We start from the raw sequence: 52,115 nt of genomic DNA, 5'->3' as shown, positions 1-52,115 counted from the left end.
GCTGGGCTCTTTCCTGCTCTATTGCGGACGCACCACCGACGCGATGCAATATATCGAGGCGGCGATCGATCAGGATCCGGTCGATGGCCGTAAATTCAACCTGCGATCGGTCGGCCGGTTCAACCTGGGCGATATCGATGGCGCGATCGAGGCGGGTCTACGCATGGTCGACCTCGGTTTTCCTTCGATGTGGCTCGCGGTGGCCACCGCCGCGTCCGGCCAACACGAACTTGCCATCGAGCAATATCAGCAAACCCGCATGCTGCTGAACAAGGTCATCTTCCCGCCGGCAGGAACCGAACCGATGCCCCCCGCGATGATGGATGCCTATTGGCACGTCGCGGCGCACGGCGTGTGCAGCGGCCGCGACGAAGACCGCGCGACCTATTGTGCGATGCTCGACATGATGCAGACGCAATTGCACGACCCCGCCGACGCCTCGATCGTCTTGCCCGCGATCTTCATGGGTTACCCCGAACGGCTGTTCGAGGCTGTCAGCCATGCAATCTCGCCCGCGAACACCCTCTGCCTGCTGTCGATCTGGGCCGATATCGATCCGATTCGGCGGATATGGCAGCATCCCGAATTCATTCCCTTTGCCCAGCGCATCGGCCTGGCGGCCGCTTGGGACAAATATGGCTGGCCCGACCTGCTCCCTGCGCCCAGCAATCGTCTGGAGACGCCACCCCTCCTGCCGAATTGACGCCCGATTGACGCTTTATTGACGATCGCATGATTGACGACTGACGCTACGGAAACGCAAGGTCCGCAACGGGTATCGCAGACATTTTGAGGCGCATGGCGCGGACCGGGAACCCCCGGCTCCGGCGACGGAAAGCCTGTGTCTGCGCCGGGGAGCATGTCATGGCGGCGAACCACAGGCACGTATCGGCAATCGGACGATCCGCAATGGACAAGGCGTTCTGGCGCATCCTGCCGCTGATCCTGGTCGCCTATCTCTTCGCCTATATGGACCGCGTGAACGTCAGCTTCGCGGCGACGCAGATGAACGAGGACCTGCGTTTCAGCGCCACGATCTACGGCCTTGGCGGCGGCCTCTTCTTCCTGGGCTATGCGCTGTTCGAAATCCCGTCGAACCTGATGCTCGTGCGCTTTGGCGCGCGCAAATGGATCGCGCGGATCATGATTACCTGGGGGTTGCTGTCCGCCGCGATGATGTTCGTCGCAACGCCGATGCAATTTTATGCGCTCCGCTTTCTGCTCGGCGTGGCGGAGGCCGGATTCTACCCCGGCGTCATCTTCTATTTCTCCAGCTGGTTTCCGCCCTGCCACCGCAGCCGCGCGGTCAGCCGCTTCTTCATCGCTTCGCCGCTGGCGTCGGTCGCCATGGGCGGCATGTCGGGATGGTTGCTCGCGCTCGACGGAACCGGCGGGTTGCACGGCTGGCAATGGCTGTTCCTGGTGCAGGGCCTGCCGACCGTATTGTTCGGGCTGGTGGTGCTGCGCTATCTGCCCGACGCCCCGGCGACGTCCGTCTGGCTGACACCGGACGAAAAGGCGTGGATCGAGACCGAACTGGCGCGCGAACAGGCGCGGATCGGCGCTCCAGCCCGCCACGATGTGCTGGGGGCCTTCCGCAATCCGCGCGTGCTGCTGCTCGGCGCGATCGGCTTTCTGTTGATCGCCGTCATCACCACGGTCATCCTCAATGCGCCGCTGATTCTGCAAGAGGCGACGACGCTCGACACCAGGTCGATCGGCTATCTGGTCGCGCTCGGCGGCCTTTTGGGGGCCGCGGCGATCCTTGTCCTTGGCAACCATGCCGACCGGAACGGTGACCGCTGGGGCGCGGCCTTTCGGTGCGGGATCGTCCTCGCCGGCGCAGTGCTGGTCATGGGGTTGTCGCCGTCACCCTTGCTGGTTTGCATCGCCTATCTCGCCTTCGCGACCGTGTGTTTCGCGATCCCGATGCTGACGTCGTCGGGCTGGGCCGAGGCGCTGCACGTGCGCGAACTCGCGGTCGGGGCGGCGGCGATCAACACGCTTTCCCAGATCGGCGCCTTCGTCGCCCCCTATGGCTGGGGCGCGGCGAAGGATGCGACGGGCAGCTTCCAGCTCGCGCTCATCGCCTTTTCGATCGTCGCATTGCTGATGTCGGCGCTGATCCTGCTGCTGCGCCACCAGCTTCACGGGCGAGCGGTGCCCGTCGACACCGTGCCGGCTTAGCCTTTTTTGCAGACCCCGCCCGATCTCCGGGCGGGACGATTGGAGGGAAGAGACGATGACGAAGATAAGGACACTCGTTGCCGGGGCTGCGATACTGATCGCCACCGCGCAGATCACGCCTGCCATGGCGCAGGAATCGAGCTACAAACCTGGAACGGTTTGGAATGCAGGTCGTATCGACGTGCTGCCCGGCCAGTTCGAAAACTATATGGACTGGCTCGCCACCAGCTGGAAGAAGATTCAGGAACTGGGCAAGGCCGAAGGCATCGTGGTGGACTATCACGTGCTTGCGACCAACAATGCCCGGGCCGGTGAACCCGACCTGATCCTGATCGTCGAATATAAAGACTATCTGACGACCGCGCAGCAGGAAGCCTTCAACAAGAAGGTCAATGCCATGCTGTCGCAAACCGACCGCACGGCCGGCACCGCCAGCGCCGAACGCGGCAAGATGCGCGAACAGCTTGGCAGCATCGAATATCAGGAACTGGTCCTGAAATAGGCATGCCGGTGCGGGGGCACGGCGGGCGGCGCACCAGTATCGCGCCGTCCGACGGGCTCCGCTCCATGGGCATCCGAAAGGGGTGGTGATGGCATCCATCGAAGACATCGCCCGCGATTTCACGGCGCTGCTGCGCGCCGGCGAGTTCGAAACCGCCGGCGATCGCTATTGGGCCCCGGACGTGACCAGCATCGAGCCCCCGCTCCTGCCCGGAGGTCCTTGCGTGGCGGTGTCGGGTATCCAAGCCACCCGGATCAAGCGTCGAGCCCGCTTCGGCGACGCGCGGATCGATGAGATCGGCATCGATGGCCCCTTCGTAACCGGCGACCAGTTCGCGCTGTTCCTCGACATGGTGCTGATCGACGCCGCGAGTGGCGCGCGCCAGCCCTTCACCGAAATCGCACTTTACACGGTGCGCGTCGGCCAGATCGCCGAAGAGCGATATTTTTATCGCTGACACCCACTCTTCGCACCATGCCGTCCATATCCAGACGTCGCCCGCCGATTGCTGACGGTCGGGAATGCTTCATCACCGGCGCCGACTGCGCCAGGGTCGGCATCGTGATGGCGAAGGTCGCGGTATCCGAGGCACTGATGCGCATCGCCGATCGCTGCGTCCAGGTGATGGGCGGCACCGGCGTCACCGACAAGACGATCGTCGAACAGGTGTTCCGCGAAATCCGCGCCTTCCGCATCTACGACGGCCCGACCGAGGTTAATAAATGGAGCCTCGCCAAGAAGATCAAGCGCGACTGGAAGGGCGCGGAGGAATAGCGCGGTACCGATGCCACAGTCATCCGCGAAGTTCGCCAGCAGGCGAGGAAAACCCTCGGCGGCTTGGATTCGAATGCCGCGAGTGGCCGGATTGCGGTCATAATGATTATCAGGGAAACTGCCGCTTTCGACCTATTGTGATCCCGCGTCGGATGTCTGATTTCCGGCGCGAAGCCGACATTGTGCTGGACTAGTGCGTTGGGCTGAGCATTGGTGCTCGCGCGGCGGCGAAGAGCATCGCGGTCCGCAGGCTCCGCGTACACGACAGCGGGGCTTTGGGTGGTGGGCCCGGCGTGGCGCCGGGTCTGATCAGGAGACCACCCATGACCAAGACCCACGCGAACACTCACGCCGCCAACGCCGCAGGTTCCCCCGCAGAGCCCTGCACGACGACCAAGACCGCGCGCCTGCTCGCCATGCTGCGCGCTCCCGCGGGCGCCAGCACCGAGGAGATCGGCGAAGCCCTCGGCTGGCAGCAGCACACGGTGCGCGCCGCGCTCACCGGCCTGCGCAAGAAGGGCCATGCGATCATGCGCGGCAAGCAAGTCAGCGTCACCACCTACCGGATCGACGCATGACCGGCGCCGTCCTCGACGTCGCCGCGATCGAAGGGTTATCGAGCGCCGCGCTAAAGGCCGAGTGGGAGCGGGTGCATGGCATGCCCGCTCCCGCCGTCGTCCCGAGCCTGCTCGCCCGCGACCTCGCGCACCGGGCACAGCTTGCGGCATCGGGCGGAATGGATCGCAGGCTCGATCGACGCCTCCGCGATCTCGTGGCGAGGGATGCTGATGCAGCGGCATCGTCAACTTCGGGTGCGCGCCTAGCCTTGGGCAGCCAACTGCTGCGCGAATGGGGCGGGGTTACCCACCGGGTGATCGTCGAGCCGGACGGGCGCTTCCTGTATGACGGTCGGCACTGGCGCTCGCTCTCGGCGATCGCCCGCGCGATCACCGGGGTGCGCTGGTCGGGCCCGCGCTTCTTCGGGACCGGATCATGAAGAAGCTGCGCTGCGCCATCTATACGAGGAAGTCCACCGAGGAAGGCCTCGACATGGACTTCAACAGCCTCGACGCCCAGCGCGAGGCCTGCGAGGCCTATGTGACCAGCCAGCGCTCCGAAGGCTGGACGCTGATCCCCACCGCCTATGATGATGGCGGGGTATCGGGGGGGACCATGGAGCGCCCGGCCCTCCAGCGCCTGCTCGCCGATGTGCGTTCGGGGAAGATCGACGTGATCGTCGTCTACAAGGTCGACCGACTGACGCGGGCGCTCGCCGACTTTGCGAAGATCGTCGACATCCTCGATGCCGCCGGCGCCTCGTTCGTCAGCGTCACGCAGGCGTTCAACACCACGACCAGCATGGGACGGCTCACCCTCAATGTCCTCCTGTCGTTCGCCCAGTTCGAGCGCGAGGTCATCGCCGAGCGCGTCCGCGACAAGATCGCGCAGTCGAAGGCGCGCGGGATCTGGATGGGCGGGCCGGTGCCGCTCGGCTATGATGTGCAGGACCGCAAGCTCATCCCCAACGCTGCCGAGGCAGCGAGTGTCGTTCACATCTTCCGGAGCTATCTCGAGCAGCCATCGGTGCGCGCACTCAAGATGCTGCTCGACGAGCAGGGGGTTCGCACCAAGGTCCAGCAAACAAGGTCGGGGCCGCGCGGCGGATGCGCCTTCTCGCGCGGGGCGCTCTATTGGCTCCTCTCCAACCCCATCACCATCGGCAAGCTTCGCCACAAGGACAAGGTCTACGAGGGCCAGCATGAGGCGATCGTGCCCGCCGACCTGTGGGACGCGGTGCAGGCCAAGCTGGCCACCTCAGCCGCCGAGCGCGGCAACGCCGTGACCGGCGTCGGCACCGCGCTGTTGGTGGGCATGATCCGCGATGCTGAGGGGCGGCCGATGTCGCCCTCATTCACGGTCAAGGCGGGGCGACGCTATCCTTACTATGTGTCGAGCATCAGCAGGGACATCAACCGCGAGACGGCAGCACATAAGCCCGCCCCGGTCACGCGCATCGCCGCGCGCGCAATCGAGAGCGCCGCTCGCGAGGCCCTGCGCACCTTGCTGCTCGATGAGGCCAGCATCGCCGAGCTCGATCCGGAGGCCAGTGCAGCGGACACCCGCAATCGGATCACGACCGCCGCCGAGCTTGCCCGGCAGCTCGGACCAAACGCATCGCTCGGCGCGCGCAACCTGTTCGAGCGGCTGACGCTCAGCTTCGTCATTCATGCCGATCGGGTCACCGCCGATCTGTCGCGCGGCGCCCTGCTCGCCGCGCTCGATCATCGGGCTGGCGAGGATGTCAACGACGACGCACGCATCGCGCTCGCCATCAGCGCCGACGTGCATCGCGGCAAGCGCGGAACGAAGCTTGTCATCGCCGCCACGAAGTCAGCCGCCCCAACGCCCGATCCCCGGCTCGTCGCGCTCATCGCCAAGGCGCATCGCTCGCGCGAGCTTCTGTTCGCAAACGCCGCCGCACGCAGCAATCGCCATGCCGAGCGCCTTGCCCGGCTCGCCTACCTCGCCCCCGATATCACCAGCGCCATCCTCAATGGCAGCCAGCCACGCGCGCTGACCAGCCGCCGCCTGCTCAAGCTGCCCGCGCTCCCGCTCGGCTGGGCCGATCAGCGCAAGCTCCTCGGATTTAGCTGACCGATCCGTCGAATCGGTGGCCACGAAAATCGCCCGCAGAGACGCGCGCGAAGGATCCGCACAATCGCCGCTCCACATCCCGCGTCTCCGGCCACGACATCAAAGCCGCGCGCAAAAGACCCGCAGAACTGCGCCAATCTGTGGACATCAACAGATATTTACTGAATTATATCAATAGTTTGTATGTGCCTGGTGCGCCCGGCAGGATTCGAACCTGCGACCACCCGCTTAGAAGGCGGGTGCTCTATCCAGCTGAGCTACGGGCGCGTGGCACGGTTTGTGCGGGAGCGGCGAATAGCGTGGTTTGCGCGGGCTGCAAAGCGCGTTAAGCAGCGAAGGCGATGACCGATACCCCCACTCCGTCCGCAAAGCCCGCGCACGTCACGGCGTCGGCTGTCCGGCACTTTCGCTATTATGACCTGATGATGGCGGCGTTCGTCGCGATCCTGCTGCTCAGCAACATCATCGGCGCATCGAAGCCGAGCTACGTCATCTTGCCGAATGGCGAGCAATGGGCGTTCGGCGCCGGGGTGCTCTTCTTCCCGATCAGCTACATCATCGGCGACGTGCTGACCGAGGTCTATGGCTACGCCCGCGCGCGGCGCGTGATCTGGACCGGCTTCGCGGCGCTCGCCTTCATGGCGTTCATGGCGTGGGTCGTCGTGTCGCTGCCACCTGCCGAAGGGTGGCCGGGGCAGGAAGCCTATGAATTCGTCTTCGGCAACAGCTGGCGCATCGTCATCGCGTCGATGACCGCCTTCTGGGCCGGCGAGTTCGCCAACAGCTACGTCCTCGCACGGATGAAGATATGGACGGGCGGGCGCCACCTCTGGATGCGCACGATCGGCTCGACGGTCGTCGGGCAGGGGCTTGACAGCCTGATTTTCTACCCGCTCGCCTTTTACGGGCTTGCCGGCTGGCCGCCCGAGCAGCTCTATGAGGTCGTGCTGTCGCAGTGGTTCATCAAAACGGCGTGGGAAGCCGCTCTGACCCCCGCAACCTATCTCGTGGTCGGCGCGTTGAAACGGCGCGAAGGTGTCGACGTGTTCGATGAAGGCACCGATTTCAATCCGTTCGGCGCCAAGGTTTGATATTGCATGACTTTGATCGAGATCGCCTCCCTGTTCGAGGCGCGGAAGCTGTCGGTGATCGAGGCAACGGGCCTCGACAAGGATGCGCTCCATATCTATTTCGGCATGACCCTGTTCCTCGCCGTGCGCCTGGCCTGGCGCGGGCGCGGCGGATGGATCGCGGCGTGGCTGGCCGTCTTTGCGATGGCCTGTGGCGGGGAGTTGCTCGACCTGACCGCCGAATATAGCAACGCGACGATTCAGCCCGATGCGGAACATTGGCACGACATCTGGAATACGATCTTCTGGCCGACGGTGCTTCTGTTCGCCGGACGCTGGCTGCAACCGCCGGAGCCAGCCGCCCCGTCGGACGGCCTAGCTTATTCAGGCGAGTACGCCGAGCGCCGCCTCGAACAGGCGTAGTCCGTCGGTGCCGCCGTGCGCGCGGTCGATCGCGCGCTCGGGATGCGGCATCATGCCGAGCACATTGCCCGCATCGTTCAGCACGCCCGCAATGTCGCGCGCCGATCCGTTGACGCCATCGGCATAGCGGAAGGCGACGCGCCCCTCGCCCTCGATCCGGTCGAGCGTTGCGGCATCGGCAAAATAATTGCCGTCATGGTGCGCGACAGGGATATCGATCACCTCGCCCGCCCGATAGCCCGCGGTGAACAGCGACTGGCTGTTCTCGACCGTCAGCCGCACGCGGCGGCAGACGAAGTTCAGCCCCGCATTGCGCATCAGCGCACCGGGGAGCAGCTGCGCCTCGGTCAGCACCTGAAAGCCGTTGCAGACGCCAAGTACCGGCACCCCGCGGCCCGCGGCGTCGGACACCGCGCGCAGGATCGGCGACCGCGCCGCCATCGCGCCCGAGCGGAGGTAATCGCCATAAGAGAAACCGCCGGGCAGCGCGATGAAATCGGTGCCGGCGGGCAAGTCGGTCTCGCGGTGCCACACCATCGCGGGCGCCTTGCCCGTGACGGACTCGAGCGCGACGGCCATGTCGCGGTCGCAGTTGGAGCCGGGAAAGACGATGACGGCGGTCTTCATGGGCGTGGCTCCCTTGTCCGGTTCAGGCGCGTTCGATGCGGTAGTTTTCGATCACCGTATTGGCGAGCAGCTTCGCGCACATCGCGTCGAGATCGGCATCGCTGGTGCCGTCGGCGACGTCGAGTTCGATGAAGCGGCCGGCGCGGACGTCGGCGACGCCGCCGAAGCCCAATCCTTCGAGCGCATGATGGATCGCCTTGCCCTGCGGGTCGAGGACGCCCGGCTTGAGCGTCACATAGACATTCACTTTCATGGGGCGGACCTTTGCGTTTCGAAGGCTTGGGAAGATGGGCGCGCCTATGCCCGCGAATCACTTTTCGGGCAAGGGGCGCGGACAGGAAAAATCCCGCTTTCTCGACTGCGAGTCAGTCGCATCTTTCCTATTGCGAATCCCTCGCACTATCCCTAAATCAGCCTTGTTGAGAAGGATTCGCACATGGTTGTCTGTGTCTGCAACGCAATAAGGGAACGGGATCTTCGCGACGTCGCGAAGGACGGCCAATTGCGGTGCGCCAAGGCCGCCTATGCGCAACTGGGTCGCAAACCCAAGTGCGGCCAGTGCCTGTCATTCGCTCGCAATATCATCAGCGACGTCGCCGCGACCGCCTGATTTTTCTCGGATTTCCGCCATTTTTGGCCTTGGCCTGATCGGGTCGGGGGCGGTATAATGCCACCCGTCATTCCACCCGATAACATAAGCAGGACAAGAGCCATGAAGGGCGACGAAAAAGTCATCGATTATCTCAACGAGGCGCTCAAGAACGAGCTGACCGCGATCAACCAGTATTGGCTGCATTATCGCATGCTCGACAATTGGGGCGTCGCACGCCTTGCGCATTTCGAGCGCGAAGAATCGATCGACGAGATGAAGCACGCCGACAAGCTGGCCGACCGCATCCTCTTCCTCGGCGGCCTCCCCAACTTCCAATTGCTCGGGCGCCTCCGCGTCGGCGAAACGGTCGAGGAAATATTGAAGGCCGATCTCGCGATCGAGGAAGAAGCGATCCCGTTGCTCAAGGATGCGATCGCCCATGCCGAGAGCGTGCGCGACTATGTCAGCCGCGACCTCTTCTCCGACATTCTCGAAAGCGAGGAGCATCATGTCGACGAGCTCGAAAAGCAGTTCGAGATGATCGAACGGATGGGAATCGAGAATTATATCCAGCTGCAGTCGAAGCCGGTCAGCGAAGACTGAGCCCCCCCCCATCGTCGTCCCTATCTTTGCGGGGACAACGAAAACGACGGAAAACAGGGAATATTCAGAGGCGCTTTCGGGCGCCTCTTTTTTTGCTTGTATTTGAGAATAATTCTCAATAGCAAGGTTGAGCAGTCCCCTCCTGCCGGCCGCTGCACCTTTCAGGCGCACTCAAGCGGCCGGCATCTTTTTCGCCAGGGAAGCGGGACGCCCCAAGCGGGCACCAAGGGAGATTCCATGCAGAGCAGCAGCGACCTGGTCCGGAAATTCACCGAGCAACCGCTAATCCGCGACCTGCCGGTCGATGCCGCACAGGCGGTGCTCGCGCTGCGTTACTGCATCCTCTGCCGCAAGAGCGAACGCGACCCGATGCCCGAACTCGAACGCCGCTGGGGCAATATCCTTGCGGCGCGGCGCTACCGGCTGGTGGTCGAGGCGATCGGCCATGTCTGGCCCGACCCGTTCGCCGTCGCACCGCCCTGCTGCCCACGCCTCAGCTTCGACGAGGGCCTGCTCGCCGACATCGTGACCGCCGCCGGTCGCGGCGACCGGGTGCGGTTCGATTGCCTCACCGGCGAAATGCTGGGCAACGATGCGCGCGCGATGCTGTTCGCCGCACTCGAGAATTTTGTGCGGGCAAGAGCGCCAGGGCGGGTTTAGGTCGCGGCCCAGCCGACATTTTCGAAAGCGTCCGCTCTTGGGGTGATGAGCGGCCGTTCTTTCCCCCCTCCCGCAAGCGGAAGGCGAAATCAGGTCAGCTTTCGGTCGAAACCCGCCGCCCCATAGCGAAAAACCGGCGCGGATCGCTCCGCGCCGGCTCTCGGGTATAACTCTCGGGAGCTATATTTTCAGTGCGTCAGGCGACCCGGCGCACTTCATTTCCTTCGTCGTCGATATCGCGCAGCACATAGCCGCGGCCCCAGACCGTCTCGATGTAATTTTCGCCGCCACAGGCCAGCGCCAGCTTCTTGCGCAGCTTGCAGATGAAGACGTCGATGATCTTCAGTTCGGGCTCGTCCATCCCGCCATAAAGATGGTTCAGGAACATTTCCTTGGTCAGCGTCGTCCCCTTGCGGAGGCTCAACAGCTCAAGCATCTGATATTCCTTGCCGGTCAGATGAACGCGGACGCTGTCGACCTCGACCGTCTTGGTGTCGAGGTTGACCGCGAGCTTGCCCGTCTTGATGACGCTCTGGCTGTGGCCCTTCGAGCGGCGGACGACCGCATGGATGCGGGCAACCAGTTCGTCACGGTGGAACGGCTTGGTGACATAGTCGTCGGCGCCAAAGCCGAACGAACGGACTTTCGAGTCCATCTCCGAAATGCCCGACAGGATCAGCACCGGCGTCTGCACCTTCGCGGTGCGGAGCTTCTTCAGCACGTCATAGCCATGCATGTCGGGAAGGTTCAGGTCGAGCAGGATGATGTCGTAATCATAGAGCTTGCCCAGATCGAGGCCTTCCTCGCCCAGATCGGTCGTATAGACATTGAAGCCCTCGGTGGTGAGCATCGTGTCGATCGCTTTCGCGGTCGTCGGCTCGTCCTCGATCAGCAGTACGCGCATTGGGCACCCCTTAACTCTATCCCCGCAGGGACATGTTCCCACGACGATCCCGCGACCCGTCCGCACGATCCCCGATGGATGTCGCCGACGCGCCCCTGTTGCAGGACAGCCGGAACATTAACCATGAAACTAATGAAGGGAAAAGGTTAATTTTGATTTAACCCGCAGAAATCCACGAGTCGCGGCGAATCTGCAACAGCTTTGCCCCGCATTTTCACCCCTTGCGCGCCGCCAGGAAACGCTCGTGTGCGCCCGTGCACGATGGCTTCAGCGTCTCGACGAGATAGTCCGAAAGCGCCCGGACGCGTGCGGGGCGCAAGCGCGAAGGTGGCGACAGCAGGTGCAGCCAAGCCTGCGGCGGCGACCAGTCGGCAAGGATCGGCACCACCGCCCCCGACACGAGTTCGGCGGCGGCGATAAAGTCCGGCAACATCGCGATCCCGACCCCCGCAACCACCAGCGGCACTGCGATGTCGCCATTGTTTGCAAACAATGGCCCGGTCGGCAGGATGGTGACCTCCTCACCCTTGCGATGGAAATGCAGCGGCGTCGCGCGCTGGCGATGGCCATATCCGATCAGCCTGTGCCCCGCGAGTTCAAGCGGATGTTTGGGCGTGCCGTGTTTCTCAAGATAGGCGGGGCTGGCGATCACCGATGCCGAGACCGGCGCGATCGTCCGCGCAAGCAGGCTGGAGTCCGCCAGCGGCGAAATGCGCAGCGTCAGGTCGATCCCCTCGGCGACGGGATCATGCCGCGCGTCGCTCAAGAGTACCTCGATCTCGACCGCAGGATTCCGGTCGAGGAAAGCGGCGAGCGTGGGGCCGAGCGCCTTGATCCCGAAGCTCATCGGCGCGGCCAGGCGGATCGGCCCGGCAAGGTCCACCCGGTCGCCGCGCGCCGCTTCGGTCGCCGCGGTCGCCGCCGCGACCATCGCGCGCGCTTCGTCGAGCAACCCCGCGCCCGCGGTCGACACCGCAACGACGCGCGAGCTGCGGTGGAGCAGGGTGATACCGAGCGACGCCTCGAGCCGCGTCACCGCTTTCGATACGCTCGCCTTCGACAGGCCGAGCGCGGCGGCCGCCGCCGTGAAGCTGCCGCCCTCGGCAACGGCGACGAAACAGGCCCAGCCTTCATAATCGGGAAGCGCCAAATTCATCCTCCAAATGGAAACAATGGTTTTCCATCTACGCTATTTTAGAAACGACCCCAATCGCTATTTTGCTCTCAACAGATCAGCCGCCCGGAACCGAAGGGCGGCTTCGAGAGAAAGGATTGCCCGATGATCGACATTCGCAAATTCGACACGCTGGGCCACGCCAACCACGGCTGGCTCGACGCCCGTCATCATTTTTCGTTCGCCAACTATTATGACGAGAGCCGCATGGGTTGGGGGAGCCTGCGCGTCTGGAACGACGATGCCATCGCGGCGCAGGCCGGCTTCCCGCCGCATCCGCACCGCGACATGGAAATCATCACCTATGTCCGCACCGGCGCGATCACCCACCGCGACTCCATGGGCAACACCGGCCGCACCGCGGCGGGCGACGTCCAGGTGATGAGCGCGGGCACCGGCGTGACGCACAGCGAGTTCAACCTCGAGGATGAGGAAACCACGCTGTTCCAGATCTGGATCATGCCCGACCGGAACGGCGGCAATCCCGGCTGGGGCGCGCGCCAGTTTCCCAAGGCCGACCGTTCGGGTCAGTTCGTGACGCTGGCGAGCGGGATCGAGGGCGATGACGCTTTGCCGATCCGCGCCAACGCCCGTGTCGCAGCAGCGACGGTCCATGCCGGCGAGCGTGTCTCCTACGACCTCGAAGGCGGGCGCCACGCCTACCTCGTCGCCGCCAAGGGCCGCATCCGCGTCAACGGCGAGGACGCCGGCCCCCGCGACGGCGTCGCGCTCCGCGACGTCGGCACGATCACCGTCGAGGCGCTCGACGACGCCGAACTGGTGCTGGTCGACAGCCTGTAATCGCCTCCCCCGGGCCGCCGCTCGTCCCCCTCCCTGTTGGCGGCGGCCCACCCACTTCGCAGGAGCAAGATCATGAGCCATATTCTCCGCATCGACGCCAGCGCCCGCAATACGGGCTCGACCACCCGCACGCTCGCCGACCAGCTCGAACGCCGCTTGGTCGAGCAAAGCTATGGCGCGACCGTCACCCGCCGCGACCTCAACGTCACCCCACCCGCCTTCCTCACCGAAAACTGGGTCGGCGCCAGCTTCACCGATGAAGCCGACCGCAGCGACGAACAGAAGGCGCTGCTCGCCAGTTCGGAAGAGTTGATCACCGAGCTCGAGGCGGCCGATACGATCGTCATCACCGCCCCCATCTATAATTTCGCCATCCCGGCGACGCTGAAGGCCTGGATCGATCAGGTGGCGCGCGCGCGCCGTACCTTCCGCTATACCGAAAGCGGCCCCGAAGGACTGCTCAAGGGCAAGCGCGCCTATATCGTCTTCGCCTCGGGCGGCGTGCCGCTGGGCAGCGCGGTCGATTTCGCGAGCGGCTATCTGAGGCACGTCCTCGGCTTCATCGGCATCACCGACGTGACCATCGTCGCCGCCGACGGGCATCAGCGCGACAGCGAGGCGATCGGCCGCGCCACCACCGCGATCGACGGGCTGAAACAGGCCGCCTGATCCCCTCGGGCCGCCGCTTCCCTCCCCCTCCCCGGCGGCGGCACACTCACTTCAAAGTTCCCATCAATGAAAGGATGACATGATGACCAAGGTGCTGGTTCTCTATTATTCAAGCTACGGTCATATCGAGCAGATGGCCGATGCGGTCGCAGAAGGCGCGCGCGCCGCGGGCGCCGAGGTGGATATCCGCCGCGTCGCCGAAACGGCGCCCGAGGCGGTCGTGCAGGCGGCGGGCTTCAAGACCGACACCGCGCACCCGCTGCTGAGCGATCCCAATGAACTCGCCAATTATGACGCGATCGTCGTCGGCTCCCCGACGCGCTTTGGCCGCATGGCGAGCCAGATGGCGAGCTTCTGGGACACCGCGGGCGGCGTCTGGGCGCAGGGCAAGCTCAATGGCAAGGTCGGCGCCGCCTTCACCTCGACCGGGTCGCAGCACGGCGGGCAGGAAACGACGCTCTTCTCGATCCTCACCAATCTGATCCACTTCGGCATGACGATCGTCGGGCTCGACTATGGTTTTGCCGGCCAGATGGGCGTCGAAGAGGTCAAGGGCGGCGCGCCCTATGGCGCGACGACAATCGCGGGCGGCGACGGCTCGCGCCGGCCGGGTGAAGCCGATCTCGGCGGCGCCCGCTATCTCGGCGAGCGCGTCGCGCGGACCGCGGCGAAGCTGATCGCCTGATGCCGATGCGCCGTCTCCCGAGCCTTTTCGTTTCGCACGGCTCGCCGATGATGGCGCTCGAGCCCAGCCCGGCGCGGACCTTCCTCGCCGGGCTGGGAGCCCGCCTGCCGCGCCCGCGCGCGATCTTGGTCGTGTCGGCGCACCATGACGCGGCGCACGAAGGCGGCCGCGCCACGGTAACCGTCTCTCCCGCGCCGCCGACCATCCACGATTTCGGCGGCTTTCCTGACGAGCTGTTCGCGATGCGCTATCCCGCGCCGGGCGACCCGGCACTGGCGAAGCGTATCGTCGAGTTACTCGCAGATCACAGCCTGACTGTTTCGGCCGACCCCGAGCGCGGCCTCGACCATGGCGCATGGGTGCCGCTGTCGCTGATCTATCCGCAAGCCGATATCCCCGTCGTCCAGCTCTCGATCGCCTCGAACGCTTCGCCCGAATGGCATTATGCGCTCGGACAAGCGCTCGCTCCCTTGCGCGATGAGGGCGTGCTGATCGTCGGATCGGGCAGCATCACCCACAATCTGCGCGCCTTCTTTCAGTCGCGCCCGCCGATTGGTGCCCCTGCGCCCGCATGGGTCCGCACCTTCACCGACTGGGTCGCGGATCGCTTCGCGGCAGGCGCGATCGACGATGTGCTCCACGCCGTCGAGCGCGCGCCGCACGGCCGCGACAATCACCCGACCCCCGATCATATATTGCCGCTGTTCGTTGCAATGGGGGCCGGAACGGAGGCGAAGGGCCTGCGCGCGCGCCGCCTGCACGACAGCGTCACCTATGCCGTGCTCGCGATGGACGTTTACGCTTTCGGCGAGGAGGCCGCCGCCGTATAGCGCGGCCATGCTTCTTTCCGACCGCGTTCTCTTCCTCGACGGCGAGGCCCTCGTCATCGACAAGCCCGAGGGCCTGCCCGTCGACGCGCCGCGCGACGGCAGCTTCAGCCTCGAAAATCATCTCGACAGCCTGCGCTTCGGCTTCAAGCGCTGGCCGCTGCCGGTCCACCGCCTCGACCGCGACACCTCGGGCTGTCTGCTGCTCGCGCGCAACCCCAAGGCGCACGGCCGCTTCACCCGCGCCTTCGAAGGACGCGAGGTCGAGAAGCAATATCTCGCGATCATCGACGGCGTGCCCGCGGACAACGGCGGCACGATCGACTTGCCGCTCGGCAAGACCTCGACCGCCGAGAAGGGGTGGCGCATGGTCGTCGATCCGAAAGGCAAGCCCTCGGTCTCGCATTGGGAAAAGCTCGCCGAAGTCGATGGCCGCACGCTGCTGCGCTTCCGCCCCGAGACCGGCCGCACGCACCAGCTGCGCGTCCACGCGCTCGAAGGGCTCGGCTTTCCGATCGTCGGCGATCCCGTTTACGGCAGCGGCGGCGCGAAGGATCGCACGATGCTCCACGCCGAACGGCTGGTCGTCAAACGTGACGTCAAGCCGTCGATCATCGCCGAAGCCCCCTTCCCCGGCCGCTTCGCCGCGCTCGGCTTTTCGGCGCCCGAAGGGGCGTCGCCGACCCGTGGCTGACATCCCCGAAAGCGCGATCACGGAAAAGTTCCTCGCAGGCACCGGCCCCGGCGGACAGAATGTCAACAAGGTCGCGACCGCGTGCCAGCTCCGCGTCGATGTCTTCGCACTCGGCCTCGCGCCCGATGCCTACCGCCGCCTCAAGACGCTCGCGGGCAGCAGGATGACAAGCGCGGGTGAACTGGTGATCCTCGCGCGCAGCTTTCGCACCCAGGAAGCGAACCGCGCCGATGCCCGCGCACGACTGAACGAACTGGTCGATGCCGCGCTCGTCCGTCCCGAAAGGCGCATCAAGACCAAGCCGAGCAAGGCCGCCAAGGCCAAGCGCGTCGATAGCAAGAAGGCGCGCAGCTCGGTCAAGGCGGGACGCGGGCGCGTCCGCCTCGACTAGGCCCCGACTTTGCCATGCAGCTTTACCGGCTCGACGCCACGGCAGCGCAGATTTCCGACAGTTTCGGCGTCGAAGCCGGCGAAGACCCGTGGGCGGGCGGCTATGTAACGCCCGGCCGCCCCGCGCCGGTCATCGTACCCGACAGCCGCGGCGGCCCGCGCCGCTTTCTGCGACCCAAGCTTTGGGGCGTCCCGCCGCCGCCGCGTGGGACCGAGCCGGTGACGAGCGTCCGCAACCTGTCGAGCCCCTTCTGGATCGGGACCTTGCGCCACCCCGAACTGCGCTGCCTGATCCCGGCGACCAGCTTCGCCCTATGGTCGGGGCCGGCGGGCGCCCGGCGCCAGCATTGGGCCTCGCTTCCCGGCCGGCCGATCTTCGCTTTCGCCGGAATCCAGCGCCAGAACGAGGATTGGCCGGGCTTCGCGATCCTGACGACCGATCCCAACGGGCTGCTCGATCGCTATAATCCGGGCGCGATGCCGCTGATCCTGCATCCGGAGGATCAGGAGCGTTGGCTCACCGCCGAATGGCGCGACGCCGCGTCGCTCGTCAGCCCCTACCCCGGCCATCTGATGGCAGTCGGCGAGACTCCATCAACGCTCTGAAATTCACCATATCCCTTCACTTTGCGATAACCAGTACCGCGCTAGATTTTCGCGAATCAATGGACCGGGTGGGATTTGCAGGACGTGCAGACAAGGACTAAAATCGCATCGCAGGCGCGCCGCGCCGAACGCGCCCCCGTGTGCGGCCGCGCCCGCTTCCGTGAGCCCGGCTTCAATCCCTTCGATGTCGAATTGTTCGACCTGTCCTCGACGGGCTTTCGCATGGTCACTTTCGCGCGGCCGCAGATCGGCAAGACAATCTGGGTGAGCCTGCCGGGCCTCCAGCCGCTCGAAGCCGTCGTGCGCCGCGGCGACGGCAATAATTACGGCTGCGAGTTCGTCCATCCGCTCTATCCGTCGGTGGCGAAGCATCTGCAGGTGAAGCTGCGCTGATGTGTTGCGGGGCGGTCAGCCTCCCGCCTTCTCCGACTTCTTCAATATATGCTTCCATTCGGCGGGCGTGACGCGCCCGACCGACAGGCGCGACTGGCGGATCAGGTCCATGTCGGCGAGCGCCGGATCGGCCTTGATCGCCGCGAGTGTCACCGGATGCTTCAGCGCGCGCACCGGCGCGACGCGGACGATGACCCAGGGCGAACCCTTTTCGGCGGTCGGATCGGGCGAGGCGGTTTCGGTGATCGTCATGATCCCGACGCATTCCTTGCCGATGTTGCTGTGATAGAAGAGGGCCTCGTCGCCGACCTTCATCGCCATCATGTTGAGTTTGGCGGTGTGGTTGCGCACCCCGTCCCACATCCCCGTCCCGTCGTGCACGAGCTGCTCCCACGCATAGGCGTCGGGTTCGGATTTCATCAGCCAATATTGCTTTGCCATGGCGGCGGGTCTAGCCGAGCCGCGCGCAGGGTGGAACCGCCTTTTTCCCTTTAACCCGCAAGCCGCAGCGCCTAAATCGCGAGTCATCCAGCGCCTGCAGGCGCCGCCCTATCATATGGACCCTATATACATGACTGCTGCCGTTCCCGTCATCTCCATGTCGCTTCCCGCCGACCAGTTCGCGCACGACTTCGGCGCCTCGTTCGAGCGCTTCGGCTTCGCGATGATCACCGATCACGGCATCGACTCCGCGCTGATCGACGACGCCTGGGCGAAGGCGAAGGCCTTCTTCGCGCTGCCCGAGGAAACCAAGCGGGCCTATCATATCCCCGGCGGCGGCGGCGCGCGCGGCTACACACCCTTCGGCACCGAGATCGCGAAGGGCGCGAAAGAGGTCGACCTCAAGGAATTCTGGCACGTCGGCCGCGACCTTCCCGCAGGGCACCGGCTCGCCGCGCAGCAGCCGAACAATGTCTGGCCGAAGGAAATCGACGGCTTCCGCGCCGTCTATGACAGGCTGTTCGCCGAGTTCGACCGCGTCGGCGGCCGGCTGCTGTCGGGCATCGCGCGCTACCTCGGCCTCGCGCCGGATTTCTTCGACGACACGGTTGCCGACGGCAACAGCGTGATGCGCCTGCTCCACTATCCGCCGGTCGCGGGTCCCGCAAAAGGCATCCGCGCCGAAGCGCATGAGGACATCAACACGATCACGCTCCTTCTGGGTGCCGAGGAAGCCGGCCTCGAAATCCTCGACAAGGACGGATCGTGGCTGCCCGTTTCGCCGCCGCCAGGCGCCATGGCGGTCAATGTCGGCGACATGCTGCAGCGGCTGACCAACAACCGCCTTCCCTCGACGACGCACCGCGTCCGCAACCCCGATGCCGGCCGCGCCAGCGTCGCGCGTTACTCGATGCCCTTCTTCCTCCACTTCCGTTCGGACTATCCGATCGAGACGCTGGAAAATTGCATCGATGCGTCGCATCCTAACCTCTATCCGACGCCGATCACCGCCGACGACTATCTGCAGGAGCGGCTGCGCGAGATCGGACTGAAGAAATAGGGGCGGCTCACCCGGCCACGCGGTGGAGAGTAATGCGCACCACCGCCATTATCCCCTTTCCCTATCCGCCGCCGCTGGCTAAGGGGGCGCGCAATCTCCCACGCGCGAAAGGGCCTTGCACCCCATGAAACTCATCTCCGGCAACAGCAACCTGCCGCTGGCCCGCGCGATTGCCGATTATCTCGAGCTGCCGCTGACCGACACCAGCGTCCGCCGCTTCGCCGACGAGGAAGTCTTCGTCGAAATCCACGAAAATGTTCGCGGCCAGGACGTCTTCGTCGTCCAGCCGACCAATTTCCCCGCGAACGATAATCTGATGGAGCTGCTCATCCTCACCGACGCGCTCCGCCGCGCCTCGGCGAAGCGCATCACCGCGGTGATCCCCTATTTCGGCTATGCCCGGCAGGACCGCAAACCCGGCCCGCGCACCCCGATTTCGGCCAAGCTCGTCGCCAACCTGATCACCACCTCGGGCGCCGACCGCGTCCTCGCGATCGACCTCCACGCCGGGCAGATCCAGGGCTTTTTCGACATTCCGACCGACAATCTCTATGCCGCACCGGTGATGAGCGCCGACATCCAGGCGCGTTTCGGCGGCAAGAATCTGATGGTCGTCTCGCCCGACGTCGGCGGTGTGGTCCGCGCGCGCGCGCTGGCCAAGCGCCTCGACAACGCTCCGCTCGCGATCGTCGACAAGCGCCGCGAGCGCGCCGGCGAATCGGAAGTGATGAACATCATCGGCGACGTCGCGGGCCGCTTCTGCATCCTGATCGACGATATCGTCGATTCGGCGGGCACCCTCTGCAACGCCGCCGCCGCATTGAAGGCCGCGGGCGCCGAGGGCGTCGTCGCCTATTGCACGCACGGGGTGCTGTCGGGCGGCGCGGTCGCGCGCGTCGATGCGAGCGAGCTCACCGAACTCGTCATCACCGATTCGATCATGCCGACCGACGCGGTGAACGACAGCGCCAAGGTCCGCGCGCTCACCGTCGCGCCGCTGCTCGGCGAGGCGATCAAGCGCATCGCCGACGAATCGAGCGTGTCGAGCCTGTTCGACTAGGCTCACATCGAAGAAAAGCGCTGCCTCCCCCCGCAAAGGAGCATCGGGTCAGATCGCCCCCATCCTTGACCATGCGGGGCATGGTCAACCCGATACTGGTCCATCTCAGGTCGATTCCATCTTGCACCGATAGGAGATGGGTCCCCGCCTTCGCGGGGACACACAATATTTATTAGTATAGGCTCCTCGCATGACCCTCGAATCCGACATCGCCCTCGCCCATCGTCTCGCCGACGCCGCAGGCGCCGCCATCCGGCCCTTCTTCCGCGCCGGCTTCGCGCATGAGGCCAAGGCCGACGCCTCGCCGGTGACCGAGGCCGACCGCGCCGCGGAAGCCGCGATGCGCCGCCTGCTCGATGCCGAGGCGCCGCGCGACGGGATCATCGGCGAGGAATATGGCGCCGATCGGCCCGAGGCATCGCGCCAATGGGTGCTCGACCCGATCGACGGCACGGTCAGCTTCATGGCGGGCCGCCCGATCTTCGGGACGCTGATCGCGCTGTTGCAGGACGGCTGGCCGCTCATCGGCATCATCGACCAGCCGATTTCGGGCGAGCGCTGGGTCGGCGCGATGGGGCAGCCGACCCTATTCAACGGCAAGCCGGCAACGACGCGTACCTGCCGCAGCCTGTCCGACGCGGTGCTCGCGACGACCGGCCCGCAATATTTCAGCGACCATGACGGCGAGCATTTCATGGCGCTCGCGGCGAAGACCTCGCACAAGCGCATGGTCTTCGGCGGCGACTGCTATAATTACGGCCTGCTGGCGAGCGGGCATATCGATCTGGTCGTCGAGGCCGGGCTCAAGCTCCACGATTTCGCCGCGCTGGTGCCGATCGTCGAGCGTGCGGGCGGGACGATGTGCGACTGGAACGGTGAACCACTGAACGCCGACAGCGACGGCCATGTCATCGCATTGGGCGATCCCGCGCGGCTCGAGGATGTTATCGAAGGGCTCGCCTGCCACCATTGACGAGGGAGACGATCATGGCGTTCGAGGGAAGCTGCCATTGCGGCGCGGTGACCTACACGGTCGAAGGCGATATTCCGACGACGGCGATGAGCTGCAATTGCTCGCATTGCCGGCGCAAGGGCTTCCTGCTTTCCTTCGTGCCGATCGACCAGTTCCGGCTGACGGGCGGCAGCGACAAGCTCGCCTCCTACAAGTTCAACAAGCATAATATCGACCATCAATTCTGCACCGACTGCGGCTGCCAGGGCTTTTCGGTCGGCACCGGCCCCGACGGCGCGAAGATGGCGGCGGTGAACCTGCGCTGCGTCCCCGACGCCGACCTCGATTCGCTGACGATCCAGAAGGTCGATGGCGCGAGTTTTTAGCTTCGTCATTGCGAGCGGAGCGAAGCAATCCAGAGCGGTTTACGCGGGCTCTGGATTGCCGCGTCGCCTTCGGCTCCTCGCAATGACGATTCCATGCGCAGCACTTGCAATTCCGCGCGAATCCGTCTAGGCGCGCGCCTTCGCACGATAGAGTTGCTGACCTGCCTGGCGACAAGGGCTGCCAGGGCCGGTCGATATCGTCGCAGTATAAGGAGACGAAAATGCCCAAGATGAAGACCAAGAGCGGTGTGAAGAAGCGCTTCAAATTCACCGCCTCGGGCAAGGTGAAGCACGGCGTCGCCGGCAAGCGTCACCGCCTGATTTCGCACAATAGCAAGTACATCCGTACCAATCGCGGCACCAGCGTGCTGAGCGAAGCCGATGCGGCCCATGTGCGCCTCTGGGCGCCCTACGGCCTGAAGTAAGGAGCGCTAGACCATGTCACGCATCAAACGCGGCACGACCACGCGCGCCAAGCACAACCGGATTCTGGATCAGGCGAAGGGCTATTATGGCCGCCGCAAGAACACGATCCGCATCGCGCGCCAGGCCGTCGAAAAGGCCGGCCAGTACGCCTATCGCGACCGCAAGGTCAAAAAGCGGAACTTCCGCGCCCTGTGGATCCAGCGCATCAACGCCGCGGTCCGCGCCGAAGGCCTGACCTATTCGCAGTTCATGCACGGCGTGAAGCTCGCCGGGATCGAACTCGACCGGAAGGTCATGGCCGACCTCGCGATGAACGAAGGCGGCGTCTTCGCCGCGATCATCGCACAGGCGAAAGCGGCGCTGCCCAAGGCCGCCTGAGCCTGAAGCGACATCGCTGAAACGAAAAGGGCGGTCCTGCGGGGCCGCCCTTTTCGTTTGGGCGATGCGGCACAGATGCTCCGCTCTTGGGTAGGCATTCATAGCCACTGTCAGTCATACCCTTGAGCGGCGTGTAACATCGATGGCCTCTCTCGCTTCCTTCCGGAAGCCTATTCACGCGCAACTCTCTTGGCTTTAATGGCGTCGATAGCATTCCGCCATGTGGGCTTTGCAGGCTTGTGGTTGGCGCCGGGCGGTGCCAGCGCATAGGCACCCACGAAATCCACCTTCAGCTTGCGAAGATAGCGCTTCGCCTTACCGCCAAACGCTACAACAGTTGCATGAGACAGTAACGCAAGTTGTGTCCCAAGGTAATTTTGCGCGCAGGTATGATCCACGAGATTGCCGATCTCGTTTTCGATTGAACACAGCCGCCCTTCAGTCATCCAGACGTAGCGCAGTTGCTCGTCGAAAGTCATGCCGGGATAAAGTTCATCAAGGAACCAACGCATATTTCTGTGAAACTGACCGGAGGCAGCTTGGCGAATCCTGTACGTATCCAGGCAAGCCGCCTCCAGCATTGTGCCCGGAGAGGCATCCGGCACGAACGATTGGCCCGAATAGGGATGTCCTGGCTCGGCCATCACCATAACTACTTCAACATCGATCATCCGCGCCGTTGCGCCTAAGAATCCCCTGGGAACATGCCCGTCCAGCGGACTCCATTTTGCCTCGCGACAAGATGCATCGCATACGTCGATGTACTGGCAGGGATTGAATGCAGGCAGCAGCACATCGCGCAGTTTTTTATTCGGCTTCATGCAAGTTCCTACCGCTCCGCCCAGAAATCGAACACCGCCTGCTGCTGCTCGCGGATGAAACGCGCCGCCGCCGCGCCTTCCCACGGGCCGTCATAGCCGAGCAGCAGCGCCGTTCCGCCGACCCACCAGCCCTGTCCCGGCAAGCGGTCGCTCTCGCGCACGACGAGCACCGCGAGGTCGGGCTCGCCATCGAGCGCGGCAAGCCGGTCGACTTCCTCGAGCGTCCGGCACACGGCACGCATCTTGGGCCGCGTGAAGCGGAAGCCGAGATCGCCGAGCAATTCGGAATAGCTGACGCTGCGCCCTTCGCGCGCCGCCGCGGTCAGGATCGCGCGGATGCGCGGCGCATCGCCGAGCGCGCCGACGTCGGCCGCAATGGCCTCGTCGCCTAAGCCCTGGTCTTTGGCGGCCATGGTATGAAGCCCGACGTGCGCTGGACGTAATCGGCGTAGCCGGGTCGCGTCTTGTGAAGCCCCTTTTCGAGCAGCGCCTTGCCCGACCATCGCGTCAGCGTGAAGGTGAGGAAAACCGGCCCGATGGCGCTTGCCAACGCGACCCAGGGCGCGATGTCGGCGGCGACCAGCCAGATGCCCCACCAGCTCAGCGTGTCGCCGAAATAATTGGGGTGCCGCGTGTAACGCCAGAGGCCGGTGTCGAGGATCTTGCCCTTGTTCGCGGGGTTCGCGCGGAAGCGGACGAGCTGCGCGTCGCCGACACTCTCGAAGGCGATGCCGATCAGCGCCACCACAACCCCGGTCCAGCCGACGACGCCCAGCGCCGATGCCGGCTCCGCCGCGCTCGCCCAGATGCCGATCTGCGCGGGCAGGCAGGTGAGAAAGAGCAACGGCGCCTGCATCAGGAAAACCATCACCAGCGCCGACAGCCCCCAGCTCCAGCCGCGCTGCTTCATCACCCCGCCGAGAATCTTCTGATAACGCGGGTCTTCACCCTCGGCGCGCCAGCGCAGGAACAAATGGATTGCAAGCCGCAGGCCCCACAGCGCCGTGAGACCAAGCAGCCATCGGCCGTGCGGCGTTTCTGTCCCGGCCTGCCCTGCGCTCGCCCAGGCGAGCAGCACCATGCCGAAGGCCCAGAAAGCGTCGATGAACGACACGTCGCGGATGCGAACGGCGACAGCCCACAGGATCAGCACCGCCGCGATCAGCGCAGCAAAGTTCATCCCCAGCATCGCCGGCAAGCCGCTCATCGCTGTCCTTCCTGCTCCTCCGTCCCCAAAATATCGTCGATCGAGCGTACCGCGCGCTGGGGAAATTTCGGAATACAGCTTTTATAGACGTCGAACACCTTGATCATGTCGGCGCGGAAATCGCCCGTCGGCCAGATCAAGGGCCCGAGCCCGCCGGTCTTGGTGCCATAATCCATCAGCCCGACGACCATCGGCACCTTCGCGGCGAGCGCGATCTGGTAGAAGCCGGTGCGCCATTTCCTCGCCTTGCCGCGCGTCCCCTCGGGCGCGACGGTCAGCATGAATTCGGCGCGGCGCGCGAATTCATCCACCATCTGCTGCACCGCATTGCTGGCATTGCTGCGATCGACGGGGACGCCGCCCATCTGGCGCATGAAGCCGCCGAGCGGCCATTTGAACAGCGACAGCTTGCCCATGAAATGCGGGCGCACGCCGAGGTCGGCGGTGAGGCCGAGATAGTTGACGAAATCCCAGTTGCTCGTGTGCGGCGCCGCGATGATGATGAAGCGCCGGGGCTCGGGCACCTCGCCCACCGCTTTCCACCCGCGCAGCCGGTAGAGCAGCAGCAAGAGCCGGCGCACGGCGCGCGCCACCAGTCCCGGCGGGTCGTCTTCGATAACGGTCAAAATTCTCTCCCCGGCCCGCACTTGCGCGAAAGCGGACGGGGGCGCAAGCGGCTTGCAGCTGGCTGCGCTTTCTGCTCCTTGGCTTCCTCAGCATTCCGGGAGGGAGAGACGATGAGGACGATAACCGCGCTGCTGACGTCGGCCTTGCTGGTGGCGACGCCGGGCGTCGCGCAAGAGGCACCGCGCCCCGATCAACTCGCCTTCCGCGATCTTTACAAGGAACTCGTCGAAACCAACACGACGCTGTCGTCGGGCAGCTGCACATTGGCGGCCGAGCGCATGGCGACGCGGCTGAAGGCGGCGGGCTTCGCCGACGAGCAGCTCACGCTGTTCGCGGCGCCCGATCATCCGAAGGAAGGCGGCCTCGTCGCCGTCTATCCCGGCACGTCGAAGACCGCGAAACCGATCCTCCTCATCGCGCATATCGATGTCGTCGAGGCAAAGCGCGAGGATTGGGAGCGCGATCCGTTCGTCATGGTCGAGGAGAACGGCTATTTCTATGGCCGCGGCACCGCCGACGACAAGGCGCAGGCGGCGGTCTGGATCGACACGCTCATCCGCTTCAAGCAGCAGGGCTACAAGCCGAAACGCACGGTCAAGGTCGCGCTGACCTGCGGCGAGGAGAGCAACGGCGCGTTCAACGGCGCCGAATGGCTCGCCGCGAACAAGCGCGACCTGATCGACGCCGAATTCGCCCTCAACGAAGGCGGCGGCGGCGACAGCGACGGAAAGGGCAAGGTGCTCGGCCAGTCGGTGCAGGTCGGCGAAAAGACCTTCGCCAACTTCCGCCTCGAAACGCGCAATCCCGGCGGGCACAGCTCGGCGCCGGTCCCCGCGAACGCAATCTATCAGCTCGCAGCAGCGCTGGGGAAGATCGGCGCCCATGACTTCCCGGTCGAAATGACCGACACGACACGGCGCTTCTTCGCCGAAGCCGGCGCCGCCCGCGGCGACGAGACCGGCAAGGCGATGGTCGCGCTCGCGAAAGACCCCGCCGACAAGGCAGCCGAGGCGATCGTCAACAAGGACCCGTTCCTGCACAGCAATCTGCGCACGACCTGCGTCGCGACGATGCTCGATGGCGGGCATGCGCCGAACGCGTTGCCGCAGCGCGCGGGGGCGAACATCAACTGCCGCATCTTTCCGGGGCACAGCATCGAATCGATCCGCGACGAGCTTGCCAAGGTGATCGGCGACCCCGGCGTCACCGTCACCCAGCTACCGCCCAAGCGCCCCGCGCCGCCCGCGCCGCCGCTCGATCCGAAGGTGATCGGCCCGATGCAGAAGCTGGTCGACAAATATTGGCCCGGCCTGAAGGTCGTCCCCGCGATGGCGAACGGCTATACCGACGCGACCTTCCTCGGCGCGGTCGGCATTCCGACCTATGGCATACCCGGCATGTGGGGCGACCCCGACGGCAATGGCGCGCACGGCCTGAACGAACGTATGGAAGTACGTTCGGTCTATGTCGGACGCGATTATATGTTCGATCTGGTGAAGGCTTACGCGGGGAAGCCCTAACCGACGAACGCGCGCTCGATCACGAAATCGCCGGGCGCGGCGTTCGATCCTTCCTCGAAGCCCAGCGCCTCGAAGCGCGCCTGCAGATCGCGGATCATCGCCATGCTGCCGCACATCATGATGCGGTCGGTCGCGGGATCGAACTGATCGGCGCCGGTCAGCGGATGGCCGAACAGGCGGCCATTCTCGATCAGCGCGTCGATGCGGCCTTCGGTGCGGAAGGATTCGCGCGTGACCGTCGGCAGATAGTGGAACTGTAGCAGCGCCTGGTCCTGCACCAGCGGATCGCCGGCGAGCTGACTTTCCAGTTCTTCGCGGAACGCAAGGTCACTCACCTGACGCACACAATGGACGATCACGATCTGGTTGAAGCGATCGTAGATGTCGGGATCGCGTGCGAGGCTGAGGAACGGCGCAAGGCCGGTGCCGGTCGAGAGCATGAACAGCCGCTTGCCCGGCGTCAGCGCGTCGGCGACGAGCGTCCCGGTCGGTTTGCGGCCAAGATAGATCGGGTCGCCGGGCTTGATGAGCTGCAACCGCGAGGTCAGCGGCCCATCGGGCACCTTGATAGACAGAAACTCGAGCTCGTCCGAATAGGCCGGGCTCGCGATCGAATAGGCGCGCAGCAGCGGCCGCCCCTCGCCGCCCGGCAGGCCGATCATCACGAACTCGCCCGACCGGAAGCGAAAGCTCGGCGGGCGGGTGATCGAGAAGCTGAACAGATGCTCGTTCCAGTGACGCACCCGCAGCACCTCCTCGACGGTCAGCGAGGCGGACGGGGCGAGTTTGGCGGCTGCGGCAATACGGTCACTCATCACTTTGAACTTTCCTGATGCTTCATGGCGCCGGCCGCGAGGACCGACAGGTGGAATCCCGCGAAGGCCAGTCTTTCGATCGCTGCGCGCATCGCATGGGCGACCGGTCCGACGCTGGAATTGCCGACGAGCAGGGCAAGGGTGGCACGGGCGGCTCCCCCGTCTCCCAGCGAAAAATCGCGCCAGAGTCCAAGCAGAATTGCTTCATGCTCTGAAATCTGGACACAGGGCATCGGCGCCAGCTCGATCGGCGCGGCCGCGCCGGTGGCGATGAGCGCCATCGCGACATGGAAATCGGGAAGCGCCGCGAGCGCGCCCGTCTCGGCAAAGCCGCGGCGCAGCGCCTGCGGCGGACAGACGCCGCGCGTCGCGGCCTGCGTCCAGCCGCGCATCGCCCATAACAGGAAGCGTCCGCTGTTGGTCAGGCTTTCGACCGGCCGGTCGACAAGGGCGTACATGCGATTCTCCGTGCAGGGTGCCGCGCGCTTATATGTTATTGCGAGTCATTTGCAACTATGGCATGATGAAAATCTGCACGAAAGGATGGCCTTATGTCCGAAGCGAACCGGCGATCGATGATGACCAGCCTTCCCGCAGTAGCGACCGCGATCGCTGCGCTGGCCCTGTTGCTGCTGGCGCTGCTCCGATGGCAGGACAATGGCTGGGGCGCGCTCGTGTGGCTCGGCGCTTTCGTCGCGACGATTGCGATCCGCCTGCCTCACTCGCTGCGCAACCGCGCCAATGTCGTCGTCGATGCGCGCAAGGACGTGACCGAAAAGCTGCTGCTGACGGCGATGTTCCTCGCCATGATGCTGCTGCCGCTGCTCGACCTCGCCTCGCCGCTGTTCGCCTTTGCCGACTATCGCCTGCCCGGCTGGGCAACAGGGATCGGCGCCGCGTTGCAAATCCCCTTTCTATGGCTCTTCTGGCGCAGCCACGCCGACCTCGGCCGCAACTGGAGCCCGGGCCTCGAGGTGCGCGACGGCCATGCGCTGGTGACGAACGGCATTTATGGTCGTATCCGTCACCCCATGTATGCCGCGATCTGGATTTCGGCGCTGGCGCAGCCGCTGCTGATCCACAACTGGATCGCGGGCGCGCTCGTCGTCCCCGCCTTTGCCGCGATGTGGTTCCTGCGCGTTCCGCAGGAGGAGCGCCTGATGGCGAGCCGCTTCGGCGCCGAATGGGACGCCTATTGCGGCCGGACCGGCCGCCTCTGGCCCAGCAGCGGGCCGATAATCGGGCCGCAGCTTTGACGGAAGCAAGCGCATGAGCGTCATCGACAGCATCGCCGCGCTCGAAGCGGTGGTCGGCAAGCCGCCGCCCGCGATCAACCTGAAGGTGATCGATCATGTCGATGCGACCGCGCAGCGCTGGCTCGCAGCGTCGCCGCTGATGTTCGCGGGGATCGGTGACGGGGCGACGATCGCGATCACCATCGGCGGCGGCGAACCGGGCTTTGCGAGCACCGATGCCGCAACGCTGGCGGTGCCGCTCGACCTGATCGACGATCCCGCTCTGGTCCGGGCGGGCGCGGGGTTCAGTTCGCTGTTCCTGCTGCCCGGCATCGGCGAGACGCTGCGCATCAACGGCCGGGTCGCGGACGCCGAAGGGGGCATGGCGCGGATCGCGGTCGAGGAATGCTATGTCCATTGCGCCAAGGCGTTGATCCGTTCGGACTTCTGGTCGGCGCAGCCGCTGGACACCGCGCCGGACGCGGTGGACGCTTTCGTCGCCGCAAGCCGCTTCATGGCGCTGGCGACCGTCGACCCGCAGGGCCACGCCGACCTCAGCCCCAAGGGCGACCCGGCGGGATGCATGGCAAGGCTGGCGGACGGCGCGCTCTGGTTCCCCGACCGCCCCGGCAACCGCCGCACCGACAGTTTTCGCAACATCATCGCGCAGCCGCGCATCGCCGCAGCGCTACTGCTGCCGGGATCTTCCACCGTTGCGATAGTATCGGGCACGGCCTCGCCGATCAGCGACGAGGCGGCGCGCTTGCCCTTCGCGGTGCAGGGCAAGACACCGCTGCTCGTTACCGTGGTATGCGACCTCGATATCGCGCTGCAGCCCAGTGCCGCGCTGGCACGCGCGGGCCTCTGGCCGGCCGCCGCCGCGCCCGCCGATATCAAACCCGCCAAGATGTTCGCCGAGCATATGCGGCTCAACAAGGACAAGGGGCTCGGTGCCCGGATCGCGAGCGCGGCGGTGTCGATTCCCGGCCTGATGCAGAAGGCGCTCGACAAGGATTACAAGGACAATCTCTATTAGGACGCGCCAAGCGAACCCCCATCGGTGATCGCCCTTTGCCATGTGACGCCGCGCTTGCTATCGGCTCCCGGCAATGGCGAGTAACTCCGACGACCTTCCCCCTTCTGAGCCCCCAAAATCTCCGGGCGACGGCATCGACACTCCGTTCGACAGCGCGCTGTCCGAACGCTATCTCGTCTATGCGCTCTCGACGATCACCGCGCGGTCGCTGCCCGATCTGCGCGACGGGCTGAAACCCGTTCACCGCCGTCTACTCTGGGCGATGCGCGCGATGCGGCTCGACCCGAGCCAAGGCTACAAGAAGTCGGCGCGCGTCGTCGGCGACGTTATCGGCAAATTCCACCCGCACGGCGACACGGCGGTCTATGACGCGATGGTCCGCCTCGCGCAGGATTTCTCGCTCCGCTATCCGCTCGTCGACGGCCAGGGCAATTTCGGCAATATCGACGGCGATAATGCCGCGGCCTACCGCTACACCGAAGCGCGGCTGACGCGCGTCGCGATCGACCTGATGCACGGCCTCGACGAGGGCACGGTCGATTTCAAGCCGACCTACAACGGCGAGGACGAAGAGCCCGAGATCATGCCGGGCCTGTTCCCGAACCTGCTCGCCAATGGCGCGAGCGGGATCGCGGTCGGCATGGCGACGAACATTCCGCCGCACAATGCCGCCGAGGTAATCGACGCCGCGCTGCTGCTGATCGACAATCCGAAAGCCGAGCTCGCCGAGCTGCTCGAGCATGTCAAAGGCCCCGACTTTCCGACCGGCGGCATCATCGTCGACAGCCCCGAAACGATCGCGCATGCCTATGAGACCGGCCGCGGCGGCTTCCGCGTCCGCGCGCGCTTTTCGACCGGCAAGGCCGCCGATGGCGCCTGGGAAGACACCGGCATCGAAAAGCAGCCGGGTGGCACCTGGCAGCTTGTCGTCAGCGAAATCCCCTATGGCGTCGCCAAGGGCAAGCTGATCGAGCAGATCGCGCAGCTGATCGCCGACAAGAAATTGCCGATCCTAGAGGATGTCCGCGACGAAAGCGCCGAGGATCTTCGCATCGCGCTGGTGCCGAAGAGCCGCAACGTTGACCCCGACATCCTCAAGGAAAGCCTCTATCGGCTGACCGAACTCGAAAGCCGCTTCGCGCTCAACCTCAACGTCCTCGACGCAACGCGGACGCCGAAGGTGATGGGGCTGCACCAGCTTCTCACCGAATGGCTGCAACACCAGATCGTCGTGCTGGTCCGCCGCTCGAAGCATCGCATCGCCAAGATCGACGACCGGCTCGAACTCGTCGGCGGCTATCTGATCGCCTTCCTCAACCTCGACCGCATCATCGAGATCATCCGCACCGAGGACGAACCCAAGCCGGTGATGATGGCTGAGTTCCTGCTCACCGACCGCCAGGCCGAGGCGATCCTCAACATGCGCCTCAGGAGCCTGCGCAAGCTTGAGGAAATGGAGCTGAGGCGCGAGCAGGATGACCTCACCGCCGAGCGCGAGGAACTGGCCAAACTTGTCGAAAGCCCGGCGCGCCAGCGCACGCGGCTGAAGCGCGACCTCGGCGCGCTGCGCGCCGTCTACGGCCCCGACACCGCGCTCGGCGCGCGCCGCACGACGCTGGCCGAAGCGGCACCGGCGCGCGACATTCCGCTCGATGCGATGATCGAGAAGGAGCCGGTGACGGTGATCCTCTCAAAGCGCGGCTGGATTCGCGCCCAGCGCGGCCATGTCGCCGCCGATCAGTGGAGCGAGTTCAAGTTCAAGGAAGGCGACGACCTCGCCTTCGCCGCGCATGCGCAGACGACCGACAAGCTGCTGGTCGCGGCAAGCGACGGACGCTTCTATACCGTCGGCGCCGACAAGCTGCCCGGCGGGCGCGGCTTCGGCGAACCGCTGCGGCTGATGGTCGATATCGACCCCGACGCACGCATCGTCGCGATGGTTCCGGCGAGCGCCGAGGGCCGCCTGCTCCTCGCCTCGACGAGCGGCCACGGCTTCATCGCGCAGATGGCCGATGTCGTCGCCGAGACGCGCAAGGGCCGCAACGTCGTCAATCTGAAGCCCAAGGCGCAGCTCGCAGTCGTCCGGCCGATCGCGCCGAACGACGACAGCATCGCGGTCGTTGGCGAGAACCGCAAGCTCGTGGTCTTCCCGATCAGTGAAATGCCGGTGATGGCGCGCGGCCAGGGGGTAACGCTGCAGAAATATCGCGACGGCGGCCTGTCCGATGCGACGAGCTTCGTCTTTGCCGACGGGCTGAGCTGGCCGATGGGCGGCGATACCGGGCGGATGCGGACCGAGGCCGACCTCGGTCCCTGGCGCGTTGCGCGCAGCGCGTCGGGCCGGATGCCGCCGACGGGCTTCCCGCGAAGCAACCGCTTCAACTGATCGCATTTGGATGTTGCCGTAAATCCCTTCTTTACTTCCCGTCCCCTACGTCACCGCCAATGGGGAAAGGTCGCTTAAAACCCACTCTTATGCCTATCGATAGAACCGGCGAAGACCGGCCATCCTTGTTTGTCGGCTGGATCGACGCCCTTCCCGTGCCGGCGGCCCTGATCCGCCCGCTGCCGCGCGGCAATTTCAGCCTGCACGCAAGCAATGCGGCGTTCGATCGCCTCGATCTTTCACCCGCCGGCGTGAACGCTCCCATCGAACTGCGCCGCATGATCGAACGCGCCGCGCAGGGTGTGGACGAACCGCTGGAATTCTCCTGCCGTCTCGGCAAGGGGCCCGCGGCCCGCGACCTGCGCGGTTCGATCGGTCCGCTCGCCGACGAAAGCGGTGGCAGCTCGCTGTTCCTGCTGACGCTGATCGACCGCACGCAGGAGATGATGACCGAGCGGAACCTCCGTCGCGAACTCGTTTCGGACAGCCTCACCGGCCTGCCCAACCGCGCGGGTTTCGAGGAGCTGGTCGAACAGCGCGGCGATGGCGAAGGCAGCGGCGATCATGCGATCCTCCTGCTCGATCTCGCGCGCTTCAGCCGCATCAACGAACATATCGGCCCGATGGCCGGCGACGAGCTGATCATCACCGTCGCCCGCCGCCTGAAATCGAGCCTGCGGAGCGGCGACATATTGGCGCGCACCGGCGGCGACGAATTCGCGATCTCCTCGCGCGTTCCGGGCGGCAAGGCCGATGTGCGCGAAATGGCGCGGCGCATCCGCGGCTGCTTCGATCACCCCTTCCGCATCGGCGAATTGAAGGTCAGCGTCGATTGCGCGATCGGCTGCGCAATCCAGCCGGTGATCGACACCGATATCGCCGACCAGATCCGCCATGCGCAGATCGCCCTCAAGCGCGCCAAGCGAACCGACCGCATCGAAATCTACGAACCCGAAGCGGCGGGCCTCGCCGACAATCGCTTCGGGCTTGAGACCGAACTCCGGAGCGCGATCGAAGAGGACCGGCTCCACCTCGACTTTCAGCCTTTGATCGAATTTTCGACCGGAACGGTCGCCGGCTTCGAGGCGCTCGCGCGCTGGAACACCGGCGACGGCCAGTCGGTCCCGCCGACCGAATTCATCCCGATTGCCGAGGATTCGGGGCTGATCGTCCCGCTCGGCCAATGGGCGATCGGCAAGGCCGCGGCGACGCTCGCCGACTGGGACAGGCAGAATGACGGCAAGGCGGTCGATTGCTATATTTCGGTCAATGTCTCGGCGATCCAGCTCGTTCGCGACGACATTGCCGCGGTGGTGCGCGACGCGCTCGCCGCGAACGCGGTCGGCGGCGAGCGGCTGATGATCGAGCTCACCGAAAGCGCGATCATCGGCGACCCCGACCTCGCGCTGTCGGTTCTCCGCGAGCTGAAGGCGCTCGATGCGCGCGTTGCGATGGACGATTTCGGCACCGGCTATTCGAATCTCGCCTACCTCCAGCGCCTGCCGCTCGACGTGCTCAAGATCGACCGCAGCTTCGTCGACCATATGGTCGAGGACCGCGACAAGGCCGCGATCGTGCGCACCATCCAGAGCCTCGCCGAAGTTCTGGGAATGCGGACGACCGCCGAGGGGGTCGAGACCGTCGATCAGGCGCGGCTGCTGTCGGCACTCGGCTGCGATTTCGGACAGGGTTTCCTGTTCGCGCGGCCGATGGAAGCGAGCGCCGCGCTCTCCTACTGGCGTCAATCGCGGACGCGGCCGGTCATCTGATCGGCGAGCGCCGCGACGCGCGCGGCATCGGGATAATCCTCAGCTACCCAGGCCGCCTCGACTGCGCGGAGAATGCGCGCCACCTCGGGTCCCGCAGTCACGCCGCGCGCGATGATGTCGCCGCCCTTGATCGGAAGCATCGGGACGGTCCAGTTTCGCAAGTCGGTGACCGCCGCCTTTGCAGCACCCCTATCTCCTGCAAGCAGATACACATCGCGCGCCGCATCGATACCGATGCCATGCGCAAGCTGGCGCGCCGGCGGCAATATCCCGCGATGCCCGGCGAGCGCCGCCAGATGCTTGCGCTGGCGCGTCGATAGCCGCAGCCGGCTCGCGACCTGTTCGGCGACCGCAGGATCGGCGGGAAGCAGCGCAGCCAAACGGCGAAGCGGCGCGGGATCGACGCCCGCCGCCGCCTCGTTGGCGAGCAATCGGTCGAGCGCCTCGGCGAAGTCGGCCGCCAGCTCGGGCAGGATCACCTCGAACATCCCGTCGGCCGCCATGCGGTCAAGGATCGCGCGCGGATCGGGAAGCGAGAGGATCTTGAGCAGTTCGTCCGCCACCCGTTCACGCGACAGGCTCTTCAGCGACTGGCGCGCCGCGACCACCGCGGCGTGGCTGGCGGGTTCGAGTTCGCCGCGTCCGAAGCGCGCCGCGAAGCGATAGAAGCGGAGGATACGCAGATGATCCTCGGCAATCCGGGTCGCCGCGTCGCCGATGAAGCGGACGCATCCCGCCTCCAGATCGGCAAGACCGCCGAAATAATCGTCGATCTCGCCCGTGCTGGGATCGGCATAGAGCGCGTTGATCGTGAAGTCGCGCCGCGCCGCATCCTCGCGCCAGTCGTCGGCGAAGGCGACGGTCGCGCGGCGGCCGTCGGTTTCGACGTCGCGGCGCAGCGTGGTGACCTCGTGCCGCTCGCCGCTCGCAATCGCGGTTACCGTGCCATGCGCGATGCCGGTCGGGACGACCTTGATGTCGCTCGCCTCGAGGCACCGCATCACCTCGTCGGGGAGCAGCGGGGTTGCAAGGTCGATGTCGGCCACCGCGAGGCCGAGCAGCGTGTCGCGCACCGCGCCGCCGACGATCTTCACCGCGCCGCCACCGGCCGAGAGCGCGGCGACGATCCTGCGCAGGCCCGGCGCGCGCAGCCAGTCATTGGCCGGCAGCTTCCTCATCGATGCCAGCCCGCCGGCAGCCGCCGCGCGAGGTTGATGATGATGTCCGCCGTCACGCCCCAGATTCGCCGTCCCTGCCAGTCCATGTCGTAATAATGGCGGTCCTGCCCCTGCCAGTTCGCATGGTGCAACGTGTAATTTTGGGGGTCGAACAGGATGTCGAGCGGCACCTCGAACCAGTCCTCGACCTCGTCGGGATTCGGGTCGAGCGGCAGGTCGGGGGGGATCACGCCGAGCACCGGGGTGATGTGATAGCCGCTGCCCGAGCGATAGGCGTCGGTTGTTCCCGCGATCATCACGTCGCGGCGGTGCAGCCCGATCTCCTCCTCGGCCTCGCGGAGCGCCGCATCGACGACATCGCGGTCGCCGGGATCGACCTTGCCGCCTGGAAAGGCGACCTGCCCCGCGTGGCTGCGCAGCCATTGCGGCCGCTGGGTCAGGATCACGCCGGGATCGGGGCGGTCGGTGAAGGCGATCAGCACCGCGGCGTCGCGCAGCGTCTGGCCGTGGAGCAGATAGCCCTCGTCCTCGCCGGGTTCGGGAAGCAGATTGTCCAGCGCGCCGCGCAGCTTTGCCGAGAGCATCAGGCGTCCACCAGCGGAAAGCGCGCGCCGTCCGACCAGATCGCCGGTGGCTCCGTCCCGTCCGCCAGCGCCATCTCGACGATTTCGTAATAAAGCGCACGGTCGATGCGGGCTTCGAGGCCATTGCCAATCGCGCCGCGGACGTGGAGGCGCGGATCGGGATCGTCGGCGTTCTTTCCGAAGCGTAGCGGATGCTCCGGTCCCGCCATCACCAGATCGTCGGTGTCGAGACGGAAGACGAGCCTCCGCGCTTCGCCCTCGCCTTCGCTCTTCATCTCGACCGCGCGGAAGGGCGTATCCTCGACGGCGATGTCCAGTTTCTCGGCGGGGGTGACGAGGACATGACGACCATCGGCCTCGCGCCGCAGGATGGTCGAGAAGAGCTTCACCATCGCGGGCCGGTTGATGCGTCCGCCCTCATGATACCAGCTGCCGCCGGCGCGAATCTCCATCGCGCTGTCGCCGCTGCGTTCGGGGTGCCATTGCTCGACCGGCGGCAGCTTGCGCGCCGCGAGCAGTTCGGCGGCTTCGGCGAGCGAGAGCTGCGAGAAATCCTTGGGAAGCGAAGGCGCGGGGCTGACCATATCTCCGACATAGGGGGATGGACGGTCGGTGCAAGTCCGGCCGTATGCAGGATTCGCGCCGAGACCGCACAGATTGGGTTCGCGCGGAGACGCGGAGGCGCGGAGAGAAAGCCTGCGCCGATAGGTCCCTTGATTTCTCAACGACGCATTTGTCCGCAATGGGAAAGATCGAAAGCCGCTCCGCGGCAGAAGCGACCTCTCCGCGTCTCCGCGCGAACAATTTCCGACGCAGCTCGATCATCCTGGCGATCCTTGGAAAACTGCGCAACTTCACACGGGATTTGCACTACCCGCAGATTATCGTCACCCCGGACTTGATCGTGGGTCCCGCTTGGTAACGGTGGAAAGCTGGACCCCGGACGTGATCGGTGATTATCCCTTGTGCATCCGTGAATGGTCTTTCTTTCGTCATTGCGAGCGAAGCGAAGCAATCCAGAGTGCGCGTAAACCACTCTGGATTGCTTCGCTTCGCTCGCAATGACGAGCATGGATGCAAAAGGGATAATCACCGATCAAGTCCGGGGTGACGACGAAAGACGTCGGGTCCGAACCGGGAAACGGCCGAAAACTGCGTAACTTTACTCGCAAAACAGGGTTCGGCGGCATGAAAGGACAGCATTCCGCAACGCTATGCGCCCGGAGGAATGTAGGACAGCGTTTTTCCGGTGCGCCTAGCGCGGTCCGATCATCCCGGCATGGGTCGGCAGGCTGTGGCCGTTGACCGCCCGCGCGAGCAGGCGGCGCTTCTCATATGGCCCCGGCACATCCCATGCGCCGGTCGCGTCGGCAGTGAAATCGAAGAAGCGGCCATAATATTCGGGATCGCCGATCATCATCAGCGCGCTGTCGGCCTGAGTCTCCGCCGCCGCCAGCATCTGCGCCATCAGCGCGCGGCCGTGACCTCCGCGCTGGATGTCGGGACGCACCGCGACGGGGCCGACCATGACGAGCGGCGTTGCAGTGCCATCGGCGGCGCGATGCGCGACCGGCCAGCACTGGATCGTGCCGATCAAGGCACCGTCCTCGACCGCAGCGAAGCTCAGCGCCGGCACCGCATCCACGCCCTCGCGGATGCGATAGGCGGTTCGTCCAAAGCGATCCGGTCCGAAAGCGGCGTCGAGGAGCGTCTCGACCGCCTGCGGCTCGATATCGGACAATGGAAGTAACTCGACCAACGCGCACCCTTTCGCTAATGCGGCGGCGCTTTAGGGTCGCGGACCGGCAATGGAAAGCCGAATGTCGCGCTCGCTCGACAGGAATTTCTTGTGACCGATACATTGTGGCTCGAGGTGGACGGGCTGACCGTCGACGTGCTGACCGGCATCTATTCCGAGGAGACGCACCTGCCGCAGCCGCTGCGCATATCGGTGCGCGCGAAGCTGACGATGGCCGATCATTATGATCCGACGACGCCGCTCAGCCGCTCGAAGAACTACATGCACCTCAAATTCGCGGCGACCGAGGGCATCCCCAAGGATGTCCATTTCGTGCTGATCGAAAGCGTCGCCGACCATATCATCGACACCTTGTTCCTGCAGGACGACAAGGTCGAGGAGGTCGAGGTCAAGATCGTCAAGCTCGCGATCGCCGAGGAGGGCGAAGAGATCGGCATCACGATGCGCCGAAGTCGTTTGGGCGCGCGCAAATGACGCAGAAGCTGGCGCTGGTCACGGGCGGGCTCCACCGCGTCGGCGCCGCGATTTCGGCGCGGCTGGCGCGCGAGGGCTATGCGCTGGCGATCCACAAAAGGACCGATGCCGAGGCCGATCCGGTTCTCGCCGAGGCGCTCGCCGAGACCGGCGCGGTCAACCATCGCTTCGCCGCCGATCTCGCCGACCCGGCCGCAGTCGATGCGCTGATCCCGAGGATAATCGAGACCTTCGGCCGCGCGCCCGACCTGCTGGTCAACAATGCCGCGCTGTTCGCCGAGGGCGAGTGGGCCGATCTGTCGGCCGCCGCGCTCGCCGAGATGATGCAGGTGAATTTGTCTGCGCCGGTGATGCTCGCCAAGGCGCTCGTCGCCGCGAGCGAAGGCGCGCGCCCGGCGATCGTCAATATCGTCGACCAGCGTGTCGTCCATCCGGTGCCCGACCAGATCGCCTACAGCCTGTCGAAATCGGCGCTGTGGCAGGCGACGCAGACGCTGGCGATTGCGTTCGGCGGCCGCGCGCGGGTCAATGCCGTCGCGCCGGGACTGACGATGGCGACCGGGGATTATACCGGCGCGCAGGTCGAACGGCTGGCCAAGCTCATGCCGCTGGGCGCGCTGCCGACGCCGGGGCAGATTGCCGACGCGGTCGTCTATCTGGCGCGCGCCGAGGCGGTGACGGGGCAGACGGTCTTCGTCGATGGCGGCGCGCATCTGGCGCCAATGGCGCGCGATTTCGTGGCGCTGGAGCGGGACTGAGCGCCGTCGGGAGAGAATGACGGGAAGCGACCGATTGTTGACATCCCGCATCTCCTGCCCTCGTCACTCCCGCTTTCGCGGGAATGACGAAAATTGGGAAAGGGCCGCTCCCTGACCCGAAACCGACGCCCAACCCCGGGCTCGCCGGGCGCGGTACTTAATAAATATGCACCGCCTTGGTCACGAGATACCCGTCGAGCCCCTCGGGCCCGCTTTCGCTGCCGAAGCCCGATTCCTTGATCCCGCCGAACGGCATGTCGTTCGCCGAGATGACGAAGCTGTTGATCCCGACCATGCCGCTTTCGATACCGTCAGCGATGCGGTTGATACGGCGGCCGTTTTCGGTGAAGGCAAAGGCCGCGAGACCATAGGGCAGCCGGTTCGCCTGTTCGAGCGCTTCCTCCTCGGTGCCGAAGGGGCGGATCAGCGCCATCGGGCCGAAGGGTTCATTGTTCATCGCATCGGCGTCGAGGGGCACATCGGCGAGCGCGGTCGGCTGGAAGAAATAGCCCTCGCCCGTCGCCTCGCCGCCCGCGATCACGCGCGCGCCCTTCGCGGTCGCGTCGGCGATCATTGCCTGCAATGCGGGCGCGCGGCGGGCGTTGGCGAGCGGGCCCATCTGCGTATCGGCGTCGAGCCCGCTGCCGATTTTCACCTTCTTCGTGCGCGCGGCGAAGCCCGCGACGAAGGCGTCATAGATGCCCTGCTGCACATAGAAGCGCGTCGGCGAGACGCAGACCTGTCCCGCGTTGCGGAACTTCTGCATCACGACGCGGTCGAGCGTCGCCTCGAGGTCGCAATCGTCGAAGATCAGCACCGGGGCGTGGCCGCCGAGTTCCATCGTGATCCGCTGCACGCGGTCGGCGGCGAGCTTCATCAGATGCTTGCCGACCGCGGTCGAGCCGGTGAAGCTGACCTTGCGGATCACCTCGCTGCCGAGCAGGTGGCGGCTGATCATGTCGGGATTGCCATAGACGAGCTGCACGACATCGCCGGGGACGCCCGCGTCGGCGAGGCAGCGCATGATCGCGCTAGTGCAGCCCGGCGTCTCCTCGGGCGCCTTGGCGATCACGACGCAGCCCGCGGCGAGCGCGGGAGCGATCTTCTTGACCATCAGGTTGACCGGGAAGTTCCACGGGCTGAATGCCGCGACGGGGCCGACCGGCTGGCGCAGCACCATCGCGCGCTGGCCCGCGGGACGCGGCGCGACGCGGCCGGTGATGCGCTTGCCTTCTTCGGCGAAATATTCGAGCAGCGACGACGCCGAGAGCACCTCGCCGCGCGCCTCGGCGATCGGCTTGCCCTGTTCGAGGGTCAGCAGGGTCGCGATATGGTCGACGCGCTCGCGGATCAGCCCCGCGGCCTTGCGCATCAGCGCGGCGCGCTCGTCGGGGGTCTTCGCGCGCCACACCGGCCAGCCGCGCGCGGCAGCGGCAAGTGCCTCGTCGAGGTCGGCGGCGGTCGCGACGGGCAGCTCGGCGATCGTGCCGGCGGTGGCGGGGTTGTAGACCGGCCGCGCCTCGCGCCCCTCGCCGCTCCGCCAGGCACCGTCGATGAAGAGCTGGAGGTCGGCGTCGTAGGTCGCGGTCATGGCAGGGCTTTCATTCCAAGGCTTCGTCATTGCGAGCGAAGCGAAGCAATCCAGAGCGGTTTACGCGGGCTCTGGATTGCCGCGTCGCTTCGCTCCTCGCAATGACGAGCGCGATATAGGATCGCCTCAGCGATAGTTAAAGCTGATACTAATCCGCTCGCCCTTGCCCGCATGGGGCATCACTTCGTGCCGCAGCCAGCTTTCCCACAGGAAGATGCGGCCGGCGGCGGGCTCGGCATAGACGAAGGGCTGGAGGCTTTCGGGCGCGTCGCCGGTGCGGCCCGGCGCGGCCATCAGCATCGGCAGGCGCGGGTCCTCCAGCTTCAAGGCTCCCGACCCCGGCGGCACCGCGACATAGAAGGTGCCCGACACGATGCTGTGCGGATGGATATGGCCGCTGTGGGTGCCGCCGGGTTTCAGGATGTTGACCCACAGGCTGTCGAGTTTCAGCGGCTTCGCAAGGTCGAAATGGCTCGCCTTGGCGAAGGCCTTGACCTCTTTGTCGAGCAGCTTCTTCAGATGATAAAAAGCCGGATCGCGCTCGGGCAGGTCGCCGAGGCTGGCGTAGCTGGTGTAGCCCTTATAGCCATGCTCGCGGCTCCACGCGCGACCGGCGCCGTCTTCCTCGGCGAACAGGCGGCAGCTCTCCTCCAGCTCTTCGAGCAGTTCGGGGTTGCCGATGTCGGCCTCGTAAAAATGTGTGGCGAAGAGCGTGCGAACGGGCATGATGGGCGCAAAGCACAGCAGCAGCGCGAGAGCAAGGAGAGAGCATGGCCGAGTTTGAACTGATCGCCGACGGATTGCGCTTCCCCGAGGCGCCGGTGGTGATGGACGACGGCAGCGTCATCGTCGTCGAGATCGAGCAGGGCCGCATCACGCGCTGCTGGCCCGGCGGGAAGAAAGAGGTTGTCGCGACCCCCGGCGGCGGTCCCAACGGCCTGGCGATCGGTCCCGACGGCAAACTCTATTGCTGCAACAACGGCGGCTTCCACTATGTCGAATCGGACGGCTATCTCGCCCCGCACGGCATTGCGAGCGACTATTCGGGCGGGCGGATCGAGCGGATCGATATCGACACCGGCGAGGTCGAGATATTGTATAAGTCGGGCGACAACGGCGTGATCCTGCGCGGCCCGAACGACATCATGTTCGATACGCACGGCGGCTTCTGGTTCACCGATCACGGCAAGGTCGATTATGCGAAGCGCGCGCACGACATCGTCGGCATCTTCTATGCCAAGGCCGACGGCAGCTTCATCGAGGAAGTGATCTTCCCCTCGAACAATCCGAACGGCGTCGGCCTGTCGCCCGACGGCAACACGCTCTATGCTGCCGAAACCTACACCTGCCGCCTGATGAAGTTCAACATAACCGCCCCCGGCAAGGTCGCGCCCGACGCGGGCCCCGGCGGACCGGGCATCCCGCTCTATCGCCCGGCGGGTTACAAGTTTTTCGACAGCCTCGCGATGGAGGCGAACGGCAATATCTGCGTCGCGACGATCGGCGAATGCGGGATCAGCGTGATATCGCCCGAGGGCGAACTGGTCGAATTCGTCGAGACCGACGATATCTTCACAACCAACATCGCGTTCGGCGGCGAAGACATGCGCGACGCCTATCTGACCCTGTCGGGCAGCGGACGGCTGGTGAAGACGCGCTGGGCACGGCCGGGACTCAAGCTGCAATATTGACGAAGGGCAACCGGGGATCATGCACCGCGAAACCCACGTCGTGGCACGTGTCGGCTGGCTGCGCGCCGCGATTCTCGGCGCGAATGACGGGATCGTCTCGACCGCGAGCCTGATCGCGGGAGTCGCGGCGGCGGGAGCGACGCAATCGTCGATCCTCGTCACCGGCACCGCGGGGCTCGTCGCCGGGGCGATGTCGATGGCGGCGGGCGAATATGTTTCGGTCAGCTCGCAGCGCGACGCCGAGAAGGCCGACATCGCGACCGAAAAGCACGAACTGGCGACCGACCCGGCGTTCGAGCTCGAGGAGCTGACGCAAATCTATGAACAGCGCGGGCTCGGCCGCCCGCTCGCCGAGCAGGTCGCGCGGCAGCTCACCGACCATAATGCGCTCGACAGCCATTTGCGCGACGAGCTCGGCCTGACGCACGAGGCGCGGGCGCGGCCGATTCAGGCGGCGATTGCCTCGGCTGCGAGCTTTTCGGTCGGCGCCGCGTTGCCGCTCGCGACGGTGCTGGTCGATCGCGGCGGCTCATTGCCGTGGACGGTGTCGGGGGCTTCGCTGATCTTTCTCGCCATATTGGGCGCGCTCGGCGCGTGGGCGGGCAATGCGCCGATGGTACGCCCGGTTGTTCGCGTCACCTTCTGGGGCGCGATGGCGATGGCGGCGACGATCGCGATCGGGTCGCTGTTCGGGGCGGTGGGTTAGCAACCCTAATTCGTCATTGCGAGCGAAGCGAAGCAATGACGCGTGATAGAATTCAGCGCCGCTCCAGCCACTCGCGGAGCGCGACGGCGTTGTTCCGCTGCTCGTCCTTCGCGGCGTAGAGCAGGGTCACCGGACCCGCCTTCGCCGCCGCGTCGAGTTCGGCCAGCGCCGCTGCGATCTCGTCGCCACCGGCGTCGAGTTCGGCGAAATATTCCTTGCGGAAGGCCGACCATGCCGCGTCAGAATGCGCGGTCGCGTGGTGAAATTCCTCGCGCATCGCGTCGGTCGGCGACAGGATTTTGAGCCACGCGGTCAGCGCCGCCTTCTCCTTGGACACGCCGCGCGGCCAGAGCCGGTCGACGAGGAAGCGCGCACCGTCGGTCTTCTCGGGCGCGTCATAAATGCGCTTTACCGCGATTGTCTCTACTTTCGCCATCTGCAAGACTATCGGTCATTCCGCACGCGCGGGCAAGACTATCGGAGGGATGCGGACATGAATTGGGCAATCGACATCAGCCGCGACGACATCGCCGAGGCCACGCTGGTCGCCGAGCCCGCTACGCCCCTCGCGCCCGGTCAAATCCGCGTCCACCTCGACAGCTATGCGATGACTGCGAACAACATCACCTATGCGGTGTTCGGCAAGCCTGCAGGCCTGTTCGGAAACGATCAGGGCTATTGGGATTTCTTCGCCGAGCGCGGTACGCCGGGGCGGCTTCCGGTCTGGGGCTTTGCGACCGTGGCCGAAAGCGCCGCCGAGGGTATCGCGCCCGGCGACCGCTTCTACGGCTACTATCCGATGGCGGCGGAAGCCGTCCTGACCGCAGGGACCATCGGCCCCGGCGGTTTCACCGACGTCACGCCGCGCCGCACGACGCTGCCGCCGATCTATAACCAATATCAGCGGGTCGAGGCGCTGGACGGTTATCGCGCCGCCGACCATGATTATTGGCCGGTCTTCCGCCCGCTGTTCCTGACCGGCTGGCTGATCGCCGACCAGTTCGAGGATGAGGACGACTATGGCGCCGATCAGATCCTGATCGCGAGCGCGTCGAGCAAGACCGCGATCGGCCTCGGCTTCTCGCTCGCGCAGCGGCAAGGACCGCGCCCGCAGACGATCGGCCTCACCAGCAAGGCCAATGTCGCGGGCCTCGATGCCCAGCGCATCTACGACCGCGTGATCGCCTATGACGACATCCTGACGCTGAACGCCGCGACGCCCGCGGCGCTCGTCGATATGGCGGGCAATGGCGCAGTGACGCGCGCGGTGCACAGCCATTTCGGCGATGCGCTCAAAGCCTCGATCATCGTCGGCAAGTCGCACTGGGACGCCGACGCGGGCGAAGCCGCGCTGCCGGGGCCCGAGCGGCAGGGTTTCTTTGCGCCCGGCCGCAGCCAGAAACGCATCGCCGACTGGGGCGGGGCGGCGTTCGGGCGGAAGATCGCCGACGCGTGGCTCGGCTTCATGGACGTCGCGCCGCGGCTCACCCGCATCGACAAGCGGAGCGGCGGCGACGCCGCGCTCGGCGCTTACAAGGAAATGCTGTCGGGCGCCGCCGATCCCAAGGCCGGAATCGTCGTCGAACCCTGAACGGTGGTGGCGCAGCAGGGAAAAAGGACCTTATTTCCTCGTCACCCCGGACTTGATCCGGGGTCCCGCTTTTACCGTCACCTAGCGTCACCCCGGATCAAGTCCGGGGTGACGAAAATGGGCAATCGAGCGGCCCGAAAGCCAAGCCATGCTCCTCCGCACCAGTTGACGTTAACGTCAATCTGCGCTCTAGCCGCGGCATGTCTCGCTATACCCATGTCATCTTCGATTTCGGCGGCGTCATCACCGCCTCGCCCTTCGAGGCCTTCAACCGGCTGGAAGAGGAACGCGGGTTGCCGCGCGACTTCGTGCGCCGCGTCAACAGCGCCGATCCCGACGGCAACGCCTGGGCGAAATTCGAGCGGGCCGAGATCGACGCGGCGGCGTTCGACAGGCTGTTCGCGGAAGAAGCGCGCGCGCTGGGGCACGAACTCGAAGGCGAAGCGGTGCTCGCGGTGCTCGCCGGCGCGGTCCGCCCCGCGATGGTCGCGGCGCTGGACACGCTGAAGGCCCGAGGGTTCACCATCGGCTGCATCACCAACAATGTGCCGAGCGGCAAAGGATCGGGCATGGCGCGCAGCGAGGCGATGGCGGCCGAGGTCGCCGCGATCATGGCGCGCTTCGACCATGTCATCGAGTCGAGCAAGGTCGGCGTCCGCAAGCCCGACCCGCGCATCTATCGGATGATGTGCGAGGCGCTCGGCACCGAGCCCGCGGCCTGCATCTATCTCGACGACCTTGGCATCAACTGCAAGCCGGCGAGCGCGCTCGGCATGCACGCGATCAAGGTGACGAGCGGCGAGCAGGCGCTCGCCGACCTGTCGGCGGCGCTGGGGATCGTGCTGCCCTGAAGACCAAATTGTCATTGCGAGGAGCGTAGCGACGAAGCAATCTCCAGCTATGGCCCGGACAGGGCGTTGGCTGGAGATTGCTTCGCTCCTCGCAATGACGCGCCGGGTTCGCCCGCCCTAATGCGCCAGCAAGAGCGGCACCCGGCCGCTCGTCAGCAGATATTGGGTCACGCCGCCGAAGATCGTCTCGCGCAGCCGGCTGCGGCCGAAGGCGCCCATCACGATCAGCCCGGCGCCCATGGCCAGCGCTTCCTTTTCGAGCCGTTCCTCGACCGTGTCGCCGCCGCGTTCGACCGTCTTCAGTTCGGCGTGGATGTCGTGGCGCGACAGATAGCGCAACGCGTCGGTCGCCGGGAAATCGCCGTCATCGCCGCCGACGGTGACGAGGACGACCGGCCGGCCGGCGAGCAGCGGGATCGCGGCGCGCAGGGCACGCGCCGCCTGGACGCTACCGTTCCACGCGACCATCGCCGGAGTGTCAGGATCGAGCCGTTTCGCGCCGCGCGGCAGCGCGAGTACCGGCGCCGCCGCAGTCACGGCAAGATCGCCCGCGAGCATCGCCGGCGGACCGCCGCGCCAGTCCTCCTTCGCGGGCGGCAGGCTGACCACCGCCAGATCGGCGAAGGTCGCAGCTCCCGCAAGCGCGACGATGGTGTCTCCGTCGGCCATCAATATGTCCCACGGTACGTCCTCGCCCGCGAGGCGGTCGGCGAGGCGGCTTTCGAGCGCGATGTCGTCGGCCTGCGCCGCGGCAAGCGCTTCGGCAGCGAAATAGGTGCCGCCGAACGGGTCGAAGCTGACGAACTGCTGCAGCGGCGTCGCGATCAGCAAGGTCGCATGACCCTGAAAGCGGCGCGCGAGGTCGAGCGCGACCTGCAGCCGGTCTTCGCAGGCGGAATCAGTGTCGGCATGAACCAGTATCGAGCGCATGGGAGCCTCCTTTGCTGTGCGATACCGGGACAATGCGCCGCAAGGCACAAGAGTTCATTGACCGGGATCAAGAGCCGGCGCGATCCGCAGGCGCGCGGCCTGTTCGAAGATGCGTACCAGCACCGGCTCGGTATCGGCGACGCGCATCGCGACGTGGAATTCGACCGGCGCCAGCGGGGGCATCCCGGCAAGCTCGACGAGCGCGCCGCGCGCGACCTCGTCGCGGACCATCGGTTCGGGAAAGATGCCGACGCCGCCGTCCGCGAGCGCGATGTCGATCATCATCCGCGCGTTGTTGCAGAGATTGAGCGCGCGCGGCGCGATCCGCGAGGCGTCGATCGCATCGCGCATCCGGCCGTGGATCGGCGAATGGCTGGCGAGCGACCAGATCGATACCGGCGGCGCGTCTCCCCCCGAACCGAAGGCTGCGGCGACCGTGGGGCTGGCGAGCCACACCAGCGCCACCTTGCCGATCGGGCGCGAGGTCAGCGCCGGATGCGCGACCGGCCCCGCGGCGAAGGCCATGTCGGTGCGGCCGGTGAGCAATTGCTGGATCAGATTCGCGGTCAGATCGATCTCGATCTCCAGGCCGACGCCCGGCATTTCCTTCTTCAGCGCCGCGACGAAGGACGGCAGGCAGCTTGCCGCCGCAATCTCGCCCGCGCCGATCCGCACCACCCCGCTCGCCTCGGCGAAACCGCCGCTGCCGAGCAGCGCGCGCTCCATGTCGCGGAGCAGCGGCGCGCAGTCGCGCACCAGCTTGCGGCCCGCGGGAGTCAGCGACATGGTGCGCCCGTCGCGGCGGAACAGCGCCGATCCGAGCCGCTGTTCGAGTTCGCGCATTCGCGCCGAGACCGCGGGCTGGGTGGTGTTGAGCCGCTCGGCCGCGGCCGAAAAGGTGCCGAGCCGGTCGATCCAGAGCAGGGTTTCGAGATGATAGAAGGCAATGCGATTGATCGACATTGTTTATCAATACCCTAAAAACACTATGATTAGAATTGATATGTCGGATGCGCCAAGGTCGCGCGCGATCATTCATCAAGGAGGCCGTTTCATGGGGAACAAGCGCTATTCCGACGCCGCTGCCGCGCTGGACGGACTGCTTTTCGACGGAATGCATATCTGCGCGGGCGGTTTCGGCCTCTGCGGCATCCCCGAACGGCTGATCGACGCGATCCGCGATGCGGGCACGAGGGACCTCACCATCGCCAGCAACAACGCCGGGATCGACGGCGAAGGCCTCGGCAAGCTGCTTCGCACCAGGCAGATCAAGAAGATGATCAGCTCCTATGTCGGCGAGAACAAGGAGTTCGAGCGGCAATATCTGGCGGGCGAGCTCGAGGTCGAATTCTGCCCGCAGGGCACGCTCGCCGAACGCTGCCGCGCCGGGGGCGCGGGCATTCCGGGCTTCTATACCAAGACCGGCGTCGGCACCCTCGTCGCCGAAGGCAAGGAAGTGAAGAGCTTCGACGGGCCAAATGGACCTGAAGATTATATCCTCGAGCGCGGCATCTTCGCCGACCTCGCGATCATCAAGGGGTGGAAGGCCGACGAGAGCGGCAACCTCATCTTCCGCAAGACCGCGCGCAACTTCAACCAGCCGATGGCGACCGCGGCGAAGATCTGCGTCGCCGAGGTCGAGGAGATCGTGCCCACGGGCAGCCTCGACCCCGACTGCATCCACCTGCCCGGCATCTATGTGAAGCGCATGATCGTCGGTGCGCCCTACGACAAGAAGATCGAATTCCGCACCGTCCGTCCCCGCGAGACGGCGTGATGCGCAGCCTTGCCTTCGCCGCCGGACTGCTGCTCGCCGGCTGCGCCTCGACCCAGACCGCGCCCCAAACGGCGCAGGAGCCGCTGAGCGCCGACGTCCTCGCCTCGCAGGTCGGCGAGACGCCTACTCCCGCCTCGCCGCCAGCGGGGCAGCAATGGCTCTATGGCTCGGCCGAGGGCGCGGTCGCGTCGGCGCAGGTCTATCGCGCGCTGGCGGGCTATGTCCGCGCGGTCGCCATCTCGGCCGCCCCGCACAAACAGGTCGTGCTCGCCGAGGGCTCGACGCCCGCCGCGCCGCGCTTCGACGATTGCGGGGAGAAGCCGCTTGCGGCGGTGTTCGACGCCGACGAGACGCTGATCTGGAACCTCGGCGCGATGCGCTACATGGCCGAGCAGCGCAAGGATTTCGATCCCGCGGTCTGGGACCAGTGGGAAAAGACCGGCGCGGGCAAGGCGGTCGCGATGCCCGGCGTGATCGATGCGGTGACCATCATGCGCGGCGCGGGGGTGACGGTGATCGTCAACACCAACCGCAGCGCCGCCAATGCCAAGGGCACCGAAGACGCGCTGCGTGCGGCCGGACTGGGCGAATATAAGCATGGCGAGACCCTGTTCCTGATGGGCGACACGCCCGACGGCGCGAGCAAGGACGGCCGCCGCGCGCTGATCGCGTCGCGCTGGTGCGTGATCGCGATGGGCGGCGACCAGCTCGGCGATTTCGCGCAGGCGTTCAACGCGAAAGAGCTGTCGGTCGCGGATCGCAAGACGCTCGCGACGAGCGGCCCGATCGCCGATCTGTGGGGGCATGGCTGGTTCCTGCTCTCCAACCCCGTTTACGGCCCGTCGATCCGCGGCGGCTTTGCCGACATCTTCCCCTCCGACAAGCAATGGGAGCCGAAATAATGGCCCAAGACACCAAAGGTTGGACCCGCGACGATATGGCGGCGCGCGCCGCGAAGGAATTGCAGGACGGCTATTACGTCAACCTCGGCATCGGCATTCCGACGCTCGTCGCGAATCACATCCCGGCGGGAATGGAGGTCACGCTGCAGTCGGAGAACGGCATGCTCGGTATCGGCCCCTTCCCCTATGAAGGCGACGAGGATGCCGACCTGATCAACGCGGGCAAGCAGACGATCAGCGAATTGCCGCAGTCGGTCTATTTCAGTTCATCGGACAGCTTCGCGATGATCCGCGGCGGACATATCGACCTGACCGTGCTCGGCGCGATGGAGATCGCCGAGAATGGCGACATCGCCAACTGGATGATCCCGGGCAAGATGATCAAGGGCATGGGCGGCGCGATGGATCTGGTTGCCGGGGTCAAGAAGATCATCGTCGTGATGGAACATAACGCCAAGGACGGCAGCCCGAAATTCATCCCCGCCTGCACCCTGCCGCTCACGGGCAAGAATGTCGTCGACATGATCATCACCGACCTCGCGGTGTTCAGGCGCGACGACCATGCGAGCCCGTTCCGGCTGATCGAACTCGCACCGGGGGTGACGGCGGAGGAAGTCGCCGCTAAGACGACGGCCAAATATGAGGTCGCGATCCAATAACGAGTCGATGAAGCGGGTTTTTGTTGTTCTTCTGGGCGTCGCCGCGCTGGCGCTGACTGGCTGGTTCGGGTTGCGTGCCTTTGGGGGCGGACAGCCGCTTGCCAGCGTGGCCATTCCGTTCAGCGCGGCCGAAAGCCTGCCCGATGCGCCCGACAAATGGCGCGGGCGGATCGACTATCGCACCTTCGACCGGCAACTCGCCGAGCTGGCGCAGCGCCCCGAAATGGCCGGGCTCGCGGTTGCGGTGGTCGAGGACGGCAAGCTGACCTTCGTCCGCACCTATGGCGTCGCCGATGCGGCGACCGGCGCGCCGGTGACCCCGCATACCCTGTTCCGCTGGGCCTCGGTGTCGAAGACCGCGACCGGCGCGATGGCGGCGGCGCTGGCGAAGGATGGCACGCTCGACCTCGACCGGCCCGTCGCCGACTGGCGCACCTCGTTGCGCCTGCCGGGCGGGGCCGAGGCGCGAATCTCGGTCGCCAACCTGCTGTCGCAGCGCACCGGCCTCACCAAAAATGCCTATGACGAGAAGCTGGAAGAGGGGCAGGACCCGCAGCTGCTCCGCGCCAGCCTGACCGCCGCGCCGCTGCAATGCGAGCCCGGCACCTGTCACACCTATCAGAACATCGCCTTCGACACCGCGAGCGAGATCGTGTCGCAAATTGCAGGCAAGCCCTTTCCCGATGCGGTCGAGCAGCGGCTGTTCCTGCCGCTCGGCATGGTGAACGCGGGCTATGGGATGAAGCGGCTGACCGGCGCCAGCGACTGGGCGCGGCCGCACCGCAACGGCCAGGTCCGTCCGCTCAAGGAAGCCTATTGGCGGGTTCCCGCGGCCGCGGGCGTCGAAAGCGACATCGTCGATTTCGCGACCTGGATGCGGGCGATGATGGGGCTCCGCCCCGACGTGCTGCCGAAGCCGGTGCTGGAGATCGCGCATCAGCCGCGCGTCCACACCGAACGGCTGTATGGCAGCGGCCTGCGCCAGGCGATCAGCGACGCCTCCTATGGCCTCGGCTGGCGGAACTTCAGTTACGACGGCCACCGGCTGGAGGGCCATTCGGGCGCGGTGTCGGGCTATCGCGCAACGATGATCTTTGAGCCGGCGACGCGGACCGGCGTCGTGGCGCTGTGGAACAGCGACTGGGGATTTCCCTTCCGCATTCCGTTCGCCGCGATCGACAGCTATCACAAGCGCGGCGATGGGCATTGGCTCGACCTCAGCGAATTGCCGCCGGCGGCGGGCGGCGGCAGCGCGGCCAGCCCCGTCGCGCCGAGCCTGAAGAAGTAGCGCACGGGCGCTTGCTCCGGCGTCGGCTGGCCGTCTATCAGACGGCTCCGCCATCGCCGCAGAGGAGCCAAGGCATGTATGTGCTGATCACCGCCAACCGCAATTATTCGAGCTGGTCGCTGCGGCCGTGGGTGCTGATGCGCGCGCTGGGCATCGCGTTCGAGGACAGGATCGAGCCTTTCGCGGCGCCGGTGAATTACGATGCTTTCCGCAGCTTTTCGCCAACCGGGCAGGTGCCCGCGCTGCTCCACGAAGGGCGCACGCTGCACGACTCGCTCGGCATCACCCTCTATCTCGCCGACCGTCACGACGGCGTGTGGCCAGCCGATCCCGGCGCGCGCGCCTGGGCGCAGTGCGCGGTGGCCGAGATGCACAGCGGCTTTTCGGCGCTCCGCAACGACTGCACGATGAACGTCGGGGTAAGGGTGACGCCGAAGCCGATGTCCGACGCGCTGAGGACCAATGTCGCGCGCATTCGTGAACTGTTCGAGGAAGGACTGGCGCGATTCGGCGGACCGTGGCTCGCGGGGGCGGATTTCTCGGCGGCCGATGCCTTCTTCGCGCCGGTCGCTTTCCGGATTCGCACCTATGGGCTCGACGTCGGCGCCGGGCAGGCGTGGGTCGATCATATGCTGGCGCATCCGGCGATGATCGAATGGGAGCGGCAGGCGCTCGCCGAAAGCTGGCGCGAGGAAAGCCATGAGGCGGAATTGGCGGCGGCGGGCGTGATTATAGCGGATTATCGGGCGGCCTAGTCGGCCAGTGCCTCGCGCACCACCGCGATCCCCGCTTCGCGCTGGGCTTTCAGTTCGGCCTTCAGCTTCGCGGGATCGCGCGCGAGCACGAAGCCGAAGCTGACGCCGCCTTCCTTGCCGGTCGTCGCATGGTGGAGCTTGTGCGCCTGCACCAGCCGCTTCGCATAGCCGCGCCGTGGCACCCAGCGGAACCAGCGCTGGTGGACGAGCCCGTCGTGAACGAGCGTATAGATGATCCCGTAGAAGAGAATGCCGAGCCCGATCCAGCTTCCGGGCTCCCACGCCGACGCGCCCATGATCATCGGACTGCCCGCCGCGAACATCGAAATGCTCATCGCGGCGCCGACGAGCGCGAACAGGTCGTTCTTTTCGAGCCGGTGCCCGTGCGGTTCATGATGGTCGCGGTGCCACGCCCAGCCGAAGCCGTGCATGATATATTTGTGGCTCGCCCAGGCGACGCCCTCCATCGCCGCGACGGTGGCGAATATCAGCACGAGGATGGCGGGAGTGGGCATAAATGAACTATAGGCTCATTCCCTTCCCTATGCACCCTCCCCTTCGTCACCCCGGATCAAGTCCGGGGTGACGATAGAAAAGGGCGAAAGCGCCGCGACCGAAAATTGCGTTTTTGTGTCCCACTCGCTTGCATTGTTATTCGACTGGCGTAAGTGAACCCGCATGACTCGGCCCCGCACCCTCTATGAGAAAATCTGGGACGCGCATGTCGTCGAACAGCGCCCCGACGGTACAGCTCTGATCTTCATCGACCGCCACCTCGTCCATGAAGTCACCAGCCCGCAGGCCTTCGCCGGGCTTCGCGCCAGCGGGCGCACGGTGCGCCGTCCCGACCTGACGCTCGCGGTCCCCGACCATAATGTGCCGACGACGGCGCGGCTCGACGCAGGCGGCAACAAGCTGCCGATCGCCGATCCCGAAAGCGCGGCGCAGCTCGCGGCGCTGGAAAAGAACGCGCCCGAATATGGCATCCGCTATATCGACGCGGTCGCGCCCGAACAGGGCATCGTCCATGTCGTCGGCCCCGAGCAGGGATTTTCGCTGCCCGGCACGACGATCGTCTGCGGCGACAGCCACACCGCATGCCACGGCGGCATCGGCGCGCTCGCTTTCGGCATCGGGACGAGCGAGGTCGAGCATGTGCTCGCGACGCAGACCCTGCTGCTGCAACCGTCGAAGACGATGGAAGTGCGCGTCGAGGGCGAGGTCGGCCCCGGCGTCACCGCGAAGGACATCATCCTCCACATCACC

The 52,115-nt window shown here is 65.8% G+C and carries 66 protein-coding genes and 1 tRNA gene (1 of these 67 running past the window's edge); 45 read left to right on the top strand and 22 right to left on the bottom strand.

Annotation, left to right across the window (positions count from 1 at the left end; translation table 11 throughout):
- From ACE3SL_RS04730 to ACE3SL_RS04695, 8 genes are all read left to right on the top strand, one after another.
- Window positions 1-703, top strand: the 3' portion of a protein-coding gene (locus ACE3SL_RS04730; protein ID WP_374524606.1) for a hypothetical protein. Its footprint begins 1,427 nt before the window's first position; only the last 703 of its 2,130 coding nucleotides appear in the window; the start codon falls outside the window, past its left edge; the stop codon is at window positions 701-703.
- Window positions 704-909: 206 nt separating this feature from the next.
- A complete protein-coding gene (locus ACE3SL_RS04725) occupies window positions 910-2,187 on the top strand; it encodes an MFS transporter (RefSeq protein WP_374524605.1) in 1,278 nt (425 codons plus the stop codon).
- A gap of 55 nt (window positions 2,188-2,242) precedes the next feature.
- Entirely contained in the window at window positions 2,243-2,689 is a 447-nt protein-coding gene (locus tag ACE3SL_RS04720; protein ID WP_374524604.1) for a hypothetical protein, read from the top strand.
- Between the two features lie 88 nt (window positions 2,690-2,777).
- Window positions 2,778-3,146 carry a SnoaL-like domain-containing protein gene (locus ACE3SL_RS04715; protein WP_374524603.1) on the top strand — a complete coding sequence of 123 codons (369 nt, stop codon included), beginning with the start codon at window positions 2,778-2,780 and terminating at the stop codon, window positions 3,144-3,146.
- A gap of 17 nt (window positions 3,147-3,163) precedes the next feature.
- Window positions 3,164-3,463, top strand: a complete 300-nt coding sequence (locus ACE3SL_RS04710; protein WP_374524602.1) for an acyl-CoA dehydrogenase family protein — start codon at window positions 3,164-3,166, stop codon at window positions 3,461-3,463.
- A gap of 323 nt (window positions 3,464-3,786) precedes the next feature.
- Window positions 3,787-4,041: a DUF3489 domain-containing protein gene (locus ACE3SL_RS04705; RefSeq protein WP_374524601.1), complete on the top strand. Its 255-nt coding sequence runs from the start codon at window positions 3,787-3,789 to the stop codon at window positions 4,039-4,041.
- Window positions 4,038-4,460 carry a DUF2924 domain-containing protein gene (locus ACE3SL_RS04700; protein ID WP_374524600.1) on the top strand — a complete coding sequence of 141 codons (423 nt, stop codon included), beginning with the start codon at window positions 4,038-4,040 and terminating at the stop codon, window positions 4,458-4,460. Before ACE3SL_RS04705 ends, ACE3SL_RS04700 begins: the two co-directional genes overlap by 4 nt.
- Window positions 4,457-6,118 (top strand): recombinase family protein, encoded by a 1,662-nt coding sequence (locus tag ACE3SL_RS04695; RefSeq protein WP_374524599.1) that lies wholly within the window; start codon window positions 4,457-4,459, stop codon window positions 6,116-6,118. The genes ACE3SL_RS04700 and ACE3SL_RS04695 overlap by 4 nt, the downstream gene beginning before the upstream one ends.
- A 190-nt stretch (window positions 6,119-6,308) precedes the next feature.
- Here ACE3SL_RS04695 and ACE3SL_RS04690 read toward each other — a convergent pair.
- Window positions 6,309-6,385, bottom strand: a tRNA-Arg gene (locus ACE3SL_RS04690).
- 74 nt (window positions 6,386-6,459) lie between these two features.
- On the opposite strand from ACE3SL_RS04690, the gene ACE3SL_RS04685 reads away from it, so the two are divergent.
- Window positions 6,460-7,209: a queuosine precursor transporter gene (locus tag ACE3SL_RS04685; protein WP_374524598.1), complete on the top strand. Its 750-nt coding sequence runs from the start codon at window positions 6,460-6,462 to the stop codon at window positions 7,207-7,209.
- 6 nt (window positions 7,210-7,215) lie between these two features.
- A complete protein-coding gene (locus ACE3SL_RS04680) occupies window positions 7,216-7,611 on the top strand; it encodes a hypothetical protein (protein ID WP_374524597.1) in 396 nt (131 codons plus the stop codon).
- On the opposite strand, the gene purQ is transcribed toward ACE3SL_RS04680, so the two are convergent.
- Together purQ and purS are read right to left on the bottom strand one after the other, a co-directional pair.
- A complete protein-coding gene (gene purQ, locus ACE3SL_RS04675; RefSeq protein ID WP_374524596.1) occupies window positions 7,573-8,238 on the bottom strand; it encodes a phosphoribosylformylglycinamidine synthase subunit PurQ in 666 nt (221 codons plus the stop codon). The genes ACE3SL_RS04680 and purQ overlap by 39 nt on opposite strands.
- Window positions 8,239-8,260: 22 nt before the next feature.
- Entirely contained in the window at window positions 8,261-8,491 is a 231-nt protein-coding gene (gene purS, locus ACE3SL_RS04670; protein WP_058812514.1) for a phosphoribosylformylglycinamidine synthase subunit PurS, read from the bottom strand.
- A 183-nt stretch (window positions 8,492-8,674) separates the two neighbouring features.
- Between purS and ACE3SL_RS04665 the strand changes: the two genes are divergently transcribed.
- The 3 genes from ACE3SL_RS04665 (at window position 8,675) to ACE3SL_RS04655 (ending at window position 10,093) form a co-directional block, all read left to right on the top strand.
- Window positions 8,675-8,848, top strand: a complete 174-nt coding sequence (locus tag ACE3SL_RS04665; protein WP_374524595.1) for a bacterioferritin-associated ferredoxin — start codon at window positions 8,675-8,677, stop codon at window positions 8,846-8,848.
- 102 nt (window positions 8,849-8,950) lie between these two features.
- A complete protein-coding gene (bfr, locus tag ACE3SL_RS04660; RefSeq protein ID WP_374524594.1) occupies window positions 8,951-9,433 on the top strand; it encodes a bacterioferritin in 483 nt (160 codons plus the stop codon).
- Between the two features lie 237 nt (window positions 9,434-9,670).
- Entirely contained in the window at window positions 9,671-10,093 is a 423-nt protein-coding gene (locus tag ACE3SL_RS04655) for an addiction module antidote protein (RefSeq protein ID WP_374524593.1), read from the top strand.
- Between the two features lie 196 nt (window positions 10,094-10,289).
- On the opposite strand, the gene ctrA is transcribed toward ACE3SL_RS04655, so the two are convergent.
- Together ctrA and ACE3SL_RS04645 are read right to left on the bottom strand one after the other, a co-directional pair.
- Complete coding sequence (gene ctrA / locus ACE3SL_RS04650; RefSeq protein ID WP_058457016.1) at window positions 10,290-10,997, bottom strand: response regulator transcription factor CtrA; 708 nt, start codon at window positions 10,995-10,997, stop codon at window positions 10,290-10,292.
- A gap of 214 nt (window positions 10,998-11,211) precedes the next feature.
- Window positions 11,212-12,153, bottom strand: coding sequence for a LysR family transcriptional regulator (locus ACE3SL_RS04645; RefSeq protein WP_374524592.1), 942 nt, complete (start codon window positions 12,151-12,153; stop codon window positions 11,212-11,214).
- Between the two features lie 123 nt (window positions 12,154-12,276).
- Between ACE3SL_RS04645 and ACE3SL_RS04640 the strand changes: the two genes are divergently transcribed.
- The 8 genes from ACE3SL_RS04640 (at window position 12,277) to ACE3SL_RS04605 (ending at window position 17,236) form a co-directional block, all read left to right on the top strand.
- Window positions 12,277-12,972 carry a pirin family protein gene (locus tag ACE3SL_RS04640; protein WP_374524591.1) on the top strand — a complete coding sequence of 232 codons (696 nt, stop codon included), beginning with the start codon at window positions 12,277-12,279 and terminating at the stop codon, window positions 12,970-12,972.
- A gap of 72 nt (window positions 12,973-13,044) precedes the next feature.
- Window positions 13,045-13,641 carry an FMN-dependent NADH-azoreductase gene (locus ACE3SL_RS04635; protein ID WP_374524590.1) on the top strand — a complete coding sequence of 199 codons (597 nt, stop codon included), beginning with the start codon at window positions 13,045-13,047 and terminating at the stop codon, window positions 13,639-13,641.
- 82 nt (window positions 13,642-13,723) lie between these two features.
- Window positions 13,724-14,326 carry an NAD(P)H:quinone oxidoreductase gene (wrbA, locus tag ACE3SL_RS04630; protein ID WP_374524608.1) on the top strand — a complete coding sequence of 201 codons (603 nt, stop codon included), beginning with the start codon at window positions 13,724-13,726 and terminating at the stop codon, window positions 14,324-14,326.
- Window positions 14,326-15,156 (top strand): class III extradiol ring-cleavage dioxygenase, encoded by an 831-nt coding sequence (locus ACE3SL_RS04625; RefSeq protein WP_374524589.1) that lies wholly within the window; start codon window positions 14,326-14,328, stop codon window positions 15,154-15,156. Before wrbA ends, ACE3SL_RS04625 begins: the two co-directional genes overlap by 1 nt.
- Window positions 15,157-15,163: 7 nt before the next feature.
- Window positions 15,164-15,847: an RluA family pseudouridine synthase gene (locus tag ACE3SL_RS04620; RefSeq protein ID WP_374524588.1), complete on the top strand. Its 684-nt coding sequence runs from the start codon at window positions 15,164-15,166 to the stop codon at window positions 15,845-15,847.
- Complete coding sequence (gene arfB / locus ACE3SL_RS04615; RefSeq protein ID WP_374524587.1) at window positions 15,840-16,238, top strand: alternative ribosome rescue aminoacyl-tRNA hydrolase ArfB; 399 nt, start codon at window positions 15,840-15,842, stop codon at window positions 16,236-16,238. The genes ACE3SL_RS04620 and arfB overlap by 8 nt, the downstream gene beginning before the upstream one ends.
- A 14-nt stretch (window positions 16,239-16,252) precedes the next feature.
- Window positions 16,253-16,843 (top strand): SOS response-associated peptidase family protein, encoded by a 591-nt coding sequence (locus ACE3SL_RS04610; RefSeq protein WP_374524586.1) that lies wholly within the window; start codon window positions 16,253-16,255, stop codon window positions 16,841-16,843.
- 84 nt (window positions 16,844-16,927) lie between these two features.
- Complete coding sequence (locus ACE3SL_RS04605; RefSeq protein ID WP_374524585.1) at window positions 16,928-17,236, top strand: PilZ domain-containing protein; 309 nt, start codon at window positions 16,928-16,930, stop codon at window positions 17,234-17,236.
- 15 nt (window positions 17,237-17,251) lie between these two features.
- Here the strand turns inward: ACE3SL_RS04605 and ACE3SL_RS04600 are convergent, their stop codons facing one another.
- A complete protein-coding gene (locus ACE3SL_RS04600; RefSeq protein ID WP_374524584.1) occupies window positions 17,252-17,677 on the bottom strand; it encodes an EVE domain-containing protein in 426 nt (141 codons plus the stop codon).
- Window positions 17,678-17,807: 130 nt separating this feature from the next.
- Between ACE3SL_RS04600 and ACE3SL_RS04595 the strand changes: the two genes are divergently transcribed.
- The 6 genes from ACE3SL_RS04595 to rplT all read left to right on the top strand — a co-directional run bounded on the left by ACE3SL_RS04595 (window position 17,808) and on the right by rplT (window position 21,939).
- Window positions 17,808-18,737 carry an isopenicillin N synthase family dioxygenase gene (locus ACE3SL_RS04595; protein ID WP_374524583.1) on the top strand — a complete coding sequence of 310 codons (930 nt, stop codon included), beginning with the start codon at window positions 17,808-17,810 and terminating at the stop codon, window positions 18,735-18,737.
- Between the two features lie 124 nt (window positions 18,738-18,861).
- Complete coding sequence (locus ACE3SL_RS04590) at window positions 18,862-19,797, top strand: ribose-phosphate pyrophosphokinase (RefSeq protein ID WP_374524582.1); 936 nt, start codon at window positions 18,862-18,864, stop codon at window positions 19,795-19,797.
- 190 nt (window positions 19,798-19,987) lie between these two features.
- Complete coding sequence (gene hisN / locus ACE3SL_RS04585; RefSeq protein ID WP_374524581.1) at window positions 19,988-20,770, top strand: histidinol-phosphatase; 783 nt, start codon at window positions 19,988-19,990, stop codon at window positions 20,768-20,770.
- A gap of 14 nt (window positions 20,771-20,784) precedes the next feature.
- Entirely contained in the window at window positions 20,785-21,135 is a 351-nt protein-coding gene (locus ACE3SL_RS04580) for a GFA family protein (RefSeq protein ID WP_374524580.1), read from the top strand.
- Between the two features lie 221 nt (window positions 21,136-21,356).
- Window positions 21,357-21,560 (top strand): 50S ribosomal protein L35, encoded by a 204-nt coding sequence (rpmI, locus tag ACE3SL_RS04575; protein ID WP_374524579.1) that lies wholly within the window; start codon window positions 21,357-21,359, stop codon window positions 21,558-21,560.
- A gap of 13 nt (window positions 21,561-21,573) precedes the next feature.
- Window positions 21,574-21,939 carry a 50S ribosomal protein L20 gene (rplT, locus tag ACE3SL_RS04570; RefSeq protein ID WP_215354292.1) on the top strand — a complete coding sequence of 122 codons (366 nt, stop codon included), beginning with the start codon at window positions 21,574-21,576 and terminating at the stop codon, window positions 21,937-21,939.
- 170 nt (window positions 21,940-22,109) lie between these two features.
- On the opposite strand, the gene ACE3SL_RS04565 is transcribed toward rplT, so the two are convergent.
- Genes ACE3SL_RS04565 through ACE3SL_RS04550 form a run of 4 tightly spaced genes read right to left on the bottom strand, consistent with a single transcriptional unit; the run spans window position 22,110 to window position 24,593 of the window.
- A complete protein-coding gene (locus tag ACE3SL_RS04565; protein ID WP_374524578.1) occupies window positions 22,110-22,760 on the bottom strand; it encodes a hypothetical protein in 651 nt (216 codons plus the stop codon).
- 8 nt (window positions 22,761-22,768) lie between these two features.
- Window positions 22,769-23,173: a ribose-phosphate pyrophosphokinase gene (locus tag ACE3SL_RS04560; protein ID WP_374524577.1), complete on the bottom strand. Its 405-nt coding sequence runs from the start codon at window positions 23,171-23,173 to the stop codon at window positions 22,769-22,771.
- The gene (locus ACE3SL_RS04555) at window positions 23,149-23,967 is read right to left on the bottom strand and encodes a DUF1295 domain-containing protein (RefSeq protein WP_374524576.1); all 819 of its coding nucleotides are present in this window, start codon (window positions 23,965-23,967) and stop codon (window positions 23,149-23,151) included. The genes ACE3SL_RS04560 and ACE3SL_RS04555 overlap by 25 nt, the downstream gene beginning before the upstream one ends.
- A complete protein-coding gene (locus tag ACE3SL_RS04550; protein WP_374524575.1) occupies window positions 23,964-24,593 on the bottom strand; it encodes a lysophospholipid acyltransferase family protein in 630 nt (209 codons plus the stop codon). The genes ACE3SL_RS04555 and ACE3SL_RS04550 overlap by 4 nt, the downstream gene beginning before the upstream one ends.
- Window positions 24,594-24,704: 111 nt before the next feature.
- Here ACE3SL_RS04550 and ACE3SL_RS04545 point away from each other — a divergent pair, with 111 nt between their 5' ends.
- Window positions 24,705-26,114: a M20/M25/M40 family metallo-hydrolase gene (locus ACE3SL_RS04545; protein ID WP_374524574.1), complete on the top strand. Its 1,410-nt coding sequence runs from the start codon at window positions 24,705-24,707 to the stop codon at window positions 26,112-26,114.
- Here ACE3SL_RS04545 and ACE3SL_RS04540 read toward each other — a convergent pair.
- Window positions 26,111-26,929, bottom strand: a complete 819-nt coding sequence (locus ACE3SL_RS04540; RefSeq protein ID WP_374524573.1) for a ferredoxin--NADP reductase — start codon at window positions 26,927-26,929, stop codon at window positions 26,111-26,113. The genes ACE3SL_RS04545 and ACE3SL_RS04540 overlap by 4 nt on opposite strands.
- Window positions 26,929-27,387, bottom strand: coding sequence for a hypothetical protein (locus ACE3SL_RS04535; RefSeq protein ID WP_374524572.1), 459 nt, complete (start codon window positions 27,385-27,387; stop codon window positions 26,929-26,931). Before ACE3SL_RS04535 ends, ACE3SL_RS04540 begins: the two co-directional genes overlap by 1 nt.
- A gap of 93 nt (window positions 27,388-27,480) precedes the next feature.
- Here ACE3SL_RS04535 and ACE3SL_RS04530 point away from each other — a divergent pair, with 93 nt between their 5' ends.
- The 4 genes from ACE3SL_RS04530 to ACE3SL_RS04515 all read left to right on the top strand — a co-directional run bounded on the left by ACE3SL_RS04530 (window position 27,481) and on the right by ACE3SL_RS04515 (window position 33,355).
- Complete coding sequence (locus ACE3SL_RS04530; protein WP_374524571.1) at window positions 27,481-28,185, top strand: protein-S-isoprenylcysteine O-methyltransferase; 705 nt, start codon at window positions 27,481-27,483, stop codon at window positions 28,183-28,185.
- Window positions 28,186-28,198: 13 nt separating this feature from the next.
- Window positions 28,199-29,200, top strand: coding sequence for a pyridoxamine 5'-phosphate oxidase family protein (locus ACE3SL_RS04525; RefSeq protein ID WP_374524570.1), 1,002 nt, complete (start codon window positions 28,199-28,201; stop codon window positions 29,198-29,200).
- A 73-nt stretch (window positions 29,201-29,273) separates the two neighbouring features.
- Window positions 29,274-31,586, top strand: a complete 2,313-nt coding sequence (gene parC / locus ACE3SL_RS04520) for a DNA topoisomerase IV subunit A (RefSeq protein WP_374524569.1) — start codon at window positions 29,274-29,276, stop codon at window positions 31,584-31,586.
- Between the two features lie 89 nt (window positions 31,587-31,675).
- The gene (locus ACE3SL_RS04515; protein ID WP_374524568.1) at window positions 31,676-33,355 is read left to right on the top strand and encodes a putative bifunctional diguanylate cyclase/phosphodiesterase; all 1,680 of its coding nucleotides are present in this window, start codon (window positions 31,676-31,678) and stop codon (window positions 33,353-33,355) included.
- On the opposite strand, the gene ACE3SL_RS04510 is transcribed toward ACE3SL_RS04515, so the two are convergent.
- Genes ACE3SL_RS04510 through ACE3SL_RS04500 form a run of 3 tightly spaced genes read right to left on the bottom strand, consistent with a single transcriptional unit; the run spans window position 33,328 to window position 35,701 of the window.
- Window positions 33,328-34,533 (bottom strand): CCA tRNA nucleotidyltransferase, encoded by a 1,206-nt coding sequence (locus ACE3SL_RS04510; RefSeq protein WP_374524567.1) that lies wholly within the window; start codon window positions 34,531-34,533, stop codon window positions 33,328-33,330. The two genes, ACE3SL_RS04515 and ACE3SL_RS04510, sit on opposite strands and share 28 nt — an antisense overlap.
- Window positions 34,530-35,117, bottom strand: coding sequence for a CoA pyrophosphatase (locus ACE3SL_RS04505; protein WP_374524566.1), 588 nt, complete (start codon window positions 35,115-35,117; stop codon window positions 34,530-34,532). The genes ACE3SL_RS04510 and ACE3SL_RS04505 overlap by 4 nt, the downstream gene beginning before the upstream one ends.
- Window positions 35,117-35,701 carry a DUF1285 domain-containing protein gene (locus tag ACE3SL_RS04500; RefSeq protein ID WP_374524565.1) on the bottom strand — a complete coding sequence of 195 codons (585 nt, stop codon included), beginning with the start codon at window positions 35,699-35,701 and terminating at the stop codon, window positions 35,117-35,119. Before ACE3SL_RS04500 ends, ACE3SL_RS04505 begins: the two co-directional genes overlap by 1 nt.
- Window positions 35,702-35,859: 158 nt before the next feature.
- Between ACE3SL_RS04500 and ACE3SL_RS04495 the strand changes: the two genes are divergently transcribed.
- The gene (locus ACE3SL_RS04495; RefSeq protein WP_374524564.1) at window positions 35,860-36,039 is read left to right on the top strand and encodes a hypothetical protein; all 180 of its coding nucleotides are present in this window, start codon (window positions 35,860-35,862) and stop codon (window positions 36,037-36,039) included.
- Window positions 36,040-36,372: 333 nt separating this feature from the next.
- Here ACE3SL_RS04495 and ACE3SL_RS04490 read toward each other — a convergent pair whose 3' ends face one another.
- A complete protein-coding gene (locus ACE3SL_RS04490) occupies window positions 36,373-36,876 on the bottom strand; it encodes a GNAT family N-acetyltransferase (RefSeq protein WP_374524563.1) in 504 nt (167 codons plus the stop codon).
- Between the two features lie 90 nt (window positions 36,877-36,966).
- On the opposite strand from ACE3SL_RS04490, the gene ACE3SL_RS04485 reads away from it, so the two are divergent.
- Together ACE3SL_RS04485 and ACE3SL_RS04480 are read left to right on the top strand one after the other, a co-directional pair.
- The gene (locus ACE3SL_RS04485; RefSeq protein ID WP_374524562.1) at window positions 36,967-37,350 is read left to right on the top strand and encodes a dihydroneopterin aldolase; all 384 of its coding nucleotides are present in this window, start codon (window positions 36,967-36,969) and stop codon (window positions 37,348-37,350) included.
- Window positions 37,347-38,108: an SDR family oxidoreductase gene (locus tag ACE3SL_RS04480; protein ID WP_374524561.1), complete on the top strand. Its 762-nt coding sequence runs from the start codon at window positions 37,347-37,349 to the stop codon at window positions 38,106-38,108. The genes ACE3SL_RS04485 and ACE3SL_RS04480 overlap by 4 nt, the downstream gene beginning before the upstream one ends.
- Before the next feature lie 157 nt (window positions 38,109-38,265).
- Here ACE3SL_RS04480 and ACE3SL_RS04475 read toward each other — a convergent pair whose 3' ends face one another.
- Together ACE3SL_RS04475 and ACE3SL_RS04470 are read right to left on the bottom strand one after the other, a co-directional pair.
- Window positions 38,266-39,699: an NAD-dependent succinate-semialdehyde dehydrogenase gene (locus tag ACE3SL_RS04475; protein WP_374524560.1), complete on the bottom strand. Its 1,434-nt coding sequence runs from the start codon at window positions 39,697-39,699 to the stop codon at window positions 38,266-38,268.
- Window positions 39,700-39,825: 126 nt separating this feature from the next.
- On the bottom strand, window positions 39,826-40,425 hold the full coding sequence (locus tag ACE3SL_RS04470) for a TIGR02466 family protein (RefSeq protein WP_374524559.1): 600 nt from the start codon (window positions 40,423-40,425) through the stop codon (window positions 39,826-39,828).
- A gap of 44 nt (window positions 40,426-40,469) precedes the next feature.
- Between ACE3SL_RS04470 and ACE3SL_RS04465 the strand changes: the two genes are divergently transcribed.
- Together ACE3SL_RS04465 and ACE3SL_RS04460 are read left to right on the top strand one after the other, a co-directional pair.
- A complete protein-coding gene (locus ACE3SL_RS04465) occupies window positions 40,470-41,390 on the top strand; it encodes an SMP-30/gluconolactonase/LRE family protein (RefSeq protein ID WP_374524558.1) in 921 nt (306 codons plus the stop codon).
- Window positions 41,391-41,409: 19 nt separating this feature from the next.
- Entirely contained in the window at window positions 41,410-42,096 is a 687-nt protein-coding gene (locus ACE3SL_RS04460) for a VIT family protein (RefSeq protein ID WP_374524557.1), read from the top strand.
- Between the two features lie 52 nt (window positions 42,097-42,148).
- Here ACE3SL_RS04460 and ACE3SL_RS04455 read toward each other — a convergent pair whose 3' ends face one another.
- On the bottom strand, window positions 42,149-42,532 hold the full coding sequence (locus ACE3SL_RS04455) for a DUF488 domain-containing protein (protein WP_374524556.1): 384 nt from the start codon (window positions 42,530-42,532) through the stop codon (window positions 42,149-42,151).
- Between the two features lie 57 nt (window positions 42,533-42,589).
- On the opposite strand from ACE3SL_RS04455, the gene ACE3SL_RS04450 reads away from it, so the two are divergent.
- Both ACE3SL_RS04450 and ACE3SL_RS04445 read left to right on the top strand, forming a co-directional pair.
- Window positions 42,590-43,687 (top strand): DUF2855 family protein, encoded by a 1,098-nt coding sequence (locus ACE3SL_RS04450; RefSeq protein ID WP_374524555.1) that lies wholly within the window; start codon window positions 42,590-42,592, stop codon window positions 43,685-43,687.
- A gap of 200 nt (window positions 43,688-43,887) precedes the next feature.
- The gene (locus ACE3SL_RS04445) at window positions 43,888-44,538 is read left to right on the top strand and encodes an HAD-IA family hydrolase (RefSeq protein ID WP_374524554.1); all 651 of its coding nucleotides are present in this window, start codon (window positions 43,888-43,890) and stop codon (window positions 44,536-44,538) included.
- Between the two features lie 117 nt (window positions 44,539-44,655).
- On the opposite strand, the gene ACE3SL_RS04440 is transcribed toward ACE3SL_RS04445, so the two are convergent.
- Both ACE3SL_RS04440 and ACE3SL_RS04435 read right to left on the bottom strand, forming a co-directional pair.
- Entirely contained in the window at window positions 44,656-45,468 is an 813-nt protein-coding gene (locus ACE3SL_RS04440) for a universal stress protein (RefSeq protein ID WP_374524553.1), read from the bottom strand.
- 54 nt (window positions 45,469-45,522) lie between these two features.
- Window positions 45,523-46,431 carry a LysR family transcriptional regulator gene (locus ACE3SL_RS04435; RefSeq protein ID WP_374524552.1) on the bottom strand — a complete coding sequence of 303 codons (909 nt, stop codon included), beginning with the start codon at window positions 46,429-46,431 and terminating at the stop codon, window positions 45,523-45,525.
- A 91-nt stretch (window positions 46,432-46,522) separates the two neighbouring features.
- Here ACE3SL_RS04435 and ACE3SL_RS04430 point away from each other — a divergent pair, with 91 nt between their 5' ends.
- From ACE3SL_RS04430 to ACE3SL_RS04410, 5 genes are all read left to right on the top strand, one after another.
- On the top strand, window positions 46,523-47,245 hold the full coding sequence (locus ACE3SL_RS04430; protein ID WP_374524551.1) for a CoA transferase subunit A: 723 nt from the start codon (window positions 46,523-46,525) through the stop codon (window positions 47,243-47,245).
- On the top strand, window positions 47,242-48,147 hold the full coding sequence (locus ACE3SL_RS04425) for an HAD family acid phosphatase (protein ID WP_374524550.1): 906 nt from the start codon (window positions 47,242-47,244) through the stop codon (window positions 48,145-48,147). Before ACE3SL_RS04430 ends, ACE3SL_RS04425 begins: the two co-directional genes overlap by 4 nt.
- Window positions 48,147-48,806: a CoA transferase subunit B gene (locus tag ACE3SL_RS04420; protein ID WP_374524549.1), complete on the top strand. Its 660-nt coding sequence runs from the start codon at window positions 48,147-48,149 to the stop codon at window positions 48,804-48,806. The genes ACE3SL_RS04425 and ACE3SL_RS04420 overlap by 1 nt, the downstream gene beginning before the upstream one ends.
- A gap of 7 nt (window positions 48,807-48,813) precedes the next feature.
- Complete coding sequence (locus ACE3SL_RS04415) at window positions 48,814-50,094, top strand: serine hydrolase domain-containing protein (protein WP_374524548.1); 1,281 nt, start codon at window positions 48,814-48,816, stop codon at window positions 50,092-50,094.
- A 74-nt stretch (window positions 50,095-50,168) separates the two neighbouring features.
- Window positions 50,169-50,849: a glutathione S-transferase family protein gene (locus ACE3SL_RS04410; protein ID WP_374524547.1), complete on the top strand. Its 681-nt coding sequence runs from the start codon at window positions 50,169-50,171 to the stop codon at window positions 50,847-50,849.
- On the opposite strand, the gene ACE3SL_RS04405 is transcribed toward ACE3SL_RS04410, so the two are convergent.
- A complete protein-coding gene (locus ACE3SL_RS04405) occupies window positions 50,846-51,364 on the bottom strand; it encodes a sterol desaturase family protein (protein ID WP_374524546.1) in 519 nt (172 codons plus the stop codon). The genes ACE3SL_RS04410 and ACE3SL_RS04405 overlap by 4 nt on opposite strands.
- A 163-nt stretch (window positions 51,365-51,527) precedes the next feature.
- Between ACE3SL_RS04405 and ACE3SL_RS04400 the strand changes: the two genes are divergently transcribed.
- On the top strand, window positions 51,528-52,115 hold a 588-nt coding region (locus tag ACE3SL_RS04400; RefSeq protein WP_374524545.1), incomplete at its 3' end, for an aconitase family protein.

The sequence above is a fragment of the Sphingopyxis sp. genome (genome assembly GCF_041916015.1).
Taxonomy (GTDB): Bacteria; Pseudomonadota; Alphaproteobacteria; order Sphingomonadales; family Sphingomonadaceae; genus Sphingopyxis.
Note: the sequence above shows the minus strand (reverse complement) of the source record. Positions and strands in the feature narration are given on the sequence as shown.

Bases quoted from the DNA above. Each gene is read 5' to 3' on its own strand.
- ACE3SL_RS04700 (WP_374524600.1), top strand. From the start codon at position 4,038: ATGACCGGCGCCGTCCTCGACGTCGCCGCGATCGAAGGGTTATCGAGC.
- ACE3SL_RS04710 (WP_374524602.1), top strand. From the start codon at position 3,164: ATGCCGTCCATATCCAGACGTCGCCCGCCGATTGCTGACGGTCGGGAA.
- ACE3SL_RS04545 (WP_374524574.1), top strand. From the start codon at position 24,705: ATGAGGACGATAACCGCGCTGCTGACGTCGGCCTTGCTGGTGGCGACG.
- ACE3SL_RS04475 (WP_374524560.1), bottom strand. From the start codon at position 39,699: ATGACCGCGACCTACGACGCCGACCTCCAGCTCTTCATCGACGGTGCC.
- ACE3SL_RS04640 (WP_374524591.1), top strand. From the start codon at position 12,277: ATGATCGACATTCGCAAATTCGACACGCTGGGCCACGCCAACCACGGC.
- ACE3SL_RS04455 (WP_374524556.1), bottom strand. From the start codon at position 42,532: ATGGCGAAAGTAGAGACAATCGCGGTAAAGCGCATTTATGACGCGCCC.
- ACE3SL_RS04705 (WP_374524601.1), top strand. From the start codon at position 3,787: ATGACCAAGACCCACGCGAACACTCACGCCGCCAACGCCGCAGGTTCC.
- ACE3SL_RS04600 (WP_374524584.1), bottom strand. From the start codon at position 17,677: ATGGCAAAGCAATATTGGCTGATGAAATCCGAACCCGACGCCTATGCG.
- ACE3SL_RS04695 (WP_374524599.1), top strand. From the start codon at position 4,457: ATGAAGAAGCTGCGCTGCGCCATCTATACGAGGAAGTCCACCGAGGAA.
- ACE3SL_RS04465 (WP_374524558.1), top strand. From the start codon at position 40,470: ATGGCCGAGTTTGAACTGATCGCCGACGGATTGCGCTTCCCCGAGGCG.
- ACE3SL_RS04435 (WP_374524552.1), bottom strand. From the start codon at position 46,431: ATGTCGATCAATCGCATTGCCTTCTATCATCTCGAAACCCTGCTCTGG.
- ACE3SL_RS04715 (WP_374524603.1), top strand. From the start codon at position 2,778: ATGGCATCCATCGAAGACATCGCCCGCGATTTCACGGCGCTGCTGCGC.
- ACE3SL_RS04645 (WP_374524592.1), bottom strand. From the start codon at position 12,153: ATGAATTTGGCGCTTCCCGATTATGAAGGCTGGGCCTGTTTCGTCGCC.
- ACE3SL_RS04725 (WP_374524605.1), top strand. From the start codon at position 910: ATGGACAAGGCGTTCTGGCGCATCCTGCCGCTGATCCTGGTCGCCTAT.
- hisN (WP_374524581.1), top strand. From the start codon at position 19,988: ATGACCCTCGAATCCGACATCGCCCTCGCCCATCGTCTCGCCGACGCC.
- ACE3SL_RS04565 (WP_374524578.1), bottom strand. From the start codon at position 22,760: ATGAAGCCGAATAAAAAACTGCGCGATGTGCTGCTGCCTGCATTCAAT.
- ACE3SL_RS04515 (WP_374524568.1), top strand. From the start codon at position 31,676: ATGCCTATCGATAGAACCGGCGAAGACCGGCCATCCTTGTTTGTCGGC.
- ACE3SL_RS04430 (WP_374524551.1), top strand. From the start codon at position 46,523: ATGGGGAACAAGCGCTATTCCGACGCCGCTGCCGCGCTGGACGGACTG.
- ACE3SL_RS04720 (WP_374524604.1), top strand. From the start codon at position 2,243: ATGACGAAGATAAGGACACTCGTTGCCGGGGCTGCGATACTGATCGCC.
- ctrA (WP_058457016.1), bottom strand. From the start codon at position 10,997: ATGCGCGTACTGCTGATCGAGGACGAGCCGACGACCGCGAAAGCGATC.
- ACE3SL_RS04635 (WP_374524590.1), top strand. From the start codon at position 13,045: ATGAGCCATATTCTCCGCATCGACGCCAGCGCCCGCAATACGGGCTCG.
- ACE3SL_RS04445 (WP_374524554.1), top strand. From the start codon at position 43,888: ATGTCTCGCTATACCCATGTCATCTTCGATTTCGGCGGCGTCATCACC.
- ACE3SL_RS04495 (WP_374524564.1), top strand. From the start codon at position 35,860: ATGGGAAAGATCGAAAGCCGCTCCGCGGCAGAAGCGACCTCTCCGCGT.
- ACE3SL_RS04580 (WP_374524580.1), top strand. From the start codon at position 20,785: ATGGCGTTCGAGGGAAGCTGCCATTGCGGCGCGGTGACCTACACGGTC.
- ACE3SL_RS04655 (WP_374524593.1), top strand. From the start codon at position 9,671: ATGCAGAGCAGCAGCGACCTGGTCCGGAAATTCACCGAGCAACCGCTA.
- ACE3SL_RS04525 (WP_374524570.1), top strand. From the start codon at position 28,199: ATGAGCGTCATCGACAGCATCGCCGCGCTCGAAGCGGTGGTCGGCAAG.
- ACE3SL_RS04665 (WP_374524595.1), top strand. From the start codon at position 8,675: ATGGTTGTCTGTGTCTGCAACGCAATAAGGGAACGGGATCTTCGCGAC.
- ACE3SL_RS04530 (WP_374524571.1), top strand. From the start codon at position 27,481: ATGTCCGAAGCGAACCGGCGATCGATGATGACCAGCCTTCCCGCAGTA.
- ACE3SL_RS04590 (WP_374524582.1), top strand. From the start codon at position 18,862: ATGAAACTCATCTCCGGCAACAGCAACCTGCCGCTGGCCCGCGCGATT.
- rpmI (WP_374524579.1), top strand. From the start codon at position 21,357: ATGCCCAAGATGAAGACCAAGAGCGGTGTGAAGAAGCGCTTCAAATTC.
- ACE3SL_RS04595 (WP_374524583.1), top strand. From the start codon at position 17,808: ATGACTGCTGCCGTTCCCGTCATCTCCATGTCGCTTCCCGCCGACCAG.
- ACE3SL_RS04480 (WP_374524561.1), top strand. From the start codon at position 37,347: ATGACGCAGAAGCTGGCGCTGGTCACGGGCGGGCTCCACCGCGTCGGC.
- ACE3SL_RS04460 (WP_374524557.1), top strand. From the start codon at position 41,410: ATGCACCGCGAAACCCACGTCGTGGCACGTGTCGGCTGGCTGCGCGCC.
- ACE3SL_RS04415 (WP_374524548.1), top strand. From the start codon at position 48,814: ATGAAGCGGGTTTTTGTTGTTCTTCTGGGCGTCGCCGCGCTGGCGCTG.
- ACE3SL_RS04405 (WP_374524546.1), bottom strand. From the start codon at position 51,364: ATGCCCACTCCCGCCATCCTCGTGCTGATATTCGCCACCGTCGCGGCG.
- ACE3SL_RS04540 (WP_374524573.1), bottom strand. From the start codon at position 26,929: ATGAGTGACCGTATTGCCGCAGCCGCCAAACTCGCCCCGTCCGCCTCG.
- ACE3SL_RS04685 (WP_374524598.1), top strand. From the start codon at position 6,460: ATGACCGATACCCCCACTCCGTCCGCAAAGCCCGCGCACGTCACGGCG.
- purS (WP_058812514.1), bottom strand. From the start codon at position 8,491: ATGAAAGTGAATGTCTATGTGACGCTCAAGCCGGGCGTCCTCGACCCG.
- wrbA (WP_374524608.1), top strand. From the start codon at position 13,724: ATGACCAAGGTGCTGGTTCTCTATTATTCAAGCTACGGTCATATCGAG.
- purQ (WP_374524596.1), bottom strand. From the start codon at position 8,238: ATGAAGACCGCCGTCATCGTCTTTCCCGGCTCCAACTGCGACCGCGAC.
- ACE3SL_RS04440 (WP_374524553.1), bottom strand. From the start codon at position 45,468: ATGCGCTCGATACTGGTTCATGCCGACACTGATTCCGCCTGCGAAGAC.
- rplT (WP_215354292.1), top strand. From the start codon at position 21,574: ATGTCACGCATCAAACGCGGCACGACCACGCGCGCCAAGCACAACCGG.
- ACE3SL_RS04610 (WP_374524586.1), top strand. From the start codon at position 16,253: ATGCAGCTTTACCGGCTCGACGCCACGGCAGCGCAGATTTCCGACAGT.
- ACE3SL_RS04410 (WP_374524547.1), top strand. From the start codon at position 50,169: ATGTATGTGCTGATCACCGCCAACCGCAATTATTCGAGCTGGTCGCTG.
- ACE3SL_RS04450 (WP_374524555.1), top strand. From the start codon at position 42,590: ATGAATTGGGCAATCGACATCAGCCGCGACGACATCGCCGAGGCCACG.
- parC (WP_374524569.1), top strand. From the start codon at position 29,274: ATGGCGAGTAACTCCGACGACCTTCCCCCTTCTGAGCCCCCAAAATCT.
- ACE3SL_RS04560 (WP_374524577.1), bottom strand. From the start codon at position 23,173: ATGGCCGCCAAAGACCAGGGCTTAGGCGACGAGGCCATTGCGGCCGAC.
- bfr (WP_374524594.1), top strand. From the start codon at position 8,951: ATGAAGGGCGACGAAAAAGTCATCGATTATCTCAACGAGGCGCTCAAG.
- ACE3SL_RS04625 (WP_374524589.1), top strand. From the start codon at position 14,326: ATGCCGATGCGCCGTCTCCCGAGCCTTTTCGTTTCGCACGGCTCGCCG.
- ACE3SL_RS04620 (WP_374524588.1), top strand. From the start codon at position 15,164: ATGCTTCTTTCCGACCGCGTTCTCTTCCTCGACGGCGAGGCCCTCGTC.
- ACE3SL_RS04535 (WP_374524572.1), bottom strand. From the start codon at position 27,387: ATGTACGCCCTTGTCGACCGGCCGGTCGAAAGCCTGACCAACAGCGGA.
- ACE3SL_RS04500 (WP_374524565.1), bottom strand. From the start codon at position 35,701: ATGGTCAGCCCCGCGCCTTCGCTTCCCAAGGATTTCTCGCAGCTCTCG.
- ACE3SL_RS04510 (WP_374524567.1), bottom strand. From the start codon at position 34,533: ATGAGGAAGCTGCCGGCCAATGACTGGCTGCGCGCGCCGGGCCTGCGC.
- ACE3SL_RS04470 (WP_374524559.1), bottom strand. From the start codon at position 40,425: ATGCCCGTTCGCACGCTCTTCGCCACACATTTTTACGAGGCCGACATC.
- ACE3SL_RS04420 (WP_374524549.1), top strand. From the start codon at position 48,147: ATGGCCCAAGACACCAAAGGTTGGACCCGCGACGATATGGCGGCGCGC.
- ACE3SL_RS04505 (WP_374524566.1), bottom strand. From the start codon at position 35,117: ATGCTCTCGGCAAAGCTGCGCGGCGCGCTGGACAATCTGCTTCCCGAA.
- ACE3SL_RS04680 (WP_374524597.1), top strand. From the start codon at position 7,216: ATGACTTTGATCGAGATCGCCTCCCTGTTCGAGGCGCGGAAGCTGTCG.
- ACE3SL_RS04555 (WP_374524576.1), bottom strand. From the start codon at position 23,967: ATGAGCGGCTTGCCGGCGATGCTGGGGATGAACTTTGCTGCGCTGATC.